The sequence below is a fragment of the Streptomyces sp. NPDC030995 genome (assembly GCF_055571215.1).
In genome coordinates this window covers 1-51,965 of sequence record NZ_JBVIFS010000013.1, presented here as the reverse complement: position 1 = coordinate 51,965, position 51,965 = coordinate 1, and the positions used below count along the sequence as shown (strand labels likewise).

Below are 51,965 nucleotides of genomic sequence, written 5' to 3'. Positions count from 1 at the left end.
TCCGCTCAGGCGGCATCTACCCGCGCGCACGCCGGGCGGACCAAAGCAGACCAATGAGGGCGACGCCCATCCAGGCGGCGAGGTAGGCGAAGGCGGCGGTCGGGGAGACGAGAGTCCACAGGAGGCCGGCGATCGTGGAGGCGGCGAGGTTGCCGAGCGACTGGACGGTGGCGAGCATGCCGAAGGCGGAGCCGCGCAGGCCCTTCGGGGCGAGGGCCGCGACGGCGGAGTGCTCGGCGGTCTCGACCGCTCCGATGCCTACGCCGGCGAGGACGAACGGGATCACGAGGAGGGCAACTGTGGTGGCGTCGATGGTGAAGAGGCCGTAGGAGAGTGCGAATGCCGCGACGCCTCCGGCGAGGACGACGACTGGGCCTCGGGTGCCGAGCCGGTCCGAGAACCGGCCGGCGGGCACGGAGGCGATCGTGGCCGCGACGTTGTAGGCGGTGTAAAGGCCAAGTGCGATCGTCGTCGCCGTCTTCGTGCCGTGTTCGGGGGCCAGCAAGTCCGAGGCGCGCAGGATCAGCAGGGTCGCGGCGACGTTGCCGACCTCGAACGCAGCAACCGCTCCCAGCAGTTTGCCGAGATCGCCCTGGAGAACCGGCTTGATACGGATCTTGAGGGGGACCTTGTCTCGGCTGGTCGGGCGGGGAGTCTTGCGGATCGCGTAAACGATCGCGCCCGCGGCGAGGAGTCCGGGAATGACGGAGAGGCCGATGGCCCATTGGACGCCGAGCCAGGCCACCAGGCCGAGGGCGAGGAGCGGTCCGAAGATGGCGCCGAGGTTGTCCATCATCCGCTCGAAGCCATAGGCCCGTCCGTACGCCTTGGCGGGGACGATGTCCGCCAGCAGCGCGTTACGGGCAGGAACCCGCAGGCCGCGTGCGGTCCAGGCGGCGGCACGCAGGAGGCCCACCTGCCATACGGCTGTCGCGCCTGCGGTGGCCGCTCCCAGCACTGCCGTCGTCGCGTAGCCCCCGACAGCGACCTTCCGGCGACGCGCTGGGTCATCCGCGAGAACGCCACCACCGAACCTCGCCGCCCCTGCCAGCGCATCGGAGATGCCCTCAATCGCGCCCAGGGCAGCGGCCGGTGCTCCAAGGGTGGAGGTCAGCAGCGACGGCAGCAACGCCGTGGGAATCTCGTGGCCGACGTCGGCCAGAAAGCTCGCTGAGCCGACGCCTTTCACGCCCGGGGTCAGCCACTTGTCCTGGTCGGGAGTGGTCTCTGCAGTCGGCGCGGCATCAGTCACGTTGGGCAGTCTGACGGGCGGAGGGAACGGTTCAAAGTGGACGATCCCACCAGCTCCATGAGCCGGTATCTGCAATGTCTCCGAGCCCATGCCCTTGCAGATCCCAAGAAGACCCAGTTTCCCTGGCGCAGCTGAGCGGAGAGCCGTAAAGGCGACCCGCCTTCGCCGTACGCCGAACAGCGCCCGCACACCACCAGCCTGCCTACTGGGGGAGTCCGTCCGGGTATTCCCTCGGATGGCAGCCGACCGTCGGCGGGTCTTGGTCCACGGGGAAGAGGGACAGGGCGCCGGTGATCTCCAGGAGGCGCTGGAGCTGGGGGTTGGGGGCGGCCAAGCGGATGACGGTGCCGGTCTCTTGCGCTGTGCGTCGTGCGGCGAGGAGTGCGTTGAGTGCCGAGGAGTCGCAGAAGGTGAGGCGGCTGCAGTCGACCGCCACCGGCTTGGCCGGTGAGGCGTAGGTGAGAGCTTCGGAGAGGGCGAGCTGCAGGGAGTGCGCCGTCTCGAGGTCGATCTCGCCGGTGGGCCTGACCGCGACGGTGTGGTCCAGGACCTCTACGGCGACGTCGTTACCGTAGGCCCTCCGGGGAGGGTGTTCGACCATGGTGATCACTCCTTGCATCTACGGGCGTGGCCCTCCCGACGCCCGTTGGCCAGTCGATAGTTCGCGGGTTCGGTGTCACGTGTTGCGCTGGTCATGGGTGTCCTGGCGGAGCTGGTCCGTGTGCTGGGCCAGGGCGTCAATACGTTCGGCGAGCTCGGCGTCCTCGGACCGCAGATGGGCCCGGGCGGCGGTCAGGGGGCGAACGAGACGGGCAGCGTCGTTGTCGGCGAGGGCCAGGTTCAGGTCGCCGATGGCGCCCTGGGCGTTGGCGGGGAGGCCGGTGAGGGCGGTGACCTGCCCGGCGAGTCGGCGCAGGTCGGCCGCGTTGTCGCGGGCCCAGGCGGTAACGGTGCGGTCGGCGGCGCGGGTGTCACGGGTGGCCTGGACGCGCTGTTCCCCGGTGGTTCCGGCGGTGCCGGGGCGCAGGCGCAGGTAGCGGCGTTCGGCGGCCTGCCGACTGGCGACCCCGAGCGGTCCCGCAAGATCGGCCCAGCTCGCCCCGTGCCCGCGGGCGGTTTCGATCAGGCCGCTCTCCCAGCCGGCGAGCTGCTCACGGACCTCGCGCAGCGTCAGCAGTGCAGCCAGAGCCGGGTGCGGGCCCGAGTCCGGCGCGGGCGGCGAAGCGGCTGGTCTCGCGGAGGGTTGCTGCGCGTCCTTGACGGCCTGGTTGATGGCCTCCAGTGCCGCGGCGGCAGCCAGGAAGGGGACTGGTGTGGTCGGCTCGGCGGCCTCGTTCATTGCGTTCTCCGTGACTCTGTCATCCTCCAGATGACTCCTTGCTTGTCATCGTTTCGATGACATGTTACAACGGGAGCACGTTGAAGCGCATTGGCAGTTTCTGCCTGAACCAACTGGAGGTGTTTCGCGATGTTGATGCGCACTGACCCGTTCCGCGAGATGGACCGGATCGTTCAGCAGCTCTCGGGTGCGTCGGGCACCTGGTCCAAGCCGTCCGTCATGCCGATGGACGCCTACCGCCAGGGCGACGTGTACGTGATCGCCTTCGACCTCCCCGGCGTGAGCACCGAGGCGATCGACATCGACGTCGAGCGGAACATGCTGACCGTCAAGGCCGAGCGCCGGCCCGCGGAGAAGTCCGACGGCGTGCAGATGGAGCTCTCCGAACGACCCCTCGGCGTCTTCTCCCGCCAGATCGTGCTCGCCGACACCCTCGACACCGAGCACATCGAAGCCGACTACGAGGCGGGTGTCCTGACCCTGCGGATCCCGATCGCCGAGCGCGCCAAGCCGCGGAAGATCAGCATCGGCGGCGAGTCCGGCCGCAAGCAGATCTCCGGCTGAACAGCCCGGCACCAGCGGCGGAGGACGGGGAACCGATTCCCCCTCCGGCACCCCGTCCTCCGCACCCCTCGCCCCTTCACCCCTATCCGGAGGTGACGTGATGACGATGCGCCGGGAGGCGTTCCTGGACCACGTCCAGGAACGCGGCGAGTATCAGACTCGGGAGGAGACCGAACGGGCGGCCCGCGTCGTCCTGGCCCTGCTGGGCGCACACCTGGTCGGCACCGTGCGGGCCGAGCTCGCCGCCCGGCTCCCCGAGACGTACGCCCTGATCCTCCTCAACCCTCTGCAGGCCACCGAACCGCTCTCACCTGAACGCTTCATCCGCGCGACCGCGGCCTGGATCGAAGGCGCCACCGAGAAGACGGCCCTGTGGGACATCGGCGCGGTCCTCTCCACCGTGGCCGCCGCGGCGGGAGACGTCCTCATGCGCGAGGTCCTGCTGCAGCTCCCGCCCGGCTACGACCTCCTCTTCGGCCACCCCCAGCCCACCTGACCGCGGCCGGTATGAAACCGAGCCCTCGAAGAGAAAGGCAACCTCAGCACCATGTACGACCAGCCTCGAGCGAACCCGTCCCTCGCGGCCATGACGTTCGACCAGATGCTGGAACGCGTGCGCTACGAAGGCGCCTATCCCACCCGCGAACGCGCCGAGGAAGCCGTCCGCACTGTCCTCGCCGCCCTCGGCCGGCAGATCACCGGAGACGAACGCGTCGACCTCGCGCAGTGCCTGCCCGTCGAGGCCGCCCTCACCCTGACCGCCCAGATCCCCGACACCGAACAGCTCACCGGCTGGGGCTTCGTCAAAGACCTGGCCGCCCGCACCGGGGGCACCCCGGCCACCGCGCGCTGGGACACCGGCGCCGTGCTCGCCGTCGTCTCCCGCCTCGCAGGCCCCGACCTCCTCGCCCGAATCCTTCACCAGCTCCCCGGCGGCTACGCACTCCTCTTCGGCCGGGCAGAGCTGCGGCAGCCCCAGCCCGCCGCCTGATCCCGCCCCACCCCGTTCCAGGACTTCCGCAACGCCTGACCGCAGGGGCGGGCGCGGCTGTCGGCACACCCGTACAGGAGTGAGGGCCCGAGCGGCTCGTCCCGGTCGGGCCCTCACCTCTGTGAGGGCGGGTTCTGGTCGTAGTGGCGGGTCAGTGGTCGGAGTAGCTGAAGTCGCCCACGGTCCAGGCGCTGACATCCTCGATCGAGACGCGGTACATCCCGCCCGTCTCCGGGATACCCACGGTTCCCTGCAAGATCCTCGCCACATGAAAGTGCAGATGCGTGGGCGGCCCCTCCATACGTGGCATGGCGGTGAACACGGCGGAGAACTCGCCCAGACGGGCGGAATCCGTCAGCACCTCCGACACCCGCTGCCTCCACACGGCTTCGGGAGCCAGCCGACCGGTGATGACAGCACCGCCGGTGACCACGGTCAGGGACATCTGGTTGCTCTGCCCGGACTCCACCAGGGCGGCGACGTTCACGAGCAACGCGTCAGGCTTCGACATGGAAGCCGACTCTATTCTTCGCCCCACCCCCCTGGCGGCCCGGCGCCTACGATCCGCGCACTCGGCCCGCCGAGGCGCCGAGGCGCTGGGACGGCTGGAGGCGGTAGCACCTGTTGGCTGCCCAGCACGCGGATGCGGGGTTGTGTTCGACCCCGATTACCTCCTCGTCGAACACGCGAAAATCTGTGATGGCCGCAGTAGACATTCGATTGCGGTGTGGTTATGGTTTCTCTCGTAGCCGAGATCGAGCAAGGCCCGGAGAGACGAACTGCCGGGCATCAGTACACGCAGTGCGCAGGGCGGTGCGGTGGTGGAGTTCCGAAGCCAGGGTTGTTGCAGGACGGCGACGGGACTGACGACCGGACCGGGCGGCCCGCAGTGATCAGGGGCTGCCACGAGCAGTACCGCAGTTAACGCAGTGGCAGTTCAGTAAGTGCAGTTCGCAGTACCAGCAGTGCAGTCAGTGAGCGGTACCTCGGTAAAGGCGTCGGCTGCGGGCGCGCGCACCGGGAAGTTCGGCAGTGGGGTTCTAAGCCAGAGCAGACGCAGGACGGGCGACGGGGCTGGCTGCCGGAGAGTGGCGCTACCGCAGGCCACTGAGCAGTTCGCATCAACAGCAGTACGTAGTCCCCCGTTTGGCAAGTGATCGGTCCAGAGGGAAGAACGGAGGAGTTGACCGCCATCAGGATCGCCCGGGTCGAAAGCTGAGCCCGGGTACCGCAGGACATCGATAGTGAGGTGGTCTCCGGTCAAGCAACCGCGATCCCCGCGCCCCCGGCCGAGTGCAGGTCAGGTCCGCGGAAACAGAAGGCCGACGCAGTACTAGGGTCGGCAGATGGTGTAGCAGTTCCTTCGGGGCCCTGGTGCCGTACGGCACCAGGGCCCCTCCACGCGTTCCACAGAGAGAGGTGTAAATGACAGCACACGACTCGTTCGACGATCGTCTCGACGACGACGACTACCCCGCGTACACCATGGGCCGGGCCGCAGCCATGCTCGGCACCACCCAGAGCTTCCTCCGCGCCATCGGAGAAGCCCGCCTCATCACCCCGCTCCGCTCAGAGGGCGGACACCGCCGCTACTCCCGCTACCAGCTGCGCATCGCCGCCCGCGCCCGGGAACTCGTCGACCAGGGCACCCCCATCGAGGCCGCCTGCCGCATCGTCATCCTCGAAGACCAGCTCGCGGAAGCCCAGCGCATCAACGCCGAATACCGGCGCAACCCCGAAACACCCAATCCACCAGCCGCAGTGTGACGACTGCGCCTGCGAGGCAAGGGTGCCGTGGGCCGGGGCGTTTCATAGCGGGAGCGACCGAGGCCGTGTGCCGTACCCCGGCCGCCGGGGCCGCCGGCGAGGCGCTGCGGCAGGCCGAGCGGCGGGCGGACGAGGCCGAGCGCACCCGGGAGGAGACCGCGCGGCGCCGCGCCGACGAGGAGCGCCTGCGCATCGCGCGGGAGCTGCACGATTCACTCACCCACCAGATCTCCGTCATCAAGGTGCAGGCCGAAGTCGCCGTGCATGTGGCCCGCAGGCGGGGTGAGGAGGTGCCGGAGGCCCTGCCGGCAATCCAGACGGCCGGTCGCGAGGCGAGCCGGGAGCTGCGCGCAACGCTGGAGGCGCTGCGCGACGACGAAACGGCCCCGCCGCGTGGGCTCAACGATGTCCCGGAGCTGGTGGAACAGGCCCGTACCTTCGGTCTGGACGCGACGCTGACGATCGAGGGACGGCGCCACGAGGTGCCGACCGCGGTGGACCGGACCGTCTACCGGATCGTTCAGGAGTCGCTCACCAACATCGCCCGCCACGCGCACGCCGCAACGGCATCGGTAGGGATCGACTGGCGTTCGGATGCGATTGCGGTACGCGTCGATGACGACGGCAAGGCCTCGCCGGGCACGGCTCCCGCACCCGGCTTCGGGCTGCTCGGCATGCGCGAGCGGGTCACCGCCCTCGGTGGCCGGCTGCGCGCCGAACCGCTCCCGGGCGGCGGTTTCACCGTCCAGGCCGAACTCCCCGTGGACCGGTCGTCGTGATCCGCGTCGTGCTGGTGGACGACCAGCCGCTCATCCGCAGCGGATTCCTCTCCCTCCTCGATCTGGAAGACGACATCGAGGTGGTGGCCGAGGCCGGCGACGGACGGGAGGGCCTGGCCCTGGTCAAGGCGCACCTGCCCGACATCGCGCTCATCGACATCCAGATGCCGGTCATGGACGGCATCGAGGCGACCCGGCGTATCGCCGCGGACCCGGTCCTGGCCGGAGTGCACGTCGTCACCCTCACCAACTACGGCTTCGACGAGTACGTTTTCGACGCACTGCGCGTCGGCGCGACCGGATTCCTCGTCAAGGACATCGTGCCGGAGGACTTCCTCCACGCCGTACGCGTCGCCGCGCGCGGGGACGCCCTGCTCGCGCCGTCGATCACCCGCAAACTGATCAACCGGTACGTCGCCCAGCCGCTCGACACCGCTGCCCGCACGGGGCTGGAAGAGCTGACCAACCGGGAACGCGAGGCCGTCGCCCTGATCGCGCAGGGCCTGTCCAACGACGAGATCGCCGACCGGATGGTGATCAGCCCGATGACCGCGAAGACCCACGTCAACCGGGCCATGACCAAGCTCCGCGCCCGCGACCGCGCCCAGCTCGTGATCCTCGCCTACGAATCCGGCCTGGTGATCCCGCGTAACTCCTGACCTTGATGATCCGTGCCGGTCGGCCCCTCGTCCAGCTTCGGTGGAGACGCCAGATCTGTGCGCGAAACACTCCGGCAGGAAGACGATCAGAGCATGCGCAGTGGCGGTACGACCAGGACCACGGCGAGGAGGCGTGGCCTCATTCTCGGGAGCGCCTGGGTCTCGAACCATCCGCCGGAGGGGAGCATGTGACGGCGAGCCGTACCGGGGGTGGGATCGCCGAGTTCGGCCGGGTCGATGCCGAGGTTGGCGAGCTCGACGATCTGGTCGACGACGGCCGTCACCTCGTCGCGCACGACCTTCGGGTAGCCGACCTCGTCCTCGGCGTGGAAGGCGTACTCCCACACCCAACGGTCGTCGGTCACTGCGCGGCCTCGCCGACGGTACGGATGCCTGCCTCGGCGGCGGCGGCGTTGCGAATGCGGCTGATCTCGGCAGCGACGTCGCGCGCCTCGCCGAGGTCGCTGACCTCTCCGGCGCGGGCTTCGAGCGCGCGGAGCCGGGCGGCGGTCTCCGGGTGCCGGGCGATGGCCACCTCGACGGCCCACGCCTCCGTGAAGGTGCGGAGGGGAACTGCGGACACCTCGGCGCGCGCGCGGGCGGTGCTGGCCGCGCGGTCGCGGTCGAAGTCGGCGAGCAGGTGCGGGGCAACCTGGGCGAGGGCGGCGCGGATGGCCTCGGGTTGGGCGGGCGGCTGCGGGACGGCGGACGGCTGGGGCGCGGTACTCATGCGGCTTCGGTCCTCTCCTCCTGATCCGGTTCGCCCGCCTGGTAGGCGTTGGCGAGGGTGGTCACATGCTGGCGGGACCATCCGACGCGGCGGCCTACCGCTGCCTTCTGCCCGTAGCGGTCGGCGGAGCCGATGCGGCCTGCCGTGCGGTTGAGATGAGCCTGCGCCCGCGCGAGAGCCTGCTCGGCCCGCCGGACGGCTTTGAGGGCCGCGTCCAGGTCGGTCTTCTCATCGTCGGTCAGGGGGTCACTCATGGCTCGCACAGCCCGAGCATAAACCGTCACCTCACCCTGACGCTATGAAGCCATCTCGAAAGACATCCAAGCCGAAGGCGCCAGGGCTCCTGGAGACGGCGGGCCGATCCGTGATCCGTGCGGCGCAGCCACCCGCGCAAGGGATTCTCCCTGCCTGACAGGAACGCGTGAAGTCGGCGGCCGTGCCACAACGTGCCGGTAAAGGCGGTAAACAACGGTCAGCAAGGGGTCGGACGCGGCAGCCCGACCGGCGCCTTTAGCATCCGTTTCTGCAGGTCAGAGGCCATCCGTGCGCCCAAGTACCGAGTGGTTCCCAAGCTTATAGCGCGGGTTCGATTCCCGTCATCCGCTCTTGAGAGAAGGCCCAGGTCAGCGACCTGGGCCTTCTTCGTTGTCTAGACCTCTCGGCCCTCGCCGTGCCCTCCGCGTGCCCCAACTCGCAGGACTCCCCGGCCGGAGGGCTCTTCGCGCACCACTTGGACCACACGGGCCCACGCCGGTCTCGCGTCGCGAAGACGCGTTCTCGATGACCTGCGTCACACCGCTGCCTCCGTCGCGTGAATTCGCTTTCAAAAAGGGGCGGTTGGCCGGAGGGGTTGGCTCAGGCCCTCGACGGGACTACCTAGTCCTCTTTCCCCGCCAACACGCGATCGGCGGCGTAATGCGGGCAGGAAGGGAGGTGCCACGTCACCGTCACCCGGCGCCGGTCGGCGGCGATGGTACGGGCCTGCCCAGTGGCCGGGCAGGCCGCGCAGTGCGGGCACACGACGGTTTCGAACTTCAGCTCAGCCATCACCTGCGCCACCTTCCCCGCCAACGGTGCTCGCGACGAGAGTGCCACGCCTCTCAGCGGGACAGGCTTCACACACGGGTCCCCACTGGTGAAGTCTCGAAGAAAGCGGCGCACCGGGACTCGGGGGCGGCTTGGTCCAGCCGTGCCAGTGAGATGGCCACTGAGATCACCGTTGAGCTGACCATCTCGTCAGGAGGTTCCCACGGGTGCCGGTGGATGAAGGCAGTGACCCTGGGCAGGACACTCCGGCAGAGCGGCCGGGCACGGCTGGTCCTGTCGTTCACGTGTGGGCCACGGCCGGCCCACCATGCCTTCCCGCTGAGGCGGCCGCCACCGTCGAGGCCATCGCGCGGCCGCCTTGCCAGGGACGCCCCCGAAACTGCCATGGAGCACCTGCGAGCTGCCGATCCCTTCGGGAGGGCGCTGCGGACCCACCCCGCAGGCGCACGTCCCACTGGACTGCACGTCGCAGCTGGCGGACGCCCTTGCTCCCGAAACGCTGCACTCGGGGGGAATCAATATCTGTCCCCGCGGTCATAGAGTTTAGTGGACCCCGCATGGAGAGTTTTTGCCGCACCGCACGCGGTGGAAATATTTAACGTACACAAGCCGCTGCAGCGTGCTACTGTCGATCTCGGTTGCAGTTTTGGTACCCAAAAACTTCAAGCGTTCCCAGTCGGCCTCCGCGCCACATTCGAGCGCTTTATATTTCCGGATCATTTTCCCGGCGGGGCATCATCGCGGCGACACGGTGTCCGTACAGTGCGGATGCTGGTGTACTGCCCCAAAGGAGATACGACATGGCATCTGGCACCGTGAAGTGGTTCAACGCGGCAAAGGGATTCGGCTTCATCGAGCAGGACGGTGGCGGCGACGACGTCTTCGCCCACTTCTCGAACATCGCCACCCAGGGCTTCCGCGAGCTGCTGGAAGGCCAGAAGGTCACCTTCGACATCGCGCAGGGCCAGAAGGGCCCGACGGCCGAGAACATCGTTCCCGCCTGACGCTGACGCGCATTTCGTAGCTGGGGCCCGCATCCCTCGGGGTGCGGGCCCCCGCTGCACATATTTCCCCGCAGTGGTGTCACCTGCGGGACGAAGCATTCAGGGTTACATACTCCTCGGAGCTTCACCCCACTCGACTTTTCTGGATTTCGCGTCCACATGACGCCTCCCCATCTCAGCGCCTGCGACCGTACAGAGTCTCTGTAGGCCAGAGTCGCTTTCGCATTCCATTCGGCCCGTTCTTGTGATTCCCTGCGCTGCGTTTTCGCTGCGGGAATTCCTTGATACGTGCCGCATCAAGGAAGGTTCTGAATGAACCGCACACGTACGAACGACCGTTCCTCTCGCACCCGCAGCCGCACCGGCGGCCCCGCTTTCGGCGCTGCCGCCGGTTCGGAGCGGGGCAGCCGCTTCGGCTCGTCGGCCCCGAGCCGTTCCGGAGGTCCGAGCCGCTCCGGCGGCTACGGCCGCCGGCCCGCCGCGATCCAAGGCGAGTTCGCCCCGCCGAAGACGATCACTCCCGCTCTGCCCGCCGTCGAGGCCTTCGCCGATCTCGACATGCCGGCCGAACTGTTGGCGGCCCTCGGCGCGCAGGGCCTTGTCGTGCCGTTCCCGATCCAGGGAGCCACCCTGCCCAACACCCTCGCAGGCCGCGACGTCCTCGGCCGCGGACGGACCGGATCCGGCAAGACCCTCGCCTTCGGCCTCGCGCTGCTAGCCCGCACCGCCGGGCAGCGCGCCGAGCCCCGCCAGCCGCTGGCCCTGATCCTCGTCCCCACCCGCGAGCTGGCCCAGCAGGCGACCGACGCCCTCACCCCGTACGCCCGCGCCGTGAAGCTGCGCCTGACCACGGTCGTCGGCGGCATGTCGATCGGCAAGCAGGCCGGAGCGCTGCGCGGAGGCGCGGAGGTCGTCGTCGCCACGCCCGGCCGGTTGAAGGACCTCATCGACCGGGGCGACTGCCGTCTGAACCAGGTCGCGATCACCGTCCTGGACGAGGCCGACCAGATGGCCGACATGGGCTTCATGCCGCAGGTCACCGCCCTCCTGGACCAGGTGCGTCCCGAGGGGCAGCGGATGCTGTTCTCCGCCACCCTGGACCGCAACGTCGACCTGCTGGTTCGCCGGTACCTGACCGACCCGGTCGTGCACTCCGTCGACCCCTCGGCCGGTGCGGTGACGACGATGGAGCACCACGTGCTGCACGTCCACGGCGCCGACAAGCACCGGACGACGACGGAGATCGCGGCGCGCGAGGGCCGGGTGATGATGTTCCTGGACACCAAGCACGCCGTGGACCGGCTGACCCAGGACCTGCTGAACAGCGGTGTCCGGGCCGCCGCCCTGCACGGTGGGAAGTCGCAGCCCCAGCGCACCCGCACCCTCGCCCAGTTCAAGACCGGTCACGTGACCGTGCTGGTCGCGACGAACGTGGCGGCGCGCGGCATCCACGTCGACAGCCTCGACCTCGTCGTGAACGTCGACCCGCCCACCGACCCCAAGGACTACCTGCACCGGGGCGGCCGCACCGCCCGCGCCGGCGAGTCCGGCAGCGTCGTCACCCTCGTCACCCCGAACCAGCGCCGCGACATGACCCGCCTCATGCAGGCCGCCGGCATCACCCCCCAGACCACCCAGGTCCGCTCCGGCGAAGAGGCCCTGAACCGGATCACCGGCGCCCAGGCCCCCTCCGGCATCCCCGTCGTCATCACCGCACCCGTCGTCGAACGCGCCAAGCGCAGTGCGGCCTCCCGTGGCAGGCGTCGGCCCGCTTCGACCGTCCGGCGCGTGAGCGTGCGGCAGTCCGCCTTCGATGCGGCGGCCTGAGAAGCACGTGATCAGGAAACTGACCCATCTCTGCAGGAGGCACGTTTTGACGATGATCCAGATGCAGCCCCGCTCGGCGAACGCCAACCCTGTGCACCGGACGGTGGGCGACGCGATGGAGGCGGCCGGTCCCCAGGTCTGTGACGACATGACGGTCGAGGTGGCCCTGGCCGTCATGGCCGGCGCCCGCGCGGGTCATCTGCTCGTCTGCGACGAGGACGGCCTGTGCACCGGGCTGGTCACGCAGGCCCAGCTCACCGCCATCCGCGACAGCGCGGCGTACACCGACCAGGTCCGTCTCCGCGACCTGCTGGGGGACCGCGGGCCGGTCACCTCACCCGTGACCACGATGGCCGAAGCCGAACACGCGATGCGCTACCGCCGAGTCAATGCCCTGCCGGTCGTCGATGACCAGGGCAGTGCTCTGGGCGTCCTCGCCCTTGCCCGCTGATCCGCCTCACCACGGCACGACCGTCCCCCCGTTCTTCTTCCTGTGAGGCAACATGCGCTGTGTCATCGCCCGTTTCCCGTTCGACCTGACCAAGAGCGGTGTCCTGGAGTCGATGAAGGGCATCAAGCCCGAGCAGGTCGTCGGCGAGTCAGTGATCATCGGGCGCCGCACCTACCCCGCCAAGCAGGTCGGCCAGGTCATCACCCGCCAGGACCGCCGTGACTTCAGCGCCGGTGAAGTCCTCCGGGCCATGGACCAGCTCGGGTTCACCTGCCGCGGCCTCCCCCGGGCCACCGTGCCCACGCGCGTCCTCAGCCCGCTCCAGCAGGCTTCCACGATGCTCGGCATCCCGGTGACCGTCTGACGGACAGGACCGGCGCAAGCCGACACCCGAACAGCGAGGAGGGCCCGACCGGCACGCGCCGGTCGGGCCCTCCCGCGTACCCAGGGGTTTCTTACGCGATGTCGGGTCAGTGGTCGGAGTAGCTGAAGTCGCCCATGGTCCAGGCGCTGACATCCGCGATCGAGACGCGATACATCCCACCCGTCTCCGGGATCCCCACCGTGCCCTGAAGGATGCGGGCCACATGGAAGTGCAGATGAGTGGGCGGCCCCTCGTGGGGTGTCGTGGTCGTGAAGATGGCGGCGAACTCGCCCAGGCGGGCGGAGTCCGTCAGGACCTCCGACACCCTCTGCCTCCACACGGCTTCGGGTGCCAGCCGACCGGTGATGACAGCGCCACCGGTGACCACGGTCAGGGACATCTGATTGCTCTGCCCGGACTCCACCAGGGTGGCAACGTCAACGAGCAGCTCGTCAGGCTTCGACATGGGAGCCGATTTTATGCACCGGTCGTCCCGTTCTCTCGACCGGGAGGACTACCGGTCGAGAAGAGCACTCACCGTCTTCCCGCCGGAGGCCCGACGGGTGACAGCGGTCGCTCGGGCGAGGCGGTTGACCATTGGCCAGCCGAATCCACCGGTACCGCCGTACAGGTCAGGGGTGCGCATACGAGGCGCGTCCGGGCAATCCGCGTCCGGCCCCTGCCTACCTGATCCCTGCGCCCCCCACTGCACGCCAACCCGACTCAGACATCTCCAGGAAGGGATCGAAGAGCAGTCGAAGCACGACGCCAATCGACGAGACCCGGGGGACCCCCCACGCTCGGCTGCGTCTCCTGAGCCCCTGACCTGCTGTGCAGGCTGCTCTGCGCATCCTGGGCCGACCGCGAAGGTCTAGCTCTCCTCGGCGGGCACGAAAATCTATGATGGCCAGAGTAGACATTGCGCGGTGGCGTGGTTATGGTTTCTCTCGTAGCCCAGAGAGACCGCAGGGCCTGGCAGAGACGAACTGCCGGGCAGCAGTACCCGCAGTCGCAGTTCGCATGACGGTGCGGTGGTGGAGTTCCGAAGCCAGGGTTGTTGCAGGACGGCGACGGGGCTGACGACCGGACCGGGTGGCCCGCAGTGATCAGGGGCCGCCGTGAGCAGGACCGCAGTTAACGCAGTGGCAGTACCCGTAAGTGCAGTGCGCAGTACCCAGCAGTGAAGTCAAGTGAGCAGCACCTCGGTGAAGGCGTCGGCTGCGGACGCGCGCACCGGGAAGTTCGGCAGTGGGGTTCCAAGCCAGAGCAGACGCAGGACGGGCAACGGGGCTGGCTGCCGGAGAGTGGCGCTAGGTCAGGCCACCAGCAGTACGCAGTAGAGCAGTACCAGCAGTACCAGCAGTACCAGCAGTACCAGCAGTACCAGCAGTTGATCACCGAGGGAAGAACGGAGGAGCCGAGCACCATCAGGATCGCCCGGGCCGAAAGGCTGAGCCCGGGTACCGCAGGACATCGATAGTGAGGTGGTCTCCGGTCAAGCAACCGCGATCCCCGCACTCCCGGCAGCATCTCGGTCGGGTCGGCGGAAACACAGGGTCGGCGCAGTATCAGGGCCGACAGATGGTGTAGTAGTTCCTTCGGGGCCCTGGTGCCGTACGGCACCAGGGCCCCTCCACGCGTTCCATGAGAGAGGTTCAATGACAGCAGACGACTCGTTCGGCCGTCTCGACGACGACGATTACCCCGCCTACACCATGGGCCGGGCCGCCGAGATGCTCGGCACCACCCAGGGCTTCCTCCGCGCCATCGGCGAAGCCCGCCTCATCACCCCGCTCCGCTCCGAGGGCGGACACCGCCGCTACTCCCGCTACCAGCTGCGCATCGCCGCCCGCGCCCGGGAACTCGTCGACCAGGGCACCCCCATCGAGGCCGCCTGCCGCATCGTCATCCTCGAAGACCAGCTCGAGGAAGCCCAGCGCATCAACGCCGAGTACCGCCGCGCCGCCGAATCATCCGCGCCGCCGCCCTCGGCCTGAACCGAGCGTGCCCGTCGGGATCGGCGGGCGTCGGTCGTCGGTCGTCGGTCGTCGAAAGAGTGCTATTCGGGCGCGGACGCCTCCGCCAGGTCCGCCCCGGCGTCAGCGCTGCGTGTGACCTGGTGGGGAGGCGCCCACTGCGAGGGTGGCGAGTAGCGCGGCTTCCACGTCGTGGCCCATGGCATCGGTGACGGAGAGCTGCATGGTGTCGCGGTCTACGACGTAGTCGAAGGTGTCACCGCCGACGTGCGTCGCCGGTTCCAGCGCTCCGGCGACCGTGAACTGGGCCGCCTCACATGCCAGTGAGGCGGGAAGGGGCCGGTGCTGGATCTCGGCCGCCAGGTTCAGGGGCCGCGTACGACGGCCCCACTGGTAGACATCGGTGAAGGACCGGTTCGCGATGACGATGTAGGGCAAGGCATGCGCGGTCGCACCGATCTGCCTCATCGCGTCTTCGTCGGGGCGATCCGGTAGAAAGAGTTCGAGCAGGCCGATGGCGTCGCCGCGGTTGGTGACGGGCGCCACGACCCTGACCAAACTGTTGCCCTCTCGCTGGAGGGCCGGCCGCTGGGTGTGCGCAACACGTCCGCGTAGAGGGTGCCGGGCAGAGCGACGCGCTCAGGGGGCTCGTCGGACTCGACGCTGTCGGCTGCCCCGAGCCGCACCACTGACGACCCGGTGAAGTCGACGATCAGGAACGAGACCGCAGCAGCGTTCAGGCGGTCCCTGAGCATCCGTGCGACGACGTCCAGTGACTCGACGGGGGAGGCGGATTCCGCTGCCGCGAGCATGCCCACGAGGTCCATTTCCACCAACTGCTCACTGCCGGCGCGCCCCTGATCGGCGCCTGGATCTCGCTCCTCGGTTGGGGGCATGACCGCTCCTGTCCTCCTCCGACGCCGTGGGAGCCGGCCGCTCCACGAGAACTGCTCCCTGACGCTCCTTCCGAGCGCCCGAGGCCTTACGGTCTGCCCCCACAGCCTCGTAGAAGGCGTCCCCACGTGCGGTCGCAGCCTGTGCCCACGGCCGGCCAGTCCGCGAAACCCGCTGGGGCGACCGTCCGCAACCCTGCCCGAGGACCCGCACGCCAGGTGGCTGCTGCTGCCCGTGCAGGCCGCGCTGCCTGACTGGTTCACCAAACAGCAGGCATCGGCCCTACTCGGGGACGCTGCCCGGCCACCGGCATAGCGCGCACGCCCGGAATCCTGAGGACCCGGTTGCGAGGCAAGCGCCGGGGCATGGGGATGGACGAGTCAAGCCGGCGGTGTGGCTGTGGCCGCCGCCTTCGAGCCGAGAGTCAGGAGACGGGGTTGTGAGCGGTGTGTGGATGTACGCGCAGGACAGCGGCTACACGTCCCGGCAGTCACTGGTGGGGTTCACGGTTGAGGCGGCTGACGGAACCATCGGGCACGTGGACCGCCAGCAGGACCAGCCCGGCATGCAACACCTGGTCGTCGACACCGGCGTGTGGGTGTTCGGCAAGAGCATTCTGATCCCGGCCGGCGCCGTCGCCGGCATCGACACCGAAACACGGACGGTAAAGGTGTCAGGGACCCGGGAAGAGATCAAAGCCGCTCCCCAGTTCACCACCGACAGCGAAACGGCTGACCACCGCTACCTGTCCGCCGTCGGCAACTACTACCTCTCCCTCCGCCGCCCCCTCGCACCCTGACCCGAAGCCAGCCGGCAACTCGCCCGCCCCAGGGCGACAGCAGCCCCCGGGCAGAACATTGCCGTGCTCAGTAGACGGTGAAGGAGATGGCGATGTAGTGCGCGGTGAAGGCTGCCACGGTCAGGGCGTGGAAGACCTCGTGGAAGCCGAACCAGCGGGGCGAGGGGTCGGGGCGCTGAAGGGCGTAGACAACCGCGCCCGCACTGTAGAGAAGCCCGCCGGTCACGATCAAGGCGAGTACGGGCGCCCCACCACTGTCCAGGAAGTCGGGCAGGTAACGCACCGGTGCCCAGCCCAGGGCCAGGTAACAGGGGGTGTACAGCCAGCGGGGAGCTCCGACCCACAGGACACGGAAGGCGATGCCGGCCAAAGCGCCCGTCCACACGATCCACAGCAGGACGGACCGCTGGTCAGGGGGGAGAAGGAGCACGGCAAGCGGGGTACAGGTGCCGGCGATGATCAGGAAGATGTTGGCGTGGTCGAGGCGACGCAGAACGGCCTCACCGAGTGGTCCCCACGTGCCGAGGTGGTAGACGGCGCTCGTCCCGAACAGCATCCAGGCGGTGACGGAGTACACGGTGCAGGCCAGGGTGGCGTGCGGTGTCCCCGCCAGGCAGATGAGGACGATGCCCGCGGCCAGCGATGCGGGGACCATTCCGGCGTGAAGCCAGCCTCGTAGCTTCGGCTTGATCGGCTCCACCAGATCGGCCGCTCGCTCGACCAGGTCGGCAACCGGGTGGGAGTCCTCGGCGGCCTTGTCACGGTGCGATCCGGAGGGAGGACCACTTGGCTCGCATCCTCCGACCGTCGGTGCGGAAGACACACCGTCGGTTTCGACGTCGTCGCGGGACACTGCTTCCCTTCCTGCCTCGGACTGCTGGGCGTCGCTGGCAACCACGTGCTCATGTTAGGAGCCTGCCCGCAGGAGCATTGCCCGAGGCCTGCCTCGGACCACCGGGGCCGGCACCGCCGGACATGGTCTGTTCAGCCGCCCATGGTTCCGGTCCTGGAGGCCTGCCGCCAACTGGGGCCGTGGAAGTCGTGTAAGTCGGCGGGCCATGGGAACGATCAGGGCTTCCGAACGGCCTCTCCGCTCTCCTACGTTCAAGGACCGCCGATGCTTCCCGAGTTCCGCTCCCACGCATCCGCCCCCCTTTCCCACCAGCTGGAACAGCGACTGGGACTGGACCCACGCCTCGAAGCGGGCCGAATCGACGTGGAGCGTGTCGCCGACATCGCCGTCGTCGCATCCGCCCACTCCGATGGGTACGCGGCCACCGCGCACCTCCTCGGACTGCTGGCCGCGCTCCCCGCTCCCACCGAGGCCGGAGAACGCTTCTGGTCGGACCTGTGGAGGACCTCAGGCTCCCTCTACCTGCTGCCCGCCAACATCAAGACGTTCGTGCTGAGTTCGCTGGCCGGAGAAGGCACCGGTCTGGCCGGTCAGATCCTCTCGGCAGTCGACGAGATGACCCCGCCCCAGCGCGTCGCAGCCGGAGAGGTAATCGGCCAGGCGCTCGCCGAATCCGACCACCTCCCCGACCTCAAGACGCAGGTCATCGGCGAGCTGTGGCTCCGGGACCTCGAACTCACCGCCTGGCGGGTCCTGCACGCGGACCACAAATCAGCTGATCCGGCTGAGCGGAAAGCCTTCCTCGACGCATGGAGGTGTGTCTGAGCGCCAGGTTTCCTCTCGACACAGCACGGCCGTAGACGGGCCATCGACGAGCGCCGCCGCTGCTGTTCGGGTCCAACGGAACCCAGAGAGCCGGTGAGGGGAGGAAGGCGTGACGCCTTGTTCCCTCCCCCACCCGATCGTCAAGCGCCCTTCGCCTGCCTCTTCACCGCTCCCTTGACGCGGGCAGCGCGTACCCGGGCGTCGATGCCCCCGGCGACCTCCTGCTGGCGTTCGTCGTCGAAGTGCTGGTAGATCATCGCGGCCTTCTCCGATGACGAGAGGGTCGAATTCGAGCGGGTGCTTGGCCTCATGATCGAGCCCCCTCGCTCCTTCGCCCCGTACACCTTCTGACCAACGCCGCCGGGGCCAACGCATTTCAGCGTTGGCCCCGGCGGCATGTCCGCATGGCCGTACGGCTAGACCCGCGCACTCCTGGCGTCGCGCCGCCGCGCCACGTAGCGGAGCAGGGCCCAGATCGCCGCGGCGTTGACCAGGGCGCTGACCAGGACCGCGCCGTAGAAGCCGAAGTCGGACCACATGTCGAGCTTGGTGTCGATGGACGTGTCCGGTGCCACCCAGTCCGAGGGGCGCGGGGCGGACTCCGGCACGAACTCCGTGGGCGGCGGCTCGGGAGGCGGCTGCGAGCCTTCGTAGATGGGCCCCTCGACCGGGGCCGACTCGTCCAGGGCGTCCGCGGCGGGTCCGAAGGTGCTCAGCAGCAGGAGGCTGACCGGCGCGGTGGCCAGGATCGGCAAGGCTGCGAAGATCCCGATGTCCCCGGTCCGGCTGCCGATCGCGATGTAGACCAGCATGGCGACCACCAGGGCCAGGTATCCACCGGGCACCCACATCTCGGGCTTCGACCAGCGCCGCACCATGACGTTCCCCGTTCCGTTCCGCTTCGTTCGACCTGCGCCCAGTCTCGAAGCTGCCGAGGACCGCCACCTGAGTACGCCTACTCATCCTGCTCGGCCCCGAGTACCTGGTCAGAGCCGTGCACGGCAAGAACACCGGGAACACCGTGCAACGTATCCCCCATGTCCGGCACACGGCGCCGGAGGATTCCGCGACTAGACCACGACCCCGGCCCCGAGTCCGCCGGCACCGATGGCGCCCCGCAGGACGTGGGTGATCTCCTCGGGCTTGAGGTCGATGCCGTCGAGCCCCTCCACGGTCAGCGGGATCTCTTCCAGCGCGTATTCGCCGCGCCCCTCGGCACTGAACTCGGGGCCGGTGCGGTCCTCGAAGGACCACGTATCGATGCGGGCGAGGTAGAAGAGCTGACGCTCGTCGTCGGACTCCATCGTGTGCAGGAGGCGGATGACATCGGCCTTCCCCGCGATCTCCTCGTGGATCTCCCGGTGGAGGGCGGCCTCCCGGGACTCGTCGCTCTCCTCGACCCCGCCGCCTGGCAGCACCCAGTACACGGGGACTCCAGGCTTGGTGCGGCGGATGACCAGCATCGTGTCGTCCGCAGTGACGAGGACGGCTCGGACTCGTTCGATCATTTCGCTCTGTCTCCTTGCTTGTTGACGGTCTCAGTGCAGCAGCCAGCCACCGTCGACGTGGACGGATTGCCCAGTGATGAACGACGCGGACGGGCCGCCGAGGAACGCCACCAGGGCCGCTACGTCTTCGGGGCGTCCGCGTCGCGGGACGCACTGGCGGTTGATCTGGTCTTCCGGGCTGGCACGGTGGTGGGCGGGGATGGCGGTCTCGGCTTCCACCTCGATGGCGCCGGGCAGGACGGTGTTGACGCAGATGCCGTACGGGCCGAGCTCGCGGGCCAGGGAACGGGTCAGGCCCAGGAGGCCCGCCTTGGCGGTGCTGTAGGCGACGAGGTTGGTGCGGCCGGCGCGGGCGTTGACGCTGCCGATGTTCACGATCCGGCCCCAGCGGCGTTCGATCATGCCGGGGGCCAGGGCGTGGCAGGTGCGGTAGTGGGCGGTGAGGTTCACGTCGAGGGAGTAATTCCAGGCGGCTTCGTCGGTGTCCTGCCAGGGGACGCGGGGGTAGGACCCGGCGTTGTTCACGAGGATGTCGACGGGGCCGATCTCGGCGCGGACGAGGTCGGCCATGGTCTGCACGGCGGTGGGGTCGGGTCGGCGTTCACTGCGATGCCGGGGCTTCCGTCGCGCTCGAAGGCGGCGAGGAGGGCGTGGGCGTCGGGGTCTTGGCCGAGGTGGTTGACGGCAACGGTGGCTCCGGCGGCGGCGAGCGCCCGTCCGATCTCGGCGCCGATACCGGTGGCTCCGCCGGTCACCAGGGCGTTGCGGCCCTGCAGCGGCCGGGCCTGGAGGGGGATCTCAAGCAGGGGCAGGGACATGGCTGCTCCGTTCACCGGGGTTGGGGTGAGGTGCCTGTGTAGTGGTGAAGAACGCGTCGAGGGTCGTGAGCGGGTCCTGGCTTTCGGCGAGCTTGATCAGCACGAGCAGGAGGTCGTGTCCGGTCAGCCGGGCTGCCGGAATGACTCCGAGGATGCGCAGGGCGAGGAAGGCGTGGATCTCCTCCAGGGCGGTGCCGCCCTCACCGCGGAGAGCGTCCAGGGCCCGGGTGATGGCCGCACCGCGGCCGAGGCCGGTGTTCCAGGAGTACCGGACGTCGATGTGCCGACTGCCCTCGCGGAGCTCCAGGTGTTCGATGCGGGGGCGGGTCTGTGGCGGGAGGGAGAGTCGGAGGGTGCGGGCGTACACGTCGGGTTGGTAGTCCGGGACGAGCCAGCCGCCCAGGGCCATCAAGTACCAGAGCGGGTTGGCGGCTTCGCCGACGGCGGTGTTGCGGCCGGCGAACTCGGCCACCTGGCGCGACTTCCTCGACTGCGCAGACGGCATCCGCTCGGTCAAGGTCCAGGCCGCTCTGCAGGACATGCGCGTCCGCCTTCGGCGATACAGCGGAGTCCCGGAGGCTCAGGAGCTCCGCGAGCGAGCAGCCCGCGTCACTGGCTGACGAGCTGCTGGAGTGCGCGGAAGGTTAGCGGGTGGCCCGGGTGATCCAGTCCAGGTATTCGGCACGGCCCGCGTCGATCGCGAACGCGATGACCTCAGGCGCCACCTGCATAATCGTCAGGCCGCTGGCAAGGCGTGGCCGGCGCAGCTGCGCGCCCAGCCGACGTCGTCTGATGGTGGGGTTTCCGTTCGCCACCACGAGCGGAGCGACTCCGGCTCGGGACCGTACACCAGCCACAGGAATGCCACGGCCGGACTCGGGTGAACGCGTTCGCCGTGCAGTAATGATCAACGGGCCTTGTTGCCAGGCGTCACTCTGGGCGAGCCGGGTCCAGGCCGCCGCTGGCCTGCGCGGGTGACGACGGCCCCTGACGCCGGGCACGGAATCGGGGGCCGCCACACACCTCCCGTCCCCCTAGAGGTGTGGGCCGGGGGCACGTGTCGGCGGCCAACGCCGCGGGCCCTCCTGATTCCGCCCCGCTTCTCGGGGCTCAGGAGGCGGAGGGCCTCCGTACCCGGTGGCAGGAGGTCCAGCAGGGATTCGTCGACGACCCGAGGCAGTCGGTGCTCGCGGCAGACGGGCTCGTCGCCGAGGTCATGCAGCTGCTCGCCACCACCTTCGCCGACCACAAGCAGAGCCTCGAAAGCCAATGGCACCGCGGCGAGGAGGTCGCCACCGAGGATCTGCGCCTGGCCCTGCGCCAGTACCGGTCCTTCTTCGACCGCCTGCTCAGCACCTGACCACCGGCCCTGACCGCGACGAGTACCGCCCGCCGTGGGTGCTGGACGCAAAACACCGGCCGGTGTCTCCCTCACGTAGAGAAGAACGCGCGGGCAGCCACCGGCCGGTACATGTCGTAGGGCCGTCACATGGGGTCGACGTCCCCGAGGCCCCGCTCGCTCTCCTTCTTGCTCTGCTCCGAAAGCCGCACGGCCTTGTCCTTCAGCCGCTGACGCTCCGCCGGGTCGGTGGCACGCTCCGCGGCCTGCTCGAGCTTCGCTGCCTGGTCACGCATCTGCTGGGCGCGGCTGCCGGACTCGCCTGAAACGCTCATGATCACTCCTGGGATCTGGGGGAGAGCGGATGCCACCAGCGAAACAGCGCCCCCACCCCCGCGCATCCCGAACGGTCACCCACCGCTATCCCCGCAGCACAGGCCTGGTGCAGAAGGTCACCCTGCCGTCTCAGCGGATGTGGCGGCGTCCGGAGCGACGCCCGCGCATGCCCAGGTAGACCAGGGCCGCCACGAAGACCAGGATGCCGATGAACAGCAGATAGAGCATGCCTTCGGCGACAGCGCCGATGATGCCCAGCACCATCGCCACGATGACCAGGATCAAGAAAACCTTCACGACGTGGACACCTCCTCGGGCGAATGGGGCTCAGCGGCGGGCGAGCAACCGCTCACCGCCCGCACCGGGCCGGTAGGTGAGGCCGTAGTGCTGGAAGATGGCTGCCTCTTCCTCGGCGGGCAGGACGTCGTCCGTGCCGATCGAAGGGCTCTTCTTCACCAGCGCCTTGTCGTAGCCGACCTTGACGTACACCGGCCCGACGATCGCGCCGTCCAGCGGAACGAAGACCAGCCGGTGCCGGGTGGGCAGCCCCACCAGCACGGTGGCCATGGCCGGCGCGTCCGTGCTGGTGTCCACGTAGACGGCCTCCAGCGCGCCGATCCTGTGCCCGCCCGAGTCGACCACATCGTGGGTACGCCACTCGCGAATGTCCGCTGCCTGGATCATCCTCAGGTCCCTTCGCAATCACAGCCCGGCCGGTGCACTTCTTAGCCTGCCCCCGCCTGGCGGAGGGAATCAGCTCGGCAACGCGACAGCCCCGGCGCGGCTGCGCCGCCCGCGTCGAGAGGGCGGCGGGCGGATCCGCCTCGGCCGGGCCCTGCCGACCCAGGGCTGTCCGCGGCGCCTGCCGGGGAGGGCGTTGCCGCGAGCCGGGCGGCCGGGAGGGGCGATGATCGTGCTGGGATCCGGATTGGACGAGCGAAGGGTGTGGCGGTGGGTGAAGGTGCGGGGATCGCTTCGGCGCAGGAGGCGGCCAACGATGAGCTGGTGCTCGCGTTCGGACGGCTACAGGGGGCCGCGGGGCGGCTGGAGTACCTGCTCGGCGGTGCGATCGAGGAGGAGTTCGGGATCAGTCACCTGATGTACGAAGTGCTGCTGATCGTGGGCCGGGCGGGTGGTCGGGGCATGTCGATGCGGGCGATCGCGCAGGAGCGGGTCCTGACCACGGGCGGGATGACCCGGCTGGTGGACCGGATGGAGGCCGCCGGGCTGGTGGTGCGCGCCGACGACCCCGCGGACCGCAGGGGCAAGCTGGTACGGCTCACCGGGCGGGGCGAGGACCTCGTGGTGCGGGCCAGCCGGCTGCACGTGGAGAACATCCGCCGCCACTTCCTGGCTCCGCTGCCCGAGGATGCACGGGAGCAGTTCATGGAGTGCCTGCGCATCCTGTCCCACTCGGCGCGGGACGCGCTGCCCCGCCTGCGGTAGGGGCGGAAGCCCCGAGATCGAGGGCCTTTCAGCAAGCCGGAATACCTGACACGGCAGATACTGTTCAAGCAGGTATATCGCTTCGGTGTGGAGCGACTCCCTCTGCGAAGGCCTTCCCATGAAACTCGTCTACGTCTTCGACGCCTACTGCGGCTGGTCCTACGGTTTTGCCCCCACACTGGCCGAGGTCACCCTGCGCCACCCCGAACTGCCCGTCGAAGTCGTGTCGGGCGGTCTGTTCACAGGGCCGCGGGCCGTGCCGATCCGCGAGTTCGGCTACGTCCAGGGCGCGAACGCCAAGATCAGCGAGCTGACCGGTGTCGTGTTCGGGGCCGGGTACGAGCGGCTGATCGCCGACGGCTCGTTCGTCATGGACTCCCTGGACGCCGCCCGAGGCGTGACCGTGCTGCGACAGGCGGCCCCGGAGCGGGCGGTGGAGCTGGCCGTGGCAGTGCAGGCCGCGTTCTACCAGGACGGCCTGAGCCTCTCCGACCCCGACACCTTCTCCCGGATCGCCGCGGCAGCCGGCCTCGACCCGGTAGAAGCCGGGGCCGCGCTCACCGCACCGGCCGCACGCCGCGCGGCCGAGGCCGACTTCCGGCGGGCGGCCGACCTCGGCGCGAAGGCCTACCCGACCCTCCTCGTCCAGGACGGCGACCGCACCGCGGTGCTCGCCGTCGGCCACGCCCATCCCGACACGATCGACACCGTCCTGGAGCAGTTCGGCTCCGCCCGCACCCCGTCGGCCGCGTCCGGCCGCTGAATCTCGGCCGACACACCCGCACGGTCTGCTCCCACCCGGACACGGCGGGGTGAACCTGAACCCCAGACGACCGGCAGCCCGCACCCCTCACGCTGATCCCAGCAAAGGACATGATCATGAGCACTCTCGACTTCAAGGTCATCGACCTGGACTTCCCCGTCGGCTCGAAGAACAAGACCGCCACCCTCATCACCGGTGAGCACGACGCGTTCCTCATCGACACCGGGTTCACCCGCGCCGACGGACACCGGCTGGCCGCCGAGATCCTCGACTCCGGCAAGAACCTCACCAAGGTCTTCATCAGCCACGCCGACCCCGACTACTACTGGGGCGCCGAGGTCATCGCCGATGCCTTCCCCGACGCCGAGATCCTCGCGACACCACTGGTGATCGAGCACATCAAGGCCGCCTACGAGAGCAAGCTCAAGGCCTGGGAGCCGGTTGGCGCCAACCGCCCCACCCGGCTGGTCGAGATGACCGAACTGACCGGTGACCTCACCTTCGAAGGCCACGTCTTCCAGCTCAAGGGCGGCCACCCGGGGCTGCCCGACCGCCACTACCTGTGGCAGGCCGAGCACCGGGCGATCGTCGCCGGCGTCCTGCTCTTCCAGAACGAGCACGTCTGGGTCGCCGACACCGGCAAGCCCCAGGACCGCGCTGTGTGGATCGAGCTGCTGGATGAGATGACGGCCTTGAACCCGGCCTTCGCCGTCCCCGGCCACCGCCTGCCCACCACGACCCTCGACGCGAGCCCGATCGCCTACACCCGGGACTACCTCACCGCCTTCGAGGCCGAACTGGACAAGGCCGACAGCGGCGAGGCCCTGACCGGCGCACTGGTCGCCCGCTACCCGGACGCGGGGATGCTCATCGCGGCCCAGCTCGGCGCCAAGGTCGCCAAGGGCGAAATGACCTGGGGCTGACCCGCACCCCGCGTTCCGGTCCCGGGCACCCAGCCCGGGACCGGGCAGACCCTGACCACCGAGCCCTGTGAGAGAGCACGATGAGCACCACCACCCGCTCCGCCGAGGCCGGCCCTCCCGCGCCTGTCGTCGCGCGTACCTATCGTGACCGTCGTCCGCTGGCTCATGGCACCCCCCTCTCGGGTGCTGCTCGGCCTGATCCGCAGTCCGTGGGGGCGGCGTTCGGGCGCGCACATGAACCCGGCGGTCAGCGTCGCCCTATGGCTCATGGGCGCGTTCCCCGCACGCTGGGTCCTTCCCTATACGCTCGCCCTGCTGTCCGGATTGCTGGCCGGGGCGGGGCTGGCACGTCTGGTCTGGGGCCAGGAAGCGGCCGCTGCCCCGGTCCGGTTCGCCACTGTTCAACCGGCGCCCGCCTGGAACGGCTTCTCCGTCTTCCTCGCCGAAGCCGGATGCCTGATCGCCGTCACCCTGCGCACCCGTCCGGCGCCGTCCTCGGCGCGGGCATCCACCAGTTGCTGCAGCGCTACGGAGGAGCCAGGCGCGTTCCCACTTACCGCCGGTGCCCCACCGCCACCGAACGCGTCCTGTCCTGACCGACCTGAGAAAGGACATCACCATGAGTGAGACGACCGATTTCCACACCTCCACCGCCCCCGCCGACGTGGTGCGCCGTCAGTACCTCGCCTCGGCGAACGGCGACCTCGAAGCGCTGCGGGCCACCCTGGCCGACGACGTGGAATGGACCGAGATGGCGGGCTTCCCCCTGGCCGGCACCTACCGCACCCCGGGCGGCGTCACCTCCGCTGTCATGGAACGGCTGGGCAAGGACTGGGACAACTGGACCGCCCATGACGACACCTACATCGTCGATGGCGAGAACGTCGTGGTCCTGGCCCGCTACACCGCCACCAACAAGGCCACCGACAAGGACATCGACGTACGCGTCGCCCACCACTTCATCGTCCGCGGCGGCCGCATCGTCCGCTTCGAACAGTTCGTGGACACCGCCAAAGTCCGCGACGCCATGAACGCCTGAAACCGCGGTACTCACGATCCCGTGGAGCCGACCGGAGACCGCCTCACGAGGGTGGTCCTCGACTTCCAGCGGGCTTCGGTAATCACAACGAGCCTCCGCGTCCTCTGCGCTGCTTCGTTTCGGGCCGAGCGAGACACTGGGCCTCAGCATCACTGCGCGCGCTCTGATCGAGGACGAGCATGGCCGTCGGCTGGTTCGTTGCCCGTGGATATCCAGGTCCGCCATGAGGGCCACCGCCGGAGGCCGTGACGAAGTAAGCGGCACGATCGCTCGAAGGGGCTCCGCAACCCTACTGGCACAAGACGCTGAGCCCATACGAGATCACCTCTGGGCTGACCTCGGCGGGAAGGCCATTACCGGGGCAGGCTCGTTGACAGCGAAAACGGTGTCGCAGCGGTCACGCACATAGTCGTTGTGGGTGGCGATGACGACAGCGCATCCGGCGTGGCTCATCTCGCGGAGGATATCGACGACCATGGTGGTGTTGGCGTGGTCGAGGGCGCCGGTCGGCTCGTCGGCGAGTACGAGTGCCGGCTGCTTGACCATGAGTCGGGCAAGGGCCACCCGCTGCTGTTCTCCGCCGCTGAGGTAGTGGATCTTCTCCTTCTCGCGCCCGGCGAGGCCAACGCGGTCGAGGGCCTCGGCGATGGTGAAGCGAGGGCTGTGCTTCAGCGACCGCCGGGGTTTGATGGCGGCCTCCAGGTTGGCGGCGACGGTGGCGTTCTCGATCAGGGCGTAGTTCTGGAAGAGGTAGCCCAGTACCTCGCGGCGGAACCGCCGGATCCCGCGCCGGTCGAATCGGGTGATGTCCTTGCCCTGGTGTCGGATCGCGCCCGCGCTGGGTGTTTCCAGGAGACCAAGGCAGTTGAGGAGGGTGGACTTACCCGAGCCGCTGGGGCCGACCAGGGCGAGCATCTCTCCGCCGTTGATGGTCAAGGTGACATCGGACCACAGGGTCCGAGGGCCGAAGGATTTCGACAGCTTCTCAATATCGATCACGGCGCTGCTCCTCCTGAGTGAAGGGGTGTGGGTGTGGGTGGCTTCATCCTTCGGTCGCCCCTTCCTTGACGATTCGGCGGTGGAAGACCATCAGCGCCAAGAGCACGGCACCGGCCTCGAAGGCGACCAGCCCTGTGGTGAGGCCCAGGTCCAGTGCGGTGATCTGCGCAGGTTCGCTGGGAGCGGGGATACCGAGGGCCGTGTACTCCTTCAGTTCCTGGTTCTGCTGCCACACGTCGAACGGGACCCAGCCGGCCAGGAGAACGGCGAGGACTCCCTCGACAGCCAACACGGAACGGTGGCTGGCCGCGAACGTCCAGCCGCTGATGTGCTTGACGAAGATGGCCTGGGCGTTCTTGCGGGAGTAGACGATGCAAACGCCGATGCCGGTAATGACAAGCACGGCCACGGCTACGGCCAAGTTGAATAGATGGAGCCGGAAGTCGTTGAGCGCGTCCCGCATCTGCAGGGCCGCGTTCTGCCCTACCGGACGGATGGCTATGACTTCGTCCTGCAGCTTGTTCGCTTCGATGCCTTCCTGGATGTGGGCAGGGTCGGGGAAGACCACACCTCCCTGGGTGGCGAACGAGGTGTAGGCATTGTCGGTGAGGAACCGCGATCCGTTGGGGATCACGACGAGAACCGGGTCGCTGACCAGCGAGCGGTCTTCCTTGATGTTGCGGGCGGCGGTGTGTGCCTGGTCGCCAGAGCTGTAGCCGAAGACTCGTTGGCCGCTCTTGGCGGTAAGCGTCTGCACCTGGTCCGGCCGGATGCGTTCCGGTTGGGCTGGGCTCAGGGTTCCGGGGATCTCCGCGGCGATGGCCGATGCATGCCGACCGAGGGATTCGGGCACGAGCACGCGCACGGCGTGGGCGTCGGGGCCCTTGCCGTCCTGTGGTGCGGGTGTATAGCGGCTTCCCGCGGGATCGAAGAAGGGCTGCTCGGTGAGGAAGGTCTCGTTAACGATGAGCAACTCGCCCTGGGGCAGGCCGGAACGCGGAGCTATGTCACGGAGTTCGCGGCGGCCGGCGACGATGAGCTTGCCAGCCGCGTCGGATTGGCGCAGCCATCGCCCAACACTCTCTTCCATCACCTCTGTGTCGTCTTCGCCCAGGCTGCCGTTGAGGCGGATTGAGGATGTATCACCCACCTTGGCGTAGACGTCCCTGCTCTCCTGTCGGGAGAGGATGTCCTGGCCGGCCATGACGACAGAGGTGGCGATGCTGAGGGCGAGCAGCAGGGCGGGAACGCGTACGAGGTACGCGGAGACGGAGGCCGCTCTGGCAGGCAGTTCGCCCTTGAGCGCGGGAAGGATGTCGGTCTTGAAGGTCAGGGCGAGCACGGCCGCGTGGGTGGCCAGGATCAGAAGGACGAGAAGGCCAGCGATGCCTGCGGTCACCGAAGCGAAGAGGCCAATCCAGGCGAGACCGTTGTACCAGCCGAGGAGGAGCAGGACGACAGCGGTTACCGCGCCGGCCGCGATCGCGCCGAACGCGGCCAGTTGACGCAGGTCACGGAGCAGGATCTCGGCGAAGGACCTTCCCTGCAGGCGCAACACCCCGTACGTCTTCGCGTTGAGCAGGACACTCGCGCCGGTCATCGTCACAGCGGCCAGAGCGACCACACCGAGCGCCAAGGCGAGAGCGCCGTCCGAGTAGTACGGAGCCAGTTCCGCTAGGGAGAGCGGGTGCTGCACACTCGCCTGCAGGCCCAGACTGGCAAACTCGGCCACCAGGGCTTTGGCGGCCTCCGGCGGCCCGAACACGTAGTAGAAGCCCCGCGGGTCCCGCTGTCCGATCTCAGCGAGCGGATGCACCTCGGTGCGGTAGTCCCGGCCGAACGCCGGATAGCCCTCGTTCAGCCATGACGCCCCATCGGAGTCCGGGGAGCCGGAAGCAAGGTAGAGATGTCGGCGGCCGTCGGGGTCCTTCAGGTCAGGCACCTCGCGGGCGACCGAGACCTTGTGATCTGCGGCAAACGACGCCAGATCACCCGCGACCTGCGACCCGCTCGTCGAGTCGTCGGAGTCAAGCACCCAGACCACAGCCGAGTGACCGAGCACCCAGTCCTCGTCCAGCCCCCGCACGAACAGAAACGAGACCACCGCGGAGAACGCGAGCACGGCGGCGTAGATGAATTTGATACCTCGGTGCAGCATCGACTACCTAGGTTGGAGCGCTTGGGGGCATGACGTGGGGCTGAGCACATCGCAGAAGAGCCCGGCCGTGTGGGGGACCTGTTTCCGGCCCCCCACACGGTCAGGGATGACTACGCGAAGCCCGGAGAACTGCGAGGGTTCTCAGCTGCAGTTGGAGCGGTAGTAGGACTGGTTGCCCCACGCCGCCTCCGGCGCCGATGCGTAGGACGTCCTGTCCTTCTCGACGTTGCCGCTCTGCGCGAGGTACTTGCCCTTCGCCGAGGAACCGTGACAACGGTCCGGGTGATAGTAGTTCGATTACACGAAGTCGCTGCTGCTGACCCCGAAGTACCACTTACCGCCACTGACATCCGACTCGCCGGCCAGCGCCGGGGCAGCGACGGCCACCACGAGCGCACCAGCTGCGACAGCACCCTTGATCATACGACTGACCTGCATGTTTAACTCCATCTTCGAGATCAGAACGGGGATGGCTTACGGGAAGCCCAGAGAACCGCGAAGGTTCTCAGCTGCAGTTGGAGCGGTAGTACGACTCGTTGCCCCCACCTGGCGGACAAGACGGACCGCGTGGTGGAGAGCCGCGACCCGCTGGGTGCGGCGGCGATGTCCACGTACGACGCCCGTGGCCGGCTGGCGGCAGCGACCACGGGCGTCTGGTGGACGGGCTGTGAGGCCGGCGCTTCGCCTGACATTTCGCGGGCCCGCATCGTCGGACTGTCGAGACACCGCCGATCCACCGCCGCGAGGCAGAAGAGGGGACCGCGTCATGGCCACACAGACGACGGCAGTACAGGGCAGACTCACGTTCCCGCAGGTCGCGATAGCCCTGCAGACCTTGGCCCTCTTCTTCCAGGCGGTCACCGCCGGAATGCTGCTGTCCTCGTCCCTCGGCGCGGTACTGCACGACGCCGGATCGAAGGTGATGTACGGCGCATCGATGCTGTACGTGCTCGCCGCGATCCTGGCCTGGCGGTCGGGCGGCGGGTCACCCCGCCCCATCCTGTACGCGTCCGGCTTCCTCGTACTCGCTTCGGTGCAGGTGGTGCTGGGCATCGCGCACATGTCGTCGCTCCATGTCCCCCTGGGCATCCTGACGTTCGGCCTGAGCGTGCTGGCGCTGGGCCAGGTACTGTCCAGCCGCTCATCGGGGCGCTCCGGCACCCGGTCGTAGCCGCCGCGCGAACCACTGCCGGTGACGCACCACAGCTCTGGCTCGGGTCCTCTCCCGCCTCCACCACTCAGGGCCGTCGACCGGACCTGGCCCCACAAGCACCTATGTACTGGAGCCAACGACCATGCGCATCCGACTCCTCCAAGGACTCGCCCTGCTCGCCACCGGCCTCCTCGCCGGCGCATTCGGCTACGGCGCGGCCAACCTCGTCCCCACCTTCAACGCAGTACCGCTCGACATGCGGCTGTCATTCCACGCCGAGCTGATGAAGATGAACGGCATCACCATGCAGGCCGCAATGGCCGTGTCGACGCTGAGCTCCCTCACTCTCGCGACCCTGACACGCGGCCGCGCCCGCCTGATCGCGGGTACGGCAAGTCTGCTGACCCTCGCTTCCTTCCTGATAACCCGGTTCGGGAACGTTCCGATCAACGGCCGGATCAAGGAATGGGCACTCACCTCGGCACCGGTCGATCACGCGGAGATCCTGCGGCGCTGGGAACTCTTCAACAACCTGCGCACGCTCACCGCCCTCACCGCGTTCGCTCTGCTGATCATCCTCTCCCTGAGGCAACCGCCGCCTGGCCCGAAGCAGCCGCACACCACCCCAGCCTGAAGACGAGGGGCGTGCCCCAACCGTGCCCTTGAAGACGGTCACAGCGGTCAGATGCCGCGCCCCTTGCGCGGATCACCTCGCCCGCGCGGTTCGGCCGGGTGCCGACGCCGGAAGCGGGGACACGAGCGTGCGGGCGGTCCCAGCCGGGCCGGCTGCCCGCGGTCGGCAGGAACCCGCTGGAGCCGGACGGTGGCGTCGATGTCGTCGGCGAGCCTGCGCTGGTGCTCCTTGGTGGAGTGCTGGTAGATCAGCTGGGCTCGTTCCGAGGACGCTCTCGACATCCACGGCCTCGACCGCCGCCGCACCCGCGCCATCGGGCTACGGGCGTGGCCTCATCGTGCCGGGGTGAAGCCGCCCCAGACCGAGAGGGCGCCGCGGGGACCGCCGGCGTCGACGCGGTAGCCGTCGTGCTCGACCTCGCGCTCGCCGGCGGCGTGGTTGTACTGGCCGGCGAAGACATGCTGTCCGGCCGGGACCGTGCGGCCCGGCTTGAGGATCCAGCGGTAGACCACTGCTCCGCCCTCGTGCTGCACGGTGACGGTGAAATCCTCGGCGGGCAGCGTCCGCCAGCTGCCGGTGCTCTGCACTGCGCCGGTCTGCGTGATGCGCAGTTCCACGGTGAGTGCGGTAAGCGGCTGGGTGGTCTTGAGGGTGATGTTGCTCTGAGCCCAGAAGCTGTTGCTGTTCGTCCCCAAGGAGCCGGCCGACCACAGGGGCCCGTCCTGGACGTGCGCGCTGTCGGGCCGGGCCGAGCCCGCGCTGCCTGACATCGCAGGGCTGGGGCTCGTCGAGGACGGGCGGTCCGGCGCGGTCGGGCTACCGGTGGTGGGCGCCGACGGCGTCGGGTGGGGAGTCCCGGTCGCGGACGGCGCGGCGGGGGTGGCTGAGATGTCCGGCCGGGCCGGCGGGGACTGGACGATGGCGGCGACGGCGAAACCCCCGACTGCCAGAATGCCGGCCGTGGCGAGGGATGCGAGCGCGACCCTGGGCCAGGGCCTCGTGCCTGATGACTCGCGGGGGCCGGCGGGGGCGCCGGACATGCCGCGTTCCATGCGTGCCAGGATCCGGGCGCGGTCGGGCTGGTGGGCCTCGGCGGCCGCGCGCAGCCGCCCGGTGAGTTCCTCGTTCAACGGCTCCTCCTCCCCGCCAACAGTTCCCCGGCTGCTCCTGTGCTGCCCAGCATCCGTTCCAGTTCGGCCATCCCCTTCGAGGTCTGGCTCTTCACCGTACCGACCGATATTCCGAGCGCCAGAGCGGTGTCCTTCTCCGACAGGTCGAAGGCGTGCCGCAGGACCACGCATGCCCGCTTCCGGAACGGCAACCGGTCGAGAGCGGTCCGCACGTCCACCACGGCGGCCACGTCCGGACCGTCCAAGGGCTCCGCGCCGCGGGACCAGAACAGGGCGATCCGGCGGCGCTCGCGCACCGTGCTGCGGATCCGTGACCGTGCCAGGTTGGCGACCACACCACGGGCGTAGGCGAGTGGGTACTCGGCCTGGCGCAGCCGGTCCCAGCGCTGCCACAGTGCGATCAGGGCGTCCGCGGCCAGATCGTCGGCACTGTCCGCCTCGCCCGTCAGGAGATGGGCGAACCGGGCGAGTTCGGCGTAGTGGCGTTCGAAGAAGTCGTGGAACTCCGCGGACGCGTCATCGAGGACCATGTCCGTTGCCCGCCCCCTCCGCAAATGTGTGCGCTAACATCCGGGCGGCAGCGTACCAACGCCCGGTGCGGCCCAGGGCGCTCCGATGCGCCACACCCCGGATCCGCCACCCGGCCGCGGTGCGGTGTCAGTGCGGGGCGAACTGGACCCGGGTCGGTTGTGCGACGTTCGGCAGCAGCGCGGTCCCGTCGACCGTCAGCTGCTCCCCGTGGATGTCGGTGATCCTCATCGCGCCGCCGCACCCGCTGCCGTCGGCGGAGAGGAAGTAGTTGTAGTCGGTACGAGGCAGCCTCCGCCAGCCCTTGGTGGTGCGTACCTCCAGCCGTGCGACCGGATTGCGGTGGTCGATCACCTGGATGCCGCACCAGTGGGGGCTGGACCCGGTCTTGTACCGGACGGAGATCGTGCGGGACGTCTGGGGGCTCAGCAGGCTCCAGGTGATCGGGATACGGCCGACCTTGAGATCGGCCAGTTTCGCGAAGGCCTGTTCGCTGAGGTCCAGTTGCCCGGGTGCGCAGGGCAGTGGGCACTCGTTGGTGATCCGGACCGTGATCGAGGCACCGCTCGCGGCGCGGACGCGCACGTAAGCGCCGCACGCCCTGGACGACTCGTAGTCCGTGGTGTTCATCGCCGCGATCATGAGGTCGTCGGTCGGGCCGAACAGGCAGGCGCCGTTGCCGTCGCCGGCGGCGTAGGCGGTGGCGACGCCCTTGTAGGTGGTCTCGGGCTGGATGCGGCCTGCCGACGGTGCCGTGCTGGACGCCGCCTGCGGGGTTGCCTTCGCCGAAGGCTGTGGCGTCGCGGTGGTGGTACCGACGGCCGCAGTCGGGGTTTCCGCGGCATGCGAGCTGTCCGTCGGGGGCGCGGGGCTCGTCGGGGTCGAGGGCGTGGCTTCCGCCTGGGTGGCGGCGGGGGCCACCACGTCGGCCCCGACCTCGGCCTTGGGGCCGGGGAGCATGGCCGTTATCAGGCAGACGAGGACGCCCGCGGCGGTCAGCGTCACCGCCGTTCCCATCATCAGCCTGTGTCTACGCCTGCGCTGCCGCGCGGCCTGCCGTGCAGTCTGCATGTCCGTCCGTTCGAAGATTCGAGTCGAGGTGCACTGCTTGGTCGCCGCAGGATGCGAAAAGGTTGCCGACGGTTCCCACCGGGGATGACGAGGTGGCGAAGAGCCGTTCCATTTCGCCGCGCGCCAGCTGGACCGACCAACAGCTCGACGCCGCACGGCACCCCAGCGATCTCGTCCCGGGCCCGGTGATCCACCTTCACACCGACCATGCCGTCCAGGGCCTCGGCAGCGCCGCTGTGGGACCCGGTGTCCTGGCGCAGTACCGGCTCGAACTCGCGTCGGCGGACTTCGCGTTCATCCTGGCTTCCCTGCAGCAGAGCTGAGACCGTCGAGCGGCCCGCCGCACCAGAGTTCCTGGTGCGCCGGGTCACTCCGTGCTCACCGCCCTGCTCGGCACTGCGGCCTCGGACTCCACCGCCCGAGGCGCGGTGTCCGCAGTGGCGTCGTAGTGCTTCGGTCCGTACCCGCGATGAAAGTCCAGAAGAGAGAGGAACCCCAGCCGACGCACGGCTGGGGTTCCTCGAGGCGGTGAGTATCGGTCAGCAGGTGGAGTCGCCCGTGCCGTAAACCGCTCGTCTCCGCGCCGGCAGGCCGCCCCGAATCGCGATCACCGTGGATCGGGCAGGTTAGCGCTGCAGGGTGAGGACACCCGGCCGGTACGGCAGTTGGTCGTACGGGCCGCCCGCGGTGGGGGACTTGCCCTGGTAGAGGAACTGCAGGTTGCAGGGGTCGACGGTCATGGTCTGATCGGGGTTGTTGCGGACCAGGTCACCGTGGCTGATGTCGTTGGTCCAGGTGGCACCGCTGTTGGCCTTGCCCGCGAAGGGGTTGCTTTCGCTGGCGGCCTGCGGGGTCCACGAACCGCTCAGGCTGGAGGCCGTGAACGAGCGGAAGTAGCGCCCCTTCGCACCCATCGCCTCAACGATCATGAGGTACTGGTTCTGGCCCTGAACCTTGTAGACCTGCGGCGCCTCGAACAGGTTGTTCTTCGAGTCGCTCATGACCGTCGTGTACGACGAGCCGAAGCTGCCGGGGAAGTTCCCGATCGGCATGCTCGCCCGGTAGATGTTGCCGTTGTCACCGGCGAAGAACAGGTACATGTTCTGGCCGTCAGCGATCAGGGTCTGGTCGATCGGGCCGGTGCTGGAGTTGGGGATGCTACCGGTGAACAGCGGCTGCGGCGAGGACCAGCCGTTGGGGTTGGTGGGGTCGCTCGACGTGCGGTAGATGAAGGGCCACGAACCCCACTGGTACGCCAGCACCCAGATGTTCTTGGGCGCGAAGTAGAACAGCGTGGGCGCCACCGCGGCCTGGCTCATCCCGGTCTGGCCGGCCGACGCCATGTCCGGCCAGTTCGTGAAGGGGCTGAACATCATCGAGCCGTACGACGATCCCGCCGCGTTCGACGCGTAGACCAGGTGCTTGCCGTTGTACACCACGTTGGTGAAGTCCTTCACCGCGGCCCACCCGTTCGCCGGCTGTGCCAACGCACCCGTCGACGTCCACCGGTACGTCGACGGAAGAGCACACGTCGGCACGGGCGTTGTCGGGGTCGACGTCCTGGACGGGCCGGTCCACTGCTGGTTGGTGCCGGACCAGCAGGAGTACAGCTGGATCTTGGTGCGGTTGGCGGTGGCCGCGCCGACGGCGTCGAGGCACAGCCCGGACTGGACGCCAGCGATCGAGCCGTTGGTGTTGATGTTCCACTGCTGGCTGGCGCCGCCGTCGCAGTCCCCGATGACCACCGCGGTGCCGTTGCTGGTGCCCTTGGCCCTGGCGTCCAGGCACTTGTTGCCGTAGATCTTCAGCTGCTTGCTGGAGGTGTAGGTCCAGCGCTGGTTGGTCTGTCCGTTGCAGTCCCACAGCTGCGCCTGGGTGCCGTTGACGGTGGTGGAGCCGTTGATGTCGATACAACGACCGGAGGGAACGCCCTTGATCTCCCCGGTACCGGTCCCGCCGGTGGTACCGGGGGCGGCCTTGAGGGCGTTCACGACGGCGGTGTGGGCGGCCTTGGGTTTGCCGTTGTTGTCGAACAGCAGGGGGCTGTCGCCGCTGCGCCAGGAGTCGCTGTCACGGATGCCCCATACCGTGATGCCGGTGCACCGGGCCACGGACAGGCAGGCGTTGACCGTGTTGGCGTAGTGGGTGGACGACGCCTGGGCGATGTCCAGCTCGGTGATCTGGACGTCAACGCCCAGGGCCGCGAAGTTGGACAAGGTGGTCTGGAAGCTGGACGGCGGGCCGCTGGTGCCGAAGTGGCTCTGGAACCCGACGCAGTCGATCGGCACGCCGCGGGACTTGAAGTCCTTGACCATGCTGTAGACGCCCTGGGTCTTGGCGTCCGACCAGTTCTCGATGTTGTAGTCGTTGTAGCAGAGCTTGGCCGAGGAGTCGGCCGCCCGGGCGGTGCGGAACGCTTCCTCGATGAAGCCGTTGCCCAACACGTTCTGGAACACCGAGCTGCGGTGCTGGGTGGAGCCGTCGGCGAACGCCTCGTTGACCACGTCCCAGGCGTAGATCTTGCCCTTGTAGTGGGTCATCTCGGTGGTGATGTGGTTGTTCATCACGCTGCGCAGCGTGTTCGCGTCGCCGATGGAGCTGACCCAGGACGGGAGCTGCGAGTGCCAGACCGTGGTGTGGCCGCGCACGCGCTGGCCGCGTGCCAACGCATGGTTGACGATCTGGTCGGCGGGGCCGAAGTTGAAATTGCCGCGGGACGGTTCGATTGCGTCCCACTTCATCTCGTTCTCCGGGGTGATCATGTTGAATTCCCGGTCCAGGATGTTGGCGTACGTCGAGTCGCCGAGCCTGCCGGCGGCCACAGCGGTGCCGAAGTACCTGCCCGAGGGGGCCGCCTGCGTACCCAGGTTCGCGGCTCCGGCGGAGCTGGGGAGGAGCGTCACGACACCGGCCACCATCGCCGCGGCCGACAGTCCTATCGTCAGTGTTCGGCGACGCCGGCCGAGCCGGTGCAGGCCCTTCATGACTCTCCTCGGGGGTCGCGGGTCACCCTGGGTGCCGTGATCGTGCGCGCATCGGCCGGTACGGCCTGATCCGCCGCGGGGTGGGTGCGGTGCAGGACGTGGCGCCGTTCCTGCGTACCGGTCGCCCGGGGGTCGTGGGTGTGTCGCGTCATTGGAGGGGCTTTCTTCAGGGGATACGTCAACGGGGGAAGTCGGGGAACCTCCCACGCCGACACGTCATGGTGAGCGGCGGGAAGGCACCCCACGAAAGTGGAGGCCTCCGAACTCGCGGTCTCGTAACAGAAAAGTCGCGCCGTCCGGACGATTGCTCGGTGCTGCATCTCGCAGGCAAAAAGCGTTACGCCAAGCCCCGCGGTCTGGTCGTCCCTGTGGAAGGGGCGCGCGTCGCCCTGGATCGAAGCTGGATTCGGCGCAGCACTCGGCTCACTGCCGGGTAGGGAACGGCGTGGTGCAGGATCGTGGTGCAGGATCACCAGCTGTCACTGCGCGACTCGGTCCAGAATGCTCAGGGAGCGGTAGCCCAGGCCCTGCGCATGATGAAGGAAGCCTGGCCGGCGTAGGCCTGAGTGCCGTCGGAGCCATCGAGCCAGATGCCACCGTCGCGGTGGCGGAGGGCCGATCCGGGGTAGTTGTGCGCGTGCAGGGTTACCGACCCGGTGACCGACCCGGGGTGCGGACAGAAGGTGGCGTCTTCACGGAACAGTTCGCTGCCGTCGTTGGAGCTCAGCCGTAGCCGCAGGTCACGATGGCGCAGATAGCGGCCGTCGGCGGCGCGGAAGGTGACGCACCGTGTGTCGGCCAGCCCCCCGATGACCGTGAAGGTGACCCGCTGCCGTGTCTGCGCGCTGCTGGATGCGGAGACTCGGCCGAGCGTCGCGAAGTCGTCGGCATACGTGAGGTAGAGGGCGGGCTCGTCCACGGACTCCAGCGACTGCGCGCCCAGCGGAACAGTGCCTGCGACGGCGGACGGACTCACCGGGGACGGTCCGGCCGACGTGGTGGTGCTCGACGGGATCGGCGTGGGGTTGCCGACCGTGGGAGCGGCGATGACACCGGGCACCCGGTGCGCCGGTTCGGGCCAGGTCGCGTAGGTGGCGGTCCCGGCGATGAGCACAGCGCCGGTGGCGAGGCCCACCAGCGGATGAGCGGTCACCGCGTGGAGTTTGCCGATCAGCGCGCTGTGCAGACTGCCTCCACCCGTCGCCGTGCCGACGGCGACGGGTGCCGTGGCCAGCCCGGCGGCGCTCGCGGCCGTACCCGGCAGCAGGCCCTTGGCGGCCAGCGCGGCGATGAGTCCGGCCGAGACGGCCAGCGGCGCGAGGCTGGGGAGCAGCAGTGCGGCCGGAACCCGTTCTGTCGTAGTCGCCATGCAGACCGGGCAGCCGCGGGTGTGCCGCGCGATCCGCTTGCGCCACACCGATGCACGGAGACCGTCCCAGCCGACGACGGTCTCGTCCAACTGCGGACAGCGCGGGTCGGCCTCCAGCGCGGCGACGATCGTCCGGCTCAGTTCCAGCTGCTCGCGCATGCGTTGCAGGCGTACTCCGACGTGGGCGACAGTGAGCCCCATCGCGGCGGCGATGTCGTCACGGCTCAGCGAGCCGGCGCATTCCTGCCACCACAGCGACAGCAGCACCCGATGGTCCGGGTCGAGCCACCGGCCGGCTTCGACAACCTGACGGCGCTCGTCCGACACATGCAGACGCAGGATCGTCAGGTCCTCAGGTTCGGCGTCGGCGTCCGGTATCTGGAGTGCCTCGTCGATGACCGTGGTCCGGCCGGCGAAGGCGCGTTGCCGGTGCCAGTGGGTATTGATCTGGCGGAGCGTGATCGACACCAGCCAGGACCGGAAGCTCTCCGGGGCACGCAGGGCAGGCAGGTCGCGCACCACGCGCAGCAGGGTTTCCTGGACGACGTCGTCAACGTCGGCATGTCCGCTCAGCGCTCGCCCGACGATGTTGTAGAGCAACGGCAGGTACGCGGCGATCAGCTCCTCGCGCGCCCGATCGTCACCGGCCTGCGCCGCGACAACCAGCCCCGCGTGGTCCGCATCCATGAGCCCCATTCCAACCTCCCTCAGGGGAGCGATCCGCCGCGTACGGCGCCGCACCTTGGCGTCGGCAAGGGTATGCGGCCAAAGCCTGTGCCTTGGATCAATGGACCGGGGCCCGCGCCGACTTGGAGGGCCCGGTACCGCGCGTCGTGGGCTTGTCGGTGGTGTTCCATGGCCGACTCCCACAGATCATCCGGGCGCGTTCGGGTAGCCGGCGGCCAACTCGCGGACGGCCCGTTCAAGACCGACGATCTCGGAGGGAGACAGCTCCGGCCTCGGAGACGGCGTGCCGTGCAAAGGCCGTGGCCACGTCCTCGGCGCCGAAACGCGTGGGACGGGGTCCGGAACGGCCAGGGTGGACGCCGTCGTCATCGTCTGGCTGCTCCATCTGCTCGACGACGTCACCCCGGCGATCGCCGAAGCAGCCCGGGTGCTGCGGCCCGGCGGGGTGCTCGTCACGACCGTCGACAAGGGGGAGGCCGTCTTCCGAGCCGCGAGCGACGTCGCCGCGGTGACGGAGCCGCTGCGGCGGAGGTGCACCCGCAAGGCCCACCGCGTCGTAAAGGGCGACCGAACCTTCGAAACCCAGGCTGGTGCGGCCGACGTGCTCAGCCGCTGGCTCAGACATCAGGAGACAAGCGATCCGCCGACCAAGGCCGTGGACACCAAGGGCACCAAGGGCACCAAGGGCACCCGGCCACTGATCAACGCCTACCGCACCACGAGGTGACCTGAAAAAAGTTCCCGGCTCAAGGCAACCCTTTGCGGGGCCTGTTACCACAAGGAGTCGGATCCGGCCGTTCCGGTAGCTGGATCCACTTTCCTCTGGTGGCATGCAAGGAGAACACCCCCCATGAAGAACCCCACGAACGGCGGGCGCCGCGGGCGTCACCGTCGTCGCTGGACCGCGACCAGCCTGCTGCTCGGCGTCCCCGCCATCGTCGTGCCGTATCTCCTGTTCGTGCAGGAGGACTCACAAGCCGCGACGGTCGACGGCGATGCCTACTACCGGCTGGTTTCCGTACGCAGCGGCAAGGTGCTGGACGTCAACGGCTTCTCCACCGCCGACGGCACCCGTATCCAGCAGTGGACCGACCAGAACACCGCCAATCAGCAGTGGAAGCTGAGACCCACCGGGGACGGCTACTACGAGCTGGTGAACCGCAACAGCGGCAAAGTGCTGGGCATAGCGGGCGATTCGACCGCCCAGGCCGCTGCCGCAGAGCAGCAGACCGACAGCTCTTCCACTTCCCAGGAGTGGCGGATCGACGATGTGAGCGGTTCCGACGCCGTCACCTTCACCTCCCGCAAGAGCGGCCGGGTCCTGGACGTTTCCGGAGAGTCCACGGCCGACGGTGCGGCAGTCATCCAGTACCACGGCAAGGGCAGCACCAACCAGCAGTGGAAGCTGGTGAAAACGGCCAAGACCCAGGCGACCGCGACCGGACCGTATGTGTGGAACAACGCCCAGGTGGTGGGCGGCGGTTACGTCACCGGGCTGGTGTTCAACCCCCGCGAGAGGGGCCTGCTGTACGCGCGCACCGACATGGGCGGCGCCTACCGCTGGGACGCCGCGGCCGAGCAGTGGATCCCGCTCACCGACTGGGTCGGCGAGAAGGACTGGAACCTGCTGGGCATCGATTCGCTGGCCACCGACCCCGTCGACCCCAACCGGTTCTACGCCGCGGCGGGCACCTACACCAACGGCTGGGCGGGCAACGCCGAGCTCCTGCGCTCCATGGACCGGGGCCGCACCTTCCAGCGCACCGCTCTGCCGTTCAAGCTGGGCGCCAACGAATACGGCCGCGGAGCGGGCGAGCGGCTGGCGGTCAACCCCGCGGACAACGGCACCCTGCTGCTGGGCACCCGCAAGAACGGCCTGTGGCGCAGCACCGACCACGGCGTGACATGGAGTCAGGTCTCCTCGTTCCCCGTCAAGGACGGGGCGAGCAGTGGCGCGGGCGTCACCTTCGTGACGTACGGCCCGGCCGGCAGCGGGACGGTCTATGTCGGCGTCGCCGACAAGTCCACCTCCCTGTACCGCTCCACCGACGGCGGCAGCACCTGGCAGGCCGTCTCCGGGCAGCCCACCGGCGAGATGCCGCAGCACGGCGTGGTCTCCGGTGACGGCTCGCTGTACCTGGCGTACGCCAACTCCATCGGCGATGCGACGGCGGGTTCGGTGTGGAAGTACACGCCGGCCGGCGGGGCGTGGAAGAACATCTCCCCGTCCCAGGGCAACTACGGGTTCTCCGGTCTGGCCGTCGACCCGCAGAAGCCGTCCACGGTGATGGTCACCACCCTCCACCGGTGGTGGCCCCAGGACGAGCTGTACCGGAGCACCGACGGCGGCACGACCTGGAAGGCACAGGCCGCGAAATCTGAGCGGGACGCCTCCGGCGCGCCATACGTCGGTACCGGCATCGGGCACTGGATGACCGCCCTGGCCATCGACCCCTTCGACTCCGGGCACGTGCTGTACGGCACCGGCAGCGGCATCTGGCGCAGCAAGGACGCCAACACCACCGACAACGGCGGCACCAGCCACTGGATCGTGGGGTCCCGGGGGCTGGAGGAGACCTCGCTGATGGACGTGGTCGCCCCGCCCGGCGGCGCCACCGTCATCTCCGCCATGGGTGACCTGGGCGGATTCCGCCACGACTCCCTGACGAAGGTGCCCGCCGGGCGGCTGGACAACCCGATGATGATCACCAGCACCGACATCGATTTCGCCCAGTCCAATCCCTCGGCGATGGTTCGCGTCGGCCGTGGCGGCGCGCAGGACGGCGCCTACTCCACCGACGGCGGCAGCACCTGGAACGGCTTCAAGTCGGAGCCGGTGGGCAGCGCCGACAGCGGTCATGTCGCGCTCTCGGCGGACGGCTCCGCCATCGTCTGGACCGAGGCCGGTCAGGCCCCGTACCGCTCGACCGACAAGGGGGCGAGCTGGTCGAAGGTCAGCGGTCTGGGCACCGGCGCCGTGGTCGTCGCCGACCGCTCCTCGGCCAAGACCTTCTACTCACTGGCCGACGGCACGCTCTACGCCAGCACCGACGGCGGCGCGACCTTCACCGCCCGCGCCACCAACCTGCCCGCCGGCCGGCTCGCGGCCGTCCCCGGCATCGCCGGGGACCTGTGGATCTCCGGCGGCGACAAGGGGCTGCTGCACTCCACCGACGGCGGTCGCACCTTCACCACGCTCACCGCGGTGCAGTCCGGCTCCGCGCTCGGCTTCGGCAAGGCCGCGCCGGGCGCCGATTACCAGGCCCTGTACCTGATCGGTACCGTCAAGGACGTCACCGGAGTCTTCCGCTCCACCGACAAGGGCGCCACCTGGCTCCGCGTCAACGACGACGCCCACCAGTGGGGCAGCATCGGCGGCGTCGGCGTCATCGCCGGCGACCCCGACACCTACGGCCGCGTCTATGTCGGCACCAACGGACGCGGCCTCCAGTACGGCGACCCGTCCTGACCCCAACGCCCGAGCGGTGCCGCAGGCACACAACGGCCTGCGGCACCGCCATGGCTGAGGGACCTCGCCTCGTCCTGCACGAGCTCCTGGGGCTGTCCGGACGATGCGCAACGAGGCGACCCCGCATCGTCAAGACGTGGAGCAGCACAACCAAGACGACTGAGTCACCGACCGTCATCCGCTCTTGAAAGAAGGCCCAGGTCAGCGACCTGGGCCTTCTTCGTTGTCTGTCATGGTCAGCGCGCCAACTCGGCCAGGGCCCGGACGCCTTCGAGCACCTCGGCAGCGGTGGGGGCGCTGGAGGGGTCGCTGAGGCACTGGAGCATCACACCCGACACGAGCGCCAACTGCACGGCGCCGAGGGTGCGGACGGAGGTGTCCGACACCTCCTCCTCGCGGACGCCGTCCAGGATGGCCGCCATGCCACGCCGCCCCTGAGCGGTGCCCCCGGCCAGCGCGGCGCGCAGCTCCGGCTGGCGCTGGGCCTGCATGAACAGTTCCACCGAGGCGAGCCAGAGGTCGGGGTGCGCGCCGAAGTCCTCGATCAGGCTCTCCCAGATGCGCTCGAAGTGCGCCCTGGAGGAGCCGTCGGCGTCGGGGACCAGCGCCCGGCCCATCGCGTCGCCCCACTCGTCGAGGATCTCGAACAGGGCCTGGTTGAGCAGTGCCTCGCGCGAGCCGTAGTGGTAGCCGACGGCGGCCGTGCTCACGCCGGCGGCCGTGGCGATGTCACGCACAGAGGTGCGGTCGTATCCCTTTTGCCGCAGGCAGGCCTTGGCGCCGATGAGCAGGGCTTCGCGGTTTCCCATGCTCACGAGCCTAGCGCCCGTGTGACACGAACGCCTCATACGATCGAGTTATACAAGCGTATTGCACGATCGTGCAAACCTGCGTAGCGTTCGGGCCATGAGACACACCAGGAACGTTTCCAAGGGGTTCATCGCCGCCGCCCTCACGCTGACCACGCTGGGCATGGGCCTGGGCGTCGGGCCGGCCACCCCCGCGCGAGCGGCAGCAGGCGGCACCGCCGGCACGGTCGTCGGCACCACCGGCGGCGCCGTGCGTGGCACCGCCGACAGCGACGGCCTGCGCAGCTTCCAGGGCATCCCGTACGCGGCTCCGCCGGTGGGGGACCTGCGCTGGGCCTCGCCGCAGCCCGCCGTGCCCTGGACCGGGGTACGCGAGGCGACCACTCCGGGATCCCCCTGCGCGCAGCCGAAGGGGCTGCCCGTCGGAGTGCCCAGCGAGGCCGAGGACTGCCTCTACCTGAACGTCACCACCCCCGCCACGCAGACCGGCAAGCGGCCGGTGATCGTGTGGATCCACGGCGGCAGCCTGATGTTCGGCAGTGGCGACCTCTACCGCCCCGAGCGGCTGGCCGCCGAGGGCGCCGTCGTCGTGTCGGTCAACTACCGGCTCGGTGTCATGGGCTTCCTGTCGGACCCGGCGCTGGGGACCTCCGGCGGCCTCGGCCTGGAGGACCAGCAGGCCGCGCTGCGCTGGGTCCGCGCCAACGCGGGCGCCTTCGGGGGCGATCCCGGCAACGTGACGATCATGGGTGAGTCCGGCGGCGGGTACAGCGTCTGCGGCCACCTCGCATCGCCGAAGTCGACCGGACTGTTCGACCGCGCCATCGTGCAGAGCGCGCCCTGCGCCACGGGCGGCTCCCGCACCCGGGAGGAAGCCGAGGCCGAGGCCAAGGCCACGCTCGCCAAGCTCAAGGAGCTGAAGTCCAAGGAGGGCAAGGATTGCAACGATGCGGAGTCCTGCCTGCGCGGCACGGACGCGGCCACGCTCATGAAGGCGTACGGGACCTGGAACGAGCCCCGCCCGATCGCCGGTACGGACCTCATGCCACTGGCCCCCGCCGAGGCGCTGCGCACGGGCAATTTCAACCGCGTCCCGGTCCTCATCGGGGTCAACCACGACGAGGAGCGCGGCCGGATCCTCGGCCAGGAGCTGACGGGCGGTCCCATGCCGCCCGAGGCGTACGAGCCCGAAATCCGCAAGGAGTTCGGCGCCCAGGCCGACGCGGTGCTGGCCCGCTACCCGCTGAGCCGCTTCAGCTCCGCCGGCGAGGCCCTGGCAACGGTCCTGACCGACCGCACCTGGTCGGTTCCGACGCTGGACACCGCCCGGCTGCTGTCGCAGTGGACGCCGACCCGGATGTTCGAGTTCAGCGAGCGCGAGACGCCCTCGTGGGCGGGCGACCCGAAGCTCAGCTTCGAGCTCCGCGCCTCGCACATGTCGGAGCTGCCCTACCTCTTCGACCTCAAGCTGCCCCTGTTCGAGAAGCTGACGGAGAAGCAGGAACGCCTCGGCAAGCGAATGACGGACACCTGGGTGGACTTCGCCGAGTACGGGAAGACGGATTGGCCGAGCTTCCGCAGCGGCGGCTACGTGCAGTCGCTGGCCTCGGGGCCGTGGAAGCGCACGGAGTTCGCCAAGGACCACAACCATGCGTTCTGGAAGAACCTCCGCTGACGCCAAGGGTCGTCCCGCCGACCGAGGTGCCTGGGACGCCGGTCCAGGCGCCTTCGTCGCGTACTCCGCGCTGCTCATCCGAGGGCGCTGCCTCCCTGCCGTTCCACCCCGACGGGCGCCTAGGATCGCGAGCATGGCCCTGATCATGAGTGACGTGGACCGGTTCGAGACTGCCAGGCCCCGGCTGGAGGCCATTGCCTACCGGCTGCTCGGCTCGGCGAGCGAGGCGGAGGATGCCGTGCAGGAGACGTTCCTGCGCTGGCAGGCGGCCGACGTCGAGCGGATCGAGGTGCCTGAGGCCTGGCTGACGAAGGTCCTCACCAACTGGTGCCTCAACATGCTCACTTCGGCACGTGCCCGGCGCGAGACGTACGTGGGGAGGTGGCTCCCCGAGCCGCTGCTCGCCGGGGACCCGATGCTCGGCCCGGCCGACACCGCCGAGCAGCGCGAGTCGGTGTCGTACGCCGTCCTCGTCCTGTTGGAGCGCTTGTCGCCCAACGAGCGGGCGGTGTACGTGCTGCGCGAGGCCTTCGACTACCCGCACCGGGAGATCGCCGAGATCCTGGAGATCACCGAGGCCGCCAGCCAGCAGATCTACCACCGGGCCAAGAAGCACATCGCGGACGGCAAGGCACGCACCGAGATCGACGAGGCCGCCGCCCGGAGAATCATCGAGGAGTTCCTGGCCGCGGCGACCAGCGGCCGTACCGAACCCCTCGTACGGCTGCTCACCCAGGACGCCGTCGCGGTCGGCGACGGCGGCGGAAAGGTCCCGGCCCGCGCGAAGGCGTTCGAGGGCGCGCTGGCGGTCGCGACGTTCATGCGCGGCATGTTCAAGCCCAGCGCGGCCAAGCGGACCCATGTCGGCGGCACGCCCGAGATCTACGCCACGACCGCCAACGGCGAGCCCGCCATCGTGGCGGTCGTGGACGGCCGGGTCGTCGGGATCGCCTGCCTGGAGGTCACCGCGGAGGGCATCGTCGCGGTCCGCAGCCAGGTCAACCCCGACAAGCTCGTCCGCGCGACCGAGCTGTGGGCTGCCGCGGACCACGGGGAGGCGCTCCACACCCTCTGAGGGGGTGTGGCGCAGGGGTGTGGCGCAGGTCACACTCCGATCCTGTCAGGAAACGCGGGGCTGCCCGGTTCAAGGGGCGAAACCACGCCGGACAACGGCAGCCACCGCCCAGACAGGAGCACGGACATGCAGCACCGCATCGTCGTCCTCGGAGCCGGCTACACCGGTGCCCTCGCCGCCGGCCGCCTCGCCAAGCGGCTGCACCACGAGGACGTCGCCATCACCCTCGTCAACCCCGAGCCCGACTTCGTCGAGCGTGTCCGGCTGCACCAGCTCGCGGCCGGCCAGGACCTCAGGCCCCGGCCGTTCGGCGAGATGTTCGCGGGCACGGGTGTGGAACTGAAGCTCGCGAAGGTCACCGCCGTGGACGTGGACCGCAAGACGGTGACGGTCGCCGCCGCGAACGGCCCCGAGCGGGAGGAACTGGAGTACGACACTCTGGTCTACGCCCTCGGCAGCGGCTGGAACCACGGGGGCGTCCCCGGCACCACCGAACACGCCCACGAGGTCTCCAGCCGCCCCGGCGCCCTCCGCCTCCGCGATCGCCTGGCCGCCCTGGACGCCGGACGGCCCGTGGTCGTGGTCGGCGGTGGCCTGACGGGCCTGGAGGCCGCGACCGAGATCGCCGAGGCCCGCCCGGACCTCGACGTCGCCCTGGCCGCCCACGGCGCACTCGGCGACTGGCTCTCGGAGAAGGGCCGCTCCCACCTGCGGAAGGTGGTGGACAAGCTCGGCATCACGGTCCACGAACACGCCGCGGTCAACGCCGTGGAGGCGGACGGCGTGACGACCGCCGACGGCCGGACCATCCCTGCCGAGGTCACGGTCTGGACCACCGGCTTCGCCGTCCACCCGATCGCCCGGGCCACCACCCTGGAGCACACCGACCACGGCCGGATCGTGGTCGACACCACGATGCGCTCGGTCTCCCACCCGGACGTGTACGCCGTGGGCGACGCGGCGATGGCGATCGGCCCGGGCGGCAAGCCCCTGCGCATGTCCTGCGCCTCGGGCGTCCCCATGGCCTGGCAGGCCGCCGACGCCATCGCCGCGCGTCTCGCCGACACCAAGGTCCCCCGCGTCTCCATCCGTTACTTCCAGCAGTGCATCTCCCTCGGCCGCAAGGAGGGCCTGATCCAGTTCGTCACCGCCGACGACCGTGCAGTGGACAGCGCCCTGACGGGCCGCGTGGCCGCCCTCTACAAGGAACTGATCTGCAAGGGCGCAGCCTGGGGCGTCGCCAACCCGACAGCGGGCATGCCGTCCCGGCGCCGGCGTGTCGTACGACAGGAGACCCGGAGCCGCGCACGGGCGGAGGCGACGGCCTGACCTCGCCACGGCCAACAAGGGATGTACCCGGTCAGTGGCTGCGGGGCGCGTACATGATCACGGCCATGCCGGCGAGGCAGACCAGGGCGCCGATCACGTCGTAGCGGTCGGGCCGGTAGCCGTCGGCGACCATGCCCCAGGCGATCGACCCGGCCACGAAGATCCCGCCGTAGGCGGCGAGGATGCGCCCGAAGTTCTCGTCGGACTGGAAGGTGGCCACCACCCCGTACAGGCCGAGGGCGATGACGCCGGCGCCGATCCAGATCCAGCCCTTGTGTTCTCGGATGCCCTGCCAGACCAGCCAGGCGCCGCCGATCTCGAACAGGGCGGCAACGACGAACAGGGCGACGGAACGAACGACGGTCATGAGGGGTGAGCCTAGGGGCGGCGGGGATGAGGCAGCAGGCGCCGGAGGCACAGACGGTCAGGTGGTCACAGCCCGCGTCGACGGCGGCCAGGTCCCCCGGTGGCCGCGGCGGCCCGTTCCTGGAGGGCGTCCAGTACGGTCTCGTGCGCGCTGTCGACCTCGACGTCCAGTCGGACCCGTTCGGGGCCGGGGCCGGGGCCGGGGCTGACGGTGAAGGTGAAGAACGAGCAGCAGACGCTCTCGCGTGCCACCAGATCGCGGACCGTCTCCTCAACTCCCGGGCCGCCGGTGAGCACCATCTCCAGGCGCAGCCGGTCGGGCCGGGAAGAGCCGGCCAGCCTCTGGGCGAACAGTGCATCGAATTCCGCGACCCGCAGCGGCTGCTCGATGGTGGGCAGCGTGCAGGAGGCCGGCACCCAGGTCGTCATGGCGGCCTCTCCCGTCCTTCCGGCCCCACACGGTGTGGGCGGGGACATCTCCTACGGTAAACCTGTGCCCGGGTATCGGAATATCTGTGCCCGCGGTCTGAGAATTTAATGGACCCCGCAGGGAGAGTTTTTGCCGCGGCGCACTGGGGGAAAATGTTTCACCTCCACGAGTCGGTGCGGCGTGCTACTGTCGATCTCGGTTGCAGTTTTGGTACCCAAAAACTTCAAGCGCTCCAGTCGGCCTCCGCGTCGCACGGAAGCGCTTCATATTTCCGGGTCATTTTCCCGGCGGGGCATCATCGCGGCGACACGGCGTCCACACAGTGCGGATTCCGGTGTACTGCCCCAAAGGAGATATGACATGGCTACTGGCACCGTGAAGTGGTTCAACGCGGCCAAGGGTTTCGGCTTCATCGAGCAGGACGGTGACGGCGCTGACGTCTTCGCCCACTTCTCGAACATCGCCGCCCAGGGCTTCCGCGAACTGACCGAAGGCCAGAAGGTCACCTTCGACATCGCGCAGGGCCAGAAGGGCCCGACGGCCGAGAACATCGTTCCCGCCTGACACTGACGCGCAGTTTGCAGCTGGGGCCCGCATCCCTCGGGGTGCGGGCCCCAGCTGCATGCATTTCCCGCAGTGGTTTCACCTGCGGGTGCACTGGATTCACTTCCCCGCGCTATCCACATTTCAGCGCATGCGCCGACACGGATTTCCCGTCGGCCAAGTTCGCTTTCGCATTCCATTCGGCCCGTTCCTGCGATTCCCCGCGCTGCTCTTCCGCTGCGGGAATTCCTTGATACGCGCCGCATCAAGGAAGGTTCTGAATGAACCCCGCACGTACGAACGACCGCTCCTCCCGTACCCGCAGCCGAACCGGCGGCCCCGCTTACGGCTCCGCTTACGGCTCCGCCGCCGGTTCGGATCGGGGCAGGCGCTTCGGTTCCTCCGCACCGAGCCGTTCGGGCGGAGGTCCGAGCCGCTCGGGTGGCTACGGACGCCGGCCCGCCGCCCTGCAGGGTGAGTTCGCCCTGCCGAAGACGATCACTCCGGCGCTGCCCGCGGTCGAGGCGTTCGCCGACCTCGACATGCCCGCGGAGCTGCTGGCCGCGCTCGGCACCCAGGGGGTGTCGGTGCCGTTCCCGATCCAGGGCGCGACCCTGCCGAACTCCCTCGCCGGCCGGGACGTCCTGGGCCGCGGCCGTACCGGCTCCGGCAAGACCCTCGCCTTCGGCCTGGCGCTGCTGGCCCGCACCGCCGGACAGCGCGCCGAGCCCCGCCAGCCCCTGGCGCTGGTCCTGGTCCCCACCCGGGAACTCGCCCAGCAGGTCACGGACGCCCTCACCCCCTACGCCCGCGCCGTGAAGCTGCGTCTGACCACCGTCGTCGGCGGGATGTCGATCGGCAAGCAGGCGGGTGCGCTGCGTGGTGGCGCCGAAGTCGTGGTGGCCACCCCCGGCCGCCTCAAGGACCTCATCGACCGCGGCGACTGCCGACTGAACCAGGTCGCCGTCACCGTCCTCGACGAAGCCGACCAGATGGCCGACATGGGCTTCATGCCCCAGGTCACCGCGCTCCTGGACCAGGTACGCCCCGAAGGCCAGCGGATGCTGTTCTCCGCGACCCTGGACCGCAACGTCGATCTCCTGGTGCGCCGCTACCTCACCGACCCCGTGGTCCACTCCGTCGACCCGTCCGCCGGCGCGGTCACGACGATGGAGCACCACGTGCTCCACGTCCACGGCGCCGACAAGCAGGCCACGACCACCGAGATCGCCGCCCGCGACGGCCGGGTGATCATGTTCCTCGACACCAAGCACGCCGTGGACCGCCTCACCCAGGACCTGCTCAACAGCGGAGTGCGCGCCGCCGCCCTGCACGGCGGGAAGTCACAGCCGCAGCGCACCCGGACCCTGGCCCGGTTCAAGACCGGACACGTCACCGTCCTGGTCGCCACGAACGTCGCGGCCCGCGGCATCCACGTCGACAACCTCGACCTCGTCGTGAACGTCGACCCGCCGACCGACCCCAAGGACTACCTCCACCGCGGCGGCCGCACCGCTCGCGCCGGCGAGTCCGGCAGCGTCGTCACCCTGGTCACCCCCAACCAGCGCCGCGACATGACCCGCCTGATGGCCGCCGCCGGCATCGTCCCGCAGACCACGCAGGTCCGCTCCGGCGACGAAGCGCTCCACCGCATCACCGGCGCCCAGGCTCCCTCCGGCATCCCCGTCACCATCACCGCGCCGGTGTCCGAGCGGCCCAAGCGCAGCTCCGCCTCCCGCGGTCGACGCAGTCCCGCTTCGGCGGCCCGGCGCGTGAGCGTGCGGCAGTCCACCTTCGATGCGGCGGCCTGAGATGCAGCCGCGCTCGGCGGATGCCGAGCCCGCGCACCGGACGGTGGACGACGCGATGCGCTACCGCCGGCTCGACGCCCTACCCGCCGTCGACGAACAAGGCGGACAAGGCGGACAAGGCACCGCTCCGGGCGTCCTCGCCCTCGCACGCTGACCACCTCACCGCGGTCGGACCATTCACCTCTTCCCCCTGTGAGGCATCATGCGCTGTGTCATCGCCCGCTTCCCGTTCGAGCTGACCAAGAGCGGCGTCCTGGAATCGATGAAGGGCGTCAAGCCCGAGGAGGTCATGGGCGAGTCCGTGATCATCGGCCGCCGCACCTACCCCGTCAAGCAGGTCGGCCAGGTCATCACGCGCCAGGACCGCCGTGACTTCAGCGTCGGCGAAGTCCTCCGGGCCATGACCCAGCTCGGCTTCACCTGCCGTGGCCTTCAGGCCGCCGCGCCCACGCCCCTACTCAGCCCGCTCCAGCGGGCATCCGCGAGGCTCGGCACCCCGTTGGCCGTCTGACCGAGGGGAAGGGCGCGAGCCGACACCCGCACGACGAGAGGGCCCGACCGGCACACGCCGGTCGGGCCCTCCTGCGTACCGGCGGGCTTCTCCACGCGGCGCCGGGTCACCCTGGCCCCCGGACCGTTCCCGAAGGTTAGTTCCCCTCGGAGCGCACGAAAATCTATCTCGGCCAGAGTAGACATTGGGTGGTGGCCTGGTTATGGTTTCTCTCGTAGCCCAGAGAGAGAGCAAGGCCTGGCAGAGACGAACTGCCGGGCAGCAGCACGCGCAGTTGCGGTTCGCAGAACGGTGCGGTGGTGGAGTTTCGAAGCCAGCGTTGTTGCAGGACGGCGACGGGACTGACGACCGGACCGGGTGGCCCGCAGTGATCAGGGGCCGCCATGAGCAGTACGAGCAGTACGCAGTCCCCCGTTTGGCAAGCAGTTGATCACCGAGGGAAGAACGGAGGAGCCCAGCGACGCCATCAGGATCGCCCGGGCGGAAGTCTTGAGCCCGGGTACCGCAGGACATCGATAGTGAGGTGGTCCCCGGTCAAGCAACCGCGATCCCCGCGCCCCCGGCCGAGTGCAGGTCAGGTCCGCGGAAACAGAAGGCCGACGCAGTACTAGGGTCGGCAGATGGTGTAGTAGTTCCTTCGGGGCCCTGGTGCCGTACGGCACCAGGGCCCCTCCACGCGTTCCGCAGAAAGAGGTGCAAATGACAGCACACGACTCGTTCGACGATCGTCTCGACGACGACGACTACCCCGCCTACACCATGGGCCGGGCCGCCGAGATGCTCGGCACCACCCAGGGCTTCCTCCGCGCCATCGGCGAAGCCCGCCTCATCACCCCGCTCCGCTCCGAGGGCGGACACCGCCGCTACTCCCGCTACCAGCTGCGCATCGCCGCCCGCGCCCGGGAACTCGTCGACCAGGGCACCCCCATCGAGGCCGCCTG

The 51,965-nt window shown here is 69.2% G+C and carries 65 protein-coding genes and 4 pseudogenes; 32 read left to right on the top strand and 37 right to left on the bottom strand.

Features of this window, described 5'->3' with window-relative positions; genetic code table 11:
- Positions 1–16 precede the first annotated feature (16 nt).
- From ACZ45T_RS20560 to ACZ45T_RS20550, 3 genes are all read right to left on the bottom strand, one after another.
- On the bottom strand, positions 17–1,252 hold the full coding sequence (locus ACZ45T_RS20560) for an MFS transporter (protein ID WP_468443234.1): 1,236 nt from the start codon (positions 1,250–1,252) through the stop codon (positions 17–19).
- A gap of 202 nt (positions 1,253–1,454) precedes the next feature.
- Positions 1,455–1,853, bottom strand: coding sequence for an STAS domain-containing protein (locus tag ACZ45T_RS20555; protein ID WP_468443232.1), 399 nt, complete (start codon positions 1,851–1,853; stop codon positions 1,455–1,457).
- Between the two features lie 75 nt (positions 1,854–1,928).
- Positions 1,929–2,591, bottom strand: coding sequence for an HSP18 transcriptional regulator (locus ACZ45T_RS20550; protein ID WP_468443230.1), 663 nt, complete (start codon positions 2,589–2,591; stop codon positions 1,929–1,931).
- A gap of 129 nt (positions 2,592–2,720) precedes the next feature.
- Here ACZ45T_RS20550 and ACZ45T_RS20545 point away from each other — a divergent pair, with 129 nt between their 5' ends.
- The 3 genes from ACZ45T_RS20545 (at position 2,721) to ACZ45T_RS20535 (ending at position 4,146) form a co-directional block, all read left to right on the top strand.
- Positions 2,721–3,155, top strand: a complete 435-nt coding sequence (locus ACZ45T_RS20545) for an Hsp20/alpha crystallin family protein (RefSeq protein WP_468443228.1) — start codon at positions 2,721–2,723, stop codon at positions 3,153–3,155.
- 100 nt (positions 3,156–3,255) lie between these two features.
- Complete coding sequence (locus ACZ45T_RS20540; protein WP_468443226.1) at positions 3,256–3,651, top strand: DUF2267 domain-containing protein; 396 nt, start codon at positions 3,256–3,258, stop codon at positions 3,649–3,651.
- Between the two features lie 51 nt (positions 3,652–3,702).
- Positions 3,703–4,146 carry a DUF2267 domain-containing protein gene (locus ACZ45T_RS20535; RefSeq protein WP_468443224.1) on the top strand — a complete coding sequence of 148 codons (444 nt, stop codon included), beginning with the start codon at positions 3,703–3,705 and terminating at the stop codon, positions 4,144–4,146.
- A 151-nt stretch (positions 4,147–4,297) separates the two neighbouring features.
- On the opposite strand, the gene ACZ45T_RS20530 is transcribed toward ACZ45T_RS20535, so the two are convergent.
- Positions 4,298–4,657 (bottom strand): hypothetical protein, encoded by a 360-nt coding sequence (locus ACZ45T_RS20530; RefSeq protein ID WP_468443222.1) that lies wholly within the window; start codon positions 4,655–4,657, stop codon positions 4,298–4,300.
- Between the two features lie 914 nt (positions 4,658–5,571).
- Here ACZ45T_RS20530 and ACZ45T_RS20525 point away from each other — a divergent pair.
- The 3 genes and pseudogenes from ACZ45T_RS20525 (at position 5,572) to ACZ45T_RS20515 (ending at position 7,351) form a co-directional block, all read left to right on the top strand.
- The gene (locus tag ACZ45T_RS20525) at positions 5,572–5,913 is read left to right on the top strand and encodes a MerR family transcriptional regulator (RefSeq protein ID WP_393744829.1); all 342 of its coding nucleotides are present in this window, start codon (positions 5,572–5,574) and stop codon (positions 5,911–5,913) included.
- An 80-nt stretch (positions 5,914–5,993) separates the two neighbouring features.
- Positions 5,994–6,692 (top strand): annotated as a pseudogene (locus ACZ45T_RS20520) (sensor histidine kinase); the annotation flags it as partial.
- Positions 6,689–7,351, top strand: a complete 663-nt coding sequence (locus ACZ45T_RS20515; RefSeq protein ID WP_468443220.1) for a response regulator — start codon at positions 6,689–6,691, stop codon at positions 7,349–7,351. The pseudogene ACZ45T_RS20520 and the gene ACZ45T_RS20515, both read left to right, overlap by 4 nt.
- A gap of 86 nt (positions 7,352–7,437) precedes the next feature.
- Here ACZ45T_RS20515 and ACZ45T_RS20510 read toward each other — a convergent pair whose 3' ends face one another.
- The 4 genes from ACZ45T_RS20510 to ACZ45T_RS20495 form a co-directional block, all read right to left on the bottom strand.
- Positions 7,438–7,716 (bottom strand): hypothetical protein, encoded by a 279-nt coding sequence (locus tag ACZ45T_RS20510; protein WP_468443218.1) that lies wholly within the window; start codon positions 7,714–7,716, stop codon positions 7,438–7,440.
- Positions 7,713–8,081, bottom strand: a complete 369-nt coding sequence (locus tag ACZ45T_RS20505; protein ID WP_393744823.1) for a hypothetical protein — start codon at positions 8,079–8,081, stop codon at positions 7,713–7,715. Before ACZ45T_RS20505 ends, ACZ45T_RS20510 begins: the two co-directional genes overlap by 4 nt.
- On the bottom strand, positions 8,078–8,335 hold the full coding sequence (locus ACZ45T_RS20500; protein WP_385230228.1) for a hypothetical protein: 258 nt from the start codon (positions 8,333–8,335) through the stop codon (positions 8,078–8,080). Before ACZ45T_RS20500 ends, ACZ45T_RS20505 begins: the two co-directional genes overlap by 4 nt.
- 622 nt (positions 8,336–8,957) lie before the next feature.
- A complete protein-coding gene (locus ACZ45T_RS20495) occupies positions 8,958–9,128 on the bottom strand; it encodes a hypothetical protein (protein WP_366474606.1) in 171 nt (56 codons plus the stop codon).
- An 800-nt stretch (positions 9,129–9,928) separates the two neighbouring features.
- Here ACZ45T_RS20495 and ACZ45T_RS20490 point away from each other — a divergent pair.
- The 4 genes from ACZ45T_RS20490 to ACZ45T_RS20475 all read left to right on the top strand — a co-directional run bounded on the left by ACZ45T_RS20490 (position 9,929) and on the right by ACZ45T_RS20475 (position 12,774).
- Positions 9,929–10,132: a cold-shock protein gene (locus ACZ45T_RS20490; protein ID WP_030228768.1), complete on the top strand. Its 204-nt coding sequence runs from the start codon at positions 9,929–9,931 to the stop codon at positions 10,130–10,132.
- Positions 10,133–10,444: 312 nt separating this feature from the next.
- Positions 10,445–11,959: a DEAD/DEAH box helicase gene (locus ACZ45T_RS20485; RefSeq protein ID WP_468443214.1), complete on the top strand. Its 1,515-nt coding sequence runs from the start codon at positions 10,445–10,447 to the stop codon at positions 11,957–11,959.
- Positions 11,960–12,005: 46 nt separating this feature from the next.
- On the top strand, positions 12,006–12,410 hold the full coding sequence (locus tag ACZ45T_RS20480; protein ID WP_468443212.1) for a CBS domain-containing protein: 405 nt from the start codon (positions 12,006–12,008) through the stop codon (positions 12,408–12,410).
- 52 nt (positions 12,411–12,462) lie between these two features.
- Positions 12,463–12,774 (top strand): SCO5918 family protein, encoded by a 312-nt coding sequence (locus ACZ45T_RS20475; protein WP_468443210.1) that lies wholly within the window; start codon positions 12,463–12,465, stop codon positions 12,772–12,774.
- Between the two features lie 106 nt (positions 12,775–12,880).
- Here the strand turns inward: ACZ45T_RS20475 and ACZ45T_RS20470 are convergent, their stop codons facing one another.
- The 3 genes and pseudogenes from ACZ45T_RS20470 to ACZ45T_RS20460 form a co-directional block, all read right to left on the bottom strand.
- A complete protein-coding gene (locus ACZ45T_RS20470) occupies positions 12,881–13,240 on the bottom strand; it encodes a hypothetical protein (protein WP_468443209.1) in 360 nt (119 codons plus the stop codon).
- Between the two features lie 48 nt (positions 13,241–13,288).
- Positions 13,289–13,435 (bottom strand): annotated as a pseudogene (locus ACZ45T_RS20465) (ATP-binding protein); the annotation flags it as partial.
- Positions 13,436–14,089: 654 nt separating this feature from the next.
- The gene (locus ACZ45T_RS20460; RefSeq protein ID WP_468443208.1) at positions 14,090–14,248 is read right to left on the bottom strand and encodes a hypothetical protein; all 159 of its coding nucleotides are present in this window, start codon (positions 14,246–14,248) and stop codon (positions 14,090–14,092) included.
- Positions 14,249–14,432: 184 nt separating this feature from the next.
- Between ACZ45T_RS20460 and ACZ45T_RS20455 the strand changes: the two genes are divergently transcribed.
- On the top strand, positions 14,433–14,771 hold the full coding sequence (locus ACZ45T_RS20455) for a MerR family transcriptional regulator (protein WP_468443207.1): 339 nt from the start codon (positions 14,433–14,435) through the stop codon (positions 14,769–14,771).
- Between the two features lie 102 nt (positions 14,772–14,873).
- Here ACZ45T_RS20455 and ACZ45T_RS20450 read toward each other — a convergent pair whose 3' ends face one another.
- Both ACZ45T_RS20450 and ACZ45T_RS20445 read right to left on the bottom strand, forming a co-directional pair.
- On the bottom strand, positions 14,874–15,218 hold the full coding sequence (locus ACZ45T_RS20450; RefSeq protein ID WP_468443205.1) for a hypothetical protein: 345 nt from the start codon (positions 15,216–15,218) through the stop codon (positions 14,874–14,876).
- Positions 15,215–15,646: a hypothetical protein gene (locus tag ACZ45T_RS20445; RefSeq protein WP_468443203.1), complete on the bottom strand. Its 432-nt coding sequence runs from the start codon at positions 15,644–15,646 to the stop codon at positions 15,215–15,217. The genes ACZ45T_RS20450 and ACZ45T_RS20445 overlap by 4 nt, the downstream gene beginning before the upstream one ends.
- Before the next feature lie 437 nt (positions 15,647–16,083).
- On the opposite strand from ACZ45T_RS20445, the gene ACZ45T_RS20440 reads away from it, so the two are divergent.
- Positions 16,084–16,443 (top strand): PRC-barrel domain containing protein, encoded by a 360-nt coding sequence (locus ACZ45T_RS20440; protein ID WP_371639725.1) that lies wholly within the window; start codon positions 16,084–16,086, stop codon positions 16,441–16,443.
- Positions 16,444–16,510: 67 nt separating this feature from the next.
- Here the strand turns inward: ACZ45T_RS20440 and trhA are convergent, their stop codons facing one another.
- The gene (gene trhA, locus ACZ45T_RS20435; protein ID WP_468443201.1) at positions 16,511–17,341 is read right to left on the bottom strand and encodes a PAQR family membrane homeostasis protein TrhA; all 831 of its coding nucleotides are present in this window, start codon (positions 17,339–17,341) and stop codon (positions 16,511–16,513) included.
- A gap of 219 nt (positions 17,342–17,560) precedes the next feature.
- Between trhA and ACZ45T_RS20430 the strand changes: the two genes are divergently transcribed.
- Positions 17,561–18,121, top strand: a complete 561-nt coding sequence (locus ACZ45T_RS20430; RefSeq protein ID WP_266594587.1) for a hypothetical protein — start codon at positions 17,561–17,563, stop codon at positions 18,119–18,121.
- A 140-nt stretch (positions 18,122–18,261) separates the two neighbouring features.
- Here the strand turns inward: ACZ45T_RS20430 and ACZ45T_RS20425 are convergent, their stop codons facing one another.
- The 7 genes from ACZ45T_RS20425 to ACZ45T_RS20395 form a co-directional block, all read right to left on the bottom strand.
- Positions 18,262–18,432: a hypothetical protein gene (locus ACZ45T_RS20425; protein ID WP_468443198.1), complete on the bottom strand. Its 171-nt coding sequence runs from the start codon at positions 18,430–18,432 to the stop codon at positions 18,262–18,264.
- 105 nt (positions 18,433–18,537) lie between these two features.
- Positions 18,538–18,999: an SCO4225 family membrane protein gene (locus ACZ45T_RS20420; RefSeq protein WP_468443196.1), complete on the bottom strand. Its 462-nt coding sequence runs from the start codon at positions 18,997–18,999 to the stop codon at positions 18,538–18,540.
- Positions 19,000–19,191: 192 nt separating this feature from the next.
- Positions 19,192–19,629: an NUDIX hydrolase gene (locus ACZ45T_RS20415; RefSeq protein WP_468443194.1), complete on the bottom strand. Its 438-nt coding sequence runs from the start codon at positions 19,627–19,629 to the stop codon at positions 19,192–19,194.
- A gap of 30 nt (positions 19,630–19,659) precedes the next feature.
- Entirely contained in the window at positions 19,660–20,199 is a 540-nt protein-coding gene (locus tag ACZ45T_RS20410) for an SDR family NAD(P)-dependent oxidoreductase (RefSeq protein WP_468443192.1), read from the bottom strand.
- Positions 20,151–20,447 (bottom strand): SDR family NAD(P)-dependent oxidoreductase, encoded by a 297-nt coding sequence (locus tag ACZ45T_RS20405; protein ID WP_468443190.1) that lies wholly within the window; start codon positions 20,445–20,447, stop codon positions 20,151–20,153. The genes ACZ45T_RS20410 and ACZ45T_RS20405 overlap by 49 nt, the downstream gene beginning before the upstream one ends.
- The gene (locus ACZ45T_RS20400; RefSeq protein ID WP_468443188.1) at positions 20,428–20,988 is read right to left on the bottom strand and encodes a hypothetical protein; all 561 of its coding nucleotides are present in this window, start codon (positions 20,986–20,988) and stop codon (positions 20,428–20,430) included. Before ACZ45T_RS20400 ends, ACZ45T_RS20405 begins: the two co-directional genes overlap by 20 nt.
- A gap of 103 nt (positions 20,989–21,091) precedes the next feature.
- Positions 21,092–21,265 carry a hypothetical protein gene (locus ACZ45T_RS20395; RefSeq protein WP_468443186.1) on the bottom strand — a complete coding sequence of 58 codons (174 nt, stop codon included), beginning with the start codon at positions 21,263–21,265 and terminating at the stop codon, positions 21,092–21,094.
- Between the two features lie 239 nt (positions 21,266–21,504).
- Here ACZ45T_RS20395 and ACZ45T_RS20390 point away from each other — a divergent pair, with 239 nt between their 5' ends.
- Complete coding sequence (locus ACZ45T_RS20390; protein ID WP_468443184.1) at positions 21,505–21,807, top strand: hypothetical protein; 303 nt, start codon at positions 21,505–21,507, stop codon at positions 21,805–21,807.
- A gap of 125 nt (positions 21,808–21,932) precedes the next feature.
- Here ACZ45T_RS20390 and ACZ45T_RS20385 read toward each other — a convergent pair whose 3' ends face one another.
- From ACZ45T_RS20385 to ACZ45T_RS20375, 3 genes are all read right to left on the bottom strand, one after another.
- Positions 21,933–22,121: a DUF6381 family protein gene (locus tag ACZ45T_RS20385; protein WP_468443182.1), complete on the bottom strand. Its 189-nt coding sequence runs from the start codon at positions 22,119–22,121 to the stop codon at positions 21,933–21,935.
- 130 nt (positions 22,122–22,251) lie between these two features.
- Complete coding sequence (locus ACZ45T_RS20380) at positions 22,252–22,419, bottom strand: hypothetical protein (RefSeq protein ID WP_257555530.1); 168 nt, start codon at positions 22,417–22,419, stop codon at positions 22,252–22,254.
- A 30-nt stretch (positions 22,420–22,449) separates the two neighbouring features.
- Complete coding sequence (locus ACZ45T_RS20375; protein WP_468443180.1) at positions 22,450–22,806, bottom strand: PRC-barrel domain-containing protein; 357 nt, start codon at positions 22,804–22,806, stop codon at positions 22,450–22,452.
- A 267-nt stretch (positions 22,807–23,073) separates the two neighbouring features.
- On the opposite strand from ACZ45T_RS20375, the gene ACZ45T_RS20370 reads away from it, so the two are divergent.
- The 5 genes from ACZ45T_RS20370 to ACZ45T_RS20350 all read left to right on the top strand — a co-directional run bounded on the left by ACZ45T_RS20370 (position 23,074) and on the right by ACZ45T_RS20350 (position 26,293).
- Complete coding sequence (locus ACZ45T_RS20370; protein WP_468443178.1) at positions 23,074–23,568, top strand: MarR family winged helix-turn-helix transcriptional regulator; 495 nt, start codon at positions 23,074–23,076, stop codon at positions 23,566–23,568.
- A 118-nt stretch (positions 23,569–23,686) separates the two neighbouring features.
- The gene (locus ACZ45T_RS20365; RefSeq protein WP_468443176.1) at positions 23,687–24,331 is read left to right on the top strand and encodes a DsbA family protein; all 645 of its coding nucleotides are present in this window, start codon (positions 23,687–23,689) and stop codon (positions 24,329–24,331) included.
- 116 nt (positions 24,332–24,447) lie between these two features.
- Entirely contained in the window at positions 24,448–25,254 is an 807-nt protein-coding gene (locus ACZ45T_RS20360) for an MBL fold metallo-hydrolase (protein WP_468443174.1), read from the top strand.
- Positions 25,255–25,437: 183 nt separating this feature from the next.
- Entirely contained in the window at positions 25,438–25,881 is a 444-nt protein-coding gene (locus ACZ45T_RS20355; RefSeq protein ID WP_468443172.1) for an aquaporin, read from the top strand.
- Entirely contained in the window at positions 25,874–26,293 is a 420-nt protein-coding gene (locus ACZ45T_RS20350) for a nuclear transport factor 2 family protein (protein ID WP_468443170.1), read from the top strand. The genes ACZ45T_RS20355 and ACZ45T_RS20350 overlap by 8 nt, the downstream gene beginning before the upstream one ends.
- Positions 26,294–26,614: 321 nt before the next feature.
- Here ACZ45T_RS20350 and ACZ45T_RS20345 read toward each other — a convergent pair whose 3' ends face one another.
- From ACZ45T_RS20345 to ACZ45T_RS20330, 4 genes and pseudogenes are all read right to left on the bottom strand, one after another.
- Complete coding sequence (locus ACZ45T_RS20345; RefSeq protein ID WP_468443168.1) at positions 26,615–27,292, bottom strand: ATP-binding cassette domain-containing protein; 678 nt, start codon at positions 27,290–27,292, stop codon at positions 26,615–26,617.
- Positions 27,293–27,335: 43 nt separating this feature from the next.
- Positions 27,336–29,450: a bacteriocin-associated integral membrane family protein gene (locus tag ACZ45T_RS20340; protein WP_468443166.1), complete on the bottom strand. Its 2,115-nt coding sequence runs from the start codon at positions 29,448–29,450 to the stop codon at positions 27,336–27,338.
- 141 nt (positions 29,451–29,591) lie between these two features.
- Positions 29,592–29,735 (bottom strand): annotated as a pseudogene (locus ACZ45T_RS20335) (lactococcin 972 family bacteriocin); the annotation flags it as partial.
- A 12-nt stretch (positions 29,736–29,747) separates the two neighbouring features.
- Positions 29,748–29,888, bottom strand: a complete 141-nt coding sequence (locus ACZ45T_RS20330; RefSeq protein WP_468443164.1) for a hypothetical protein — start codon at positions 29,886–29,888, stop codon at positions 29,748–29,750.
- 328 nt (positions 29,889–30,216) lie between these two features.
- Here ACZ45T_RS20330 and ACZ45T_RS20325 point away from each other — a divergent pair, with 328 nt between their 5' ends.
- Entirely contained in the window at positions 30,217–30,621 is a 405-nt protein-coding gene (locus ACZ45T_RS20325) for a hypothetical protein (protein WP_468443162.1), read from the top strand.
- Positions 30,622–30,745: 124 nt separating this feature from the next.
- Complete coding sequence (locus ACZ45T_RS20320) at positions 30,746–31,237, top strand: anthrone oxygenase family protein (protein WP_468443160.1); 492 nt, start codon at positions 30,746–30,748, stop codon at positions 31,235–31,237.
- A 47-nt stretch (positions 31,238–31,284) separates the two neighbouring features.
- On the opposite strand, the pseudogene ACZ45T_RS20315 reads toward ACZ45T_RS20320, so the two are convergent.
- From ACZ45T_RS20315 to ACZ45T_RS20300, 4 genes and pseudogenes are all read right to left on the bottom strand, one after another.
- A pseudogene (locus ACZ45T_RS20315) lies at positions 31,285–31,506 on the bottom strand (hypothetical protein); the annotation flags it as partial.
- Between the two features lie 63 nt (positions 31,507–31,569).
- Positions 31,570–32,367: a hypothetical protein gene (locus ACZ45T_RS20310; RefSeq protein ID WP_468443158.1), complete on the bottom strand. Its 798-nt coding sequence runs from the start codon at positions 32,365–32,367 to the stop codon at positions 31,570–31,572.
- Positions 32,364–32,897: a SigE family RNA polymerase sigma factor gene (locus ACZ45T_RS20305; RefSeq protein WP_468443156.1), complete on the bottom strand. Its 534-nt coding sequence runs from the start codon at positions 32,895–32,897 to the stop codon at positions 32,364–32,366. The genes ACZ45T_RS20310 and ACZ45T_RS20305 overlap by 4 nt, the downstream gene beginning before the upstream one ends.
- Positions 32,898–33,024: 127 nt before the next feature.
- Positions 33,025–33,915 carry an expansin EXLX1 family cellulose-binding protein gene (locus tag ACZ45T_RS20300; protein WP_468443154.1) on the bottom strand — a complete coding sequence of 297 codons (891 nt, stop codon included), beginning with the start codon at positions 33,913–33,915 and terminating at the stop codon, positions 33,025–33,027.
- A 143-nt stretch (positions 33,916–34,058) separates the two neighbouring features.
- Between ACZ45T_RS20300 and ACZ45T_RS20295 the strand changes: the two genes are divergently transcribed.
- Positions 34,059–34,289: a beta-galactosidase small subunit-related protein gene (locus ACZ45T_RS20295; RefSeq protein WP_468443152.1), complete on the top strand. Its 231-nt coding sequence runs from the start codon at positions 34,059–34,061 to the stop codon at positions 34,287–34,289.
- 303 nt (positions 34,290–34,592) lie between these two features.
- Here the strand turns inward: ACZ45T_RS20295 and ACZ45T_RS20290 are convergent, their stop codons facing one another.
- Together ACZ45T_RS20290 and ACZ45T_RS20285 are read right to left on the bottom strand one after the other, a co-directional pair.
- Entirely contained in the window at positions 34,593–36,950 is a 2,358-nt protein-coding gene (locus ACZ45T_RS20290) for a non-reducing end alpha-L-arabinofuranosidase family hydrolase (RefSeq protein WP_468443150.1), read from the bottom strand.
- A 505-nt stretch (positions 36,951–37,455) separates the two neighbouring features.
- Complete coding sequence (locus tag ACZ45T_RS20285) at positions 37,456–39,015, bottom strand: sigma-70 family RNA polymerase sigma factor (protein ID WP_468443148.1); 1,560 nt, start codon at positions 39,013–39,015, stop codon at positions 37,456–37,458.
- Positions 39,016–39,358: 343 nt separating this feature from the next.
- Between ACZ45T_RS20285 and ACZ45T_RS20280 the strand changes: the two genes are divergently transcribed.
- Positions 39,359–39,733 (top strand): methyltransferase domain-containing protein, encoded by a 375-nt coding sequence (locus ACZ45T_RS20280; RefSeq protein ID WP_468443146.1) that lies wholly within the window; start codon positions 39,359–39,361, stop codon positions 39,731–39,733.
- Between the two features lie 123 nt (positions 39,734–39,856).
- Positions 39,857–42,475, top strand: coding sequence for an RICIN domain-containing protein (locus ACZ45T_RS20275; protein WP_468443144.1), 2,619 nt, complete (start codon positions 39,857–39,859; stop codon positions 42,473–42,475).
- A gap of 236 nt (positions 42,476–42,711) precedes the next feature.
- On the opposite strand, the gene ACZ45T_RS20270 is transcribed toward ACZ45T_RS20275, so the two are convergent.
- Positions 42,712–43,284 carry a TetR/AcrR family transcriptional regulator gene (locus tag ACZ45T_RS20270; RefSeq protein WP_468443142.1) on the bottom strand — a complete coding sequence of 191 codons (573 nt, stop codon included), beginning with the start codon at positions 43,282–43,284 and terminating at the stop codon, positions 42,712–42,714.
- 97 nt (positions 43,285–43,381) lie between these two features.
- Between ACZ45T_RS20270 and ACZ45T_RS20265 the strand changes: the two genes are divergently transcribed.
- From ACZ45T_RS20265 to ACZ45T_RS20255, 3 genes are all read left to right on the top strand, one after another.
- Complete coding sequence (locus ACZ45T_RS20265) at positions 43,382–44,959, top strand: carboxylesterase/lipase family protein (RefSeq protein ID WP_468443140.1); 1,578 nt, start codon at positions 43,382–43,384, stop codon at positions 44,957–44,959.
- Between the two features lie 133 nt (positions 44,960–45,092).
- The gene (gene sigJ / locus ACZ45T_RS20260; protein ID WP_468443138.1) at positions 45,093–46,034 is read left to right on the top strand and encodes an RNA polymerase sigma factor SigJ; all 942 of its coding nucleotides are present in this window, start codon (positions 45,093–45,095) and stop codon (positions 46,032–46,034) included.
- 126 nt (positions 46,035–46,160) lie between these two features.
- Positions 46,161–47,363, top strand: coding sequence for an NAD(P)/FAD-dependent oxidoreductase (locus ACZ45T_RS20255; protein WP_468443136.1), 1,203 nt, complete (start codon positions 46,161–46,163; stop codon positions 47,361–47,363).
- A 31-nt stretch (positions 47,364–47,394) separates the two neighbouring features.
- Here ACZ45T_RS20255 and ACZ45T_RS20250 read toward each other — a convergent pair whose 3' ends face one another.
- Complete coding sequence (locus ACZ45T_RS20250) at positions 47,395–47,730, bottom strand: YnfA family protein (RefSeq protein WP_468443134.1); 336 nt, start codon at positions 47,728–47,730, stop codon at positions 47,395–47,397.
- A gap of 65 nt (positions 47,731–47,795) precedes the next feature.
- Positions 47,796–48,158 (bottom strand): hypothetical protein, encoded by a 363-nt coding sequence (locus tag ACZ45T_RS20245; protein WP_468443132.1) that lies wholly within the window; start codon positions 48,156–48,158, stop codon positions 47,796–47,798.
- Positions 48,159–48,519: 361 nt separating this feature from the next.
- On the opposite strand from ACZ45T_RS20245, the gene ACZ45T_RS20240 reads away from it, so the two are divergent.
- The 5 genes from ACZ45T_RS20240 to ACZ45T_RS20220 form a co-directional block, all read left to right on the top strand.
- Complete coding sequence (locus ACZ45T_RS20240) at positions 48,520–48,723, top strand: cold-shock protein (protein WP_468443130.1); 204 nt, start codon at positions 48,520–48,522, stop codon at positions 48,721–48,723.
- A gap of 260 nt (positions 48,724–48,983) precedes the next feature.
- A complete protein-coding gene (locus ACZ45T_RS20235) occupies positions 48,984–50,513 on the top strand; it encodes a DEAD/DEAH box helicase (RefSeq protein WP_468443128.1) in 1,530 nt (509 codons plus the stop codon).
- Positions 50,500–50,667 carry a hypothetical protein gene (locus ACZ45T_RS20230; protein WP_468443126.1) on the top strand — a complete coding sequence of 56 codons (168 nt, stop codon included), beginning with the start codon at positions 50,500–50,502 and terminating at the stop codon, positions 50,665–50,667. The genes ACZ45T_RS20235 and ACZ45T_RS20230 overlap by 14 nt, the downstream gene beginning before the upstream one ends.
- Before the next feature lie 48 nt (positions 50,668–50,715).
- Positions 50,716–51,024 carry an SCO5918 family protein gene (locus tag ACZ45T_RS20225; protein ID WP_468443124.1) on the top strand — a complete coding sequence of 103 codons (309 nt, stop codon included), beginning with the start codon at positions 50,716–50,718 and terminating at the stop codon, positions 51,022–51,024.
- 699 nt (positions 51,025–51,723) lie between these two features.
- A partial coding sequence (locus ACZ45T_RS20220) for a MerR family transcriptional regulator (protein ID WP_468443122.1) occupies positions 51,724–51,965 on the top strand: 242 nt, incomplete at its 3' end.

Bases quoted from the DNA above. Each gene is read 5' to 3' on its own strand.
- ACZ45T_RS20545 (WP_468443228.1), top strand. From the start codon at position 2,721: ATGTTGATGCGCACTGACCCGTTCCGCGAGATGGACCGGATCGTTCAG.
- ACZ45T_RS20385 (WP_468443182.1), bottom strand. From the start codon at position 22,121: ATGAGCGTTTCAGGCGAGTCCGGCAGCCGCGCCCAGCAGATGCGTGAC.
- ACZ45T_RS20555 (WP_468443232.1), bottom strand. From the start codon at position 1,853: ATGGTCGAACACCCTCCCCGGAGGGCCTACGGTAACGACGTCGCCGTA.
- ACZ45T_RS20350 (WP_468443170.1), top strand. From the start codon at position 25,874: ATGAGTGAGACGACCGATTTCCACACCTCCACCGCCCCCGCCGACGTG.
- ACZ45T_RS20330 (WP_468443164.1), bottom strand. From the start codon at position 29,888: ATGCAGGTCAGTCGTATGATCAAGGGTGCTGTCGCAGCTGGTGCGCTC.
- ACZ45T_RS20485 (WP_468443214.1), top strand. From the start codon at position 10,445: ATGAACCGCACACGTACGAACGACCGTTCCTCTCGCACCCGCAGCCGC.
- ACZ45T_RS20445 (WP_468443203.1), bottom strand. From the start codon at position 15,646: ATGCCCCCAACCGAGGAGCGAGATCCAGGCGCCGATCAGGGGCGCGCC.
- ACZ45T_RS20320 (WP_468443160.1), top strand. From the start codon at position 30,746: ATGCGCATCCGACTCCTCCAAGGACTCGCCCTGCTCGCCACCGGCCTC.
- ACZ45T_RS20470 (WP_468443209.1), bottom strand. From the start codon at position 13,240: ATGTCGAAGCCTGACGAGCTGCTCGTTGACGTTGCCACCCTGGTGGAG.
- ACZ45T_RS20250 (WP_468443134.1), bottom strand. From the start codon at position 47,730: ATGACCGTCGTTCGTTCCGTCGCCCTGTTCGTCGTTGCCGCCCTGTTC.
- ACZ45T_RS20540 (WP_468443226.1), top strand. From the start codon at position 3,256: ATGACGATGCGCCGGGAGGCGTTCCTGGACCACGTCCAGGAACGCGGC.
- ACZ45T_RS20285 (WP_468443148.1), bottom strand. From the start codon at position 39,015: ATGGGGCTCATGGATGCGGACCACGCGGGGCTGGTTGTCGCGGCGCAG.
- ACZ45T_RS20495 (WP_366474606.1), bottom strand. From the start codon at position 9,128: ATGGCTGAGCTGAAGTTCGAAACCGTCGTGTGCCCGCACTGCGCGGCC.
- ACZ45T_RS20410 (WP_468443192.1), bottom strand. From the start codon at position 20,199: ATGGCCGACCTCGTCCGCGCCGAGATCGGCCCCGTCGACATCCTCGTG.
- ACZ45T_RS20450 (WP_468443205.1), bottom strand. From the start codon at position 15,218: ATGAGGCAGATCGGTGCGACCGCGCATGCCTTGCCCTACATCGTCATC.
- ACZ45T_RS20415 (WP_468443194.1), bottom strand. From the start codon at position 19,629: ATGATCGAACGAGTCCGAGCCGTCCTCGTCACTGCGGACGACACGATG.
- ACZ45T_RS20425 (WP_468443198.1), bottom strand. From the start codon at position 18,432: ATGAGGCCAAGCACCCGCTCGAATTCGACCCTCTCGTCATCGGAGAAG.
- ACZ45T_RS20460 (WP_468443208.1), bottom strand. From the start codon at position 14,248: ATGTCCTGCGGTACCCGGGCTCAGCCTTTCGGCCCGGGCGATCCTGAT.
- ACZ45T_RS20405 (WP_468443190.1), bottom strand. From the start codon at position 20,447: ATGTCCCTGCCCCTGCTTGAGATCCCCCTCCAGGCCCGGCCGCTGCAG.
- ACZ45T_RS20490 (WP_030228768.1), top strand. From the start codon at position 9,929: ATGGCATCTGGCACCGTGAAGTGGTTCAACGCGGCAAAGGGATTCGGC.
- ACZ45T_RS20265 (WP_468443140.1), top strand. From the start codon at position 43,382: ATGAGACACACCAGGAACGTTTCCAAGGGGTTCATCGCCGCCGCCCTC.
- ACZ45T_RS20500 (WP_385230228.1), bottom strand. From the start codon at position 8,335: ATGAGTGACCCCCTGACCGACGATGAGAAGACCGACCTGGACGCGGCC.
- ACZ45T_RS20550 (WP_468443230.1), bottom strand. From the start codon at position 2,591: ATGAACGAGGCCGCCGAGCCGACCACACCAGTCCCCTTCCTGGCTGCC.
- ACZ45T_RS20245 (WP_468443132.1), bottom strand. From the start codon at position 48,158: ATGACGACCTGGGTGCCGGCCTCCTGCACGCTGCCCACCATCGAGCAG.
- ACZ45T_RS20525 (WP_393744829.1), top strand. From the start codon at position 5,572: ATGACAGCACACGACTCGTTCGACGATCGTCTCGACGACGACGACTAC.
- ACZ45T_RS20290 (WP_468443150.1), bottom strand. From the start codon at position 36,950: ATGAAGGGCCTGCACCGGCTCGGCCGGCGTCGCCGAACACTGACGATA.
- sigJ (WP_468443138.1), top strand. From the start codon at position 45,093: ATGGCCCTGATCATGAGTGACGTGGACCGGTTCGAGACTGCCAGGCCC.
- ACZ45T_RS20400 (WP_468443188.1), bottom strand. From the start codon at position 20,988: ATGTCCTGCAGAGCGGCCTGGACCTTGACCGAGCGGATGCCGTCTGCG.
- ACZ45T_RS20270 (WP_468443142.1), bottom strand. From the start codon at position 43,284: ATGGGAAACCGCGAAGCCCTGCTCATCGGCGCCAAGGCCTGCCTGCGG.
- ACZ45T_RS20225 (WP_468443124.1), top strand. From the start codon at position 50,716: ATGCGCTGTGTCATCGCCCGCTTCCCGTTCGAGCTGACCAAGAGCGGC.
- ACZ45T_RS20255 (WP_468443136.1), top strand. From the start codon at position 46,161: ATGCAGCACCGCATCGTCGTCCTCGGAGCCGGCTACACCGGTGCCCTC.
- ACZ45T_RS20530 (WP_468443222.1), bottom strand. From the start codon at position 4,657: ATGTCGAAGCCTGACGCGTTGCTCGTGAACGTCGCCGCCCTGGTGGAG.
- ACZ45T_RS20275 (WP_468443144.1), top strand. From the start codon at position 39,857: ATGAAGAACCCCACGAACGGCGGGCGCCGCGGGCGTCACCGTCGTCGC.
- ACZ45T_RS20340 (WP_468443166.1), bottom strand. From the start codon at position 29,450: ATGCTGCACCGAGGTATCAAATTCATCTACGCCGCCGTGCTCGCGTTC.
- ACZ45T_RS20505 (WP_393744823.1), bottom strand. From the start codon at position 8,081: ATGAGTACCGCGCCCCAGCCGTCCGCCGTCCCGCAGCCGCCCGCCCAA.
- ACZ45T_RS20325 (WP_468443162.1), top strand. From the start codon at position 30,217: ATGGCCACACAGACGACGGCAGTACAGGGCAGACTCACGTTCCCGCAG.
- ACZ45T_RS20235 (WP_468443128.1), top strand. From the start codon at position 48,984: ATGAACCCCGCACGTACGAACGACCGCTCCTCCCGTACCCGCAGCCGA.
- ACZ45T_RS20420 (WP_468443196.1), bottom strand. From the start codon at position 18,999: ATGGTGCGGCGCTGGTCGAAGCCCGAGATGTGGGTGCCCGGTGGATAC.
- ACZ45T_RS20535 (WP_468443224.1), top strand. From the start codon at position 3,703: ATGTACGACCAGCCTCGAGCGAACCCGTCCCTCGCGGCCATGACGTTC.
- ACZ45T_RS20455 (WP_468443207.1), top strand. From the start codon at position 14,433: ATGACAGCAGACGACTCGTTCGGCCGTCTCGACGACGACGATTACCCC.
- ACZ45T_RS20475 (WP_468443210.1), top strand. From the start codon at position 12,463: ATGCGCTGTGTCATCGCCCGTTTCCCGTTCGACCTGACCAAGAGCGGT.
- ACZ45T_RS20365 (WP_468443176.1), top strand. From the start codon at position 23,687: ATGAAACTCGTCTACGTCTTCGACGCCTACTGCGGCTGGTCCTACGGT.
- ACZ45T_RS20300 (WP_468443154.1), bottom strand. From the start codon at position 33,915: ATGATGGGAACGGCGGTGACGCTGACCGCCGCGGGCGTCCTCGTCTGC.
- ACZ45T_RS20230 (WP_468443126.1), top strand. From the start codon at position 50,500: ATGCGGCGGCCTGAGATGCAGCCGCGCTCGGCGGATGCCGAGCCCGCG.
- ACZ45T_RS20360 (WP_468443174.1), top strand. From the start codon at position 24,448: ATGAGCACTCTCGACTTCAAGGTCATCGACCTGGACTTCCCCGTCGGC.
- ACZ45T_RS20240 (WP_468443130.1), top strand. From the start codon at position 48,520: ATGGCTACTGGCACCGTGAAGTGGTTCAACGCGGCCAAGGGTTTCGGC.
- ACZ45T_RS20375 (WP_468443180.1), bottom strand. From the start codon at position 22,806: ATGATCCAGGCAGCGGACATTCGCGAGTGGCGTACCCACGATGTGGTC.
- ACZ45T_RS20305 (WP_468443156.1), bottom strand. From the start codon at position 32,897: ATGGTCCTCGATGACGCGTCCGCGGAGTTCCACGACTTCTTCGAACGC.
- ACZ45T_RS20430 (WP_266594587.1), top strand. From the start codon at position 17,561: ATGCTTCCCGAGTTCCGCTCCCACGCATCCGCCCCCCTTTCCCACCAG.